55 protein-coding genes and 1 pseudogene (2 of these 56 cut by a window edge) are annotated in these 57,202 nt (G+C 42.2%); 23 read left to right on the forward strand and 33 right to left on the reverse strand.

Features of this window, described 5'->3' with window-relative positions; genetic code table 11:
* The 3 genes in view from kdpA to LPTSP_RS08040 are tightly spaced (at most 51 nt apart) and all read right to left on the reverse strand, a layout consistent with a single transcriptional unit that may run on beyond the window.
* Window positions 1-235: the 5' end (the start) of a potassium-transporting ATPase subunit KdpA gene (gene kdpA / locus LPTSP_RS08030; RefSeq protein WP_108928303.1), read on the reverse strand. It extends 1,445 nt beyond the left edge of the window; 235 of the gene's 1,680 nt are visible here — the first part of the coding sequence; its start codon is at window positions 233-235; the stop codon falls past the left edge of the window.
* 9 nt (window positions 236-244) lie between these two features.
* Entirely contained in the window at window positions 245-397 is a 153-nt protein-coding gene (locus LPTSP_RS19355; protein WP_369689658.1) for a potassium-transporting ATPase subunit F, read from the reverse strand.
* A 51-nt stretch (window positions 398-448) separates the two neighbouring features.
* Window positions 449-1,162, reverse strand: a complete 714-nt coding sequence (locus LPTSP_RS08040) for a nitroreductase (protein WP_108928304.1) — start codon at window positions 1,160-1,162, stop codon at window positions 449-451.
* Window positions 1,163-1,268: 106 nt separating this feature from the next.
* On the opposite strand from LPTSP_RS08040, the gene LPTSP_RS08045 reads away from it, so the two are divergent.
* The gene (locus LPTSP_RS08045; RefSeq protein WP_108928305.1) at window positions 1,269-1,862 is read left to right on the forward strand and encodes a TetR/AcrR family transcriptional regulator; all 594 of its coding nucleotides are present in this window, start codon (window positions 1,269-1,271) and stop codon (window positions 1,860-1,862) included.
* A gap of 39 nt (window positions 1,863-1,901) precedes the next feature.
* On the opposite strand, the gene LPTSP_RS08050 is transcribed toward LPTSP_RS08045, so the two are convergent.
* The 4 genes from LPTSP_RS08050 to LPTSP_RS08065 all read right to left on the reverse strand — a co-directional run bounded on the left by LPTSP_RS08050 (window position 1,902) and on the right by LPTSP_RS08065 (window position 4,587).
* On the reverse strand, window positions 1,902-2,438 hold the full coding sequence (locus tag LPTSP_RS08050) for an LIC20153 family lipoprotein (RefSeq protein WP_108928306.1): 537 nt from the start codon (window positions 2,436-2,438) through the stop codon (window positions 1,902-1,904).
* Window positions 2,439-2,597: 159 nt separating this feature from the next.
* Window positions 2,598-3,641 carry an arsenosugar biosynthesis radical SAM (seleno)protein ArsS gene (arsS, locus tag LPTSP_RS08055; RefSeq protein ID WP_108928307.1) on the reverse strand — a complete coding sequence of 348 codons (1,044 nt, stop codon included), beginning with the start codon at window positions 3,639-3,641 and terminating at the stop codon, window positions 2,598-2,600.
* Between the two features lie 14 nt (window positions 3,642-3,655).
* Window positions 3,656-3,997 (reverse strand): arsenosugar biosynthesis-associated peroxidase-like protein, encoded by a 342-nt coding sequence (locus LPTSP_RS08060; protein ID WP_108928308.1) that lies wholly within the window; start codon window positions 3,995-3,997, stop codon window positions 3,656-3,658.
* Window positions 3,998-4,101: 104 nt separating this feature from the next.
* Window positions 4,102-4,587: a DUF4395 domain-containing protein gene (locus tag LPTSP_RS08065; protein ID WP_108928309.1), complete on the reverse strand. Its 486-nt coding sequence runs from the start codon at window positions 4,585-4,587 to the stop codon at window positions 4,102-4,104.
* Between the two features lie 80 nt (window positions 4,588-4,667).
* Here LPTSP_RS08065 and LPTSP_RS08070 point away from each other — a divergent pair, with 80 nt between their 5' ends.
* From LPTSP_RS08070 to LPTSP_RS08085, 4 genes are all read left to right on the forward strand, one after another.
* On the forward strand, window positions 4,668-6,041 hold the full coding sequence (locus LPTSP_RS08070) for an MptA/MptB family glycosyltransferase (RefSeq protein ID WP_108928310.1): 1,374 nt from the start codon (window positions 4,668-4,670) through the stop codon (window positions 6,039-6,041).
* A gap of 41 nt (window positions 6,042-6,082) precedes the next feature.
* Window positions 6,083-7,387, forward strand: coding sequence for an adenylate/guanylate cyclase domain-containing protein (locus LPTSP_RS08075; RefSeq protein ID WP_108928311.1), 1,305 nt, complete (start codon window positions 6,083-6,085; stop codon window positions 7,385-7,387).
* Window positions 7,387-8,115, forward strand: coding sequence for a class I SAM-dependent methyltransferase (locus tag LPTSP_RS08080; protein WP_108928312.1), 729 nt, complete (start codon window positions 7,387-7,389; stop codon window positions 8,113-8,115). Before LPTSP_RS08075 ends, LPTSP_RS08080 begins: the two co-directional genes overlap by 1 nt.
* Window positions 8,116-8,241: 126 nt before the next feature.
* A complete protein-coding gene (locus LPTSP_RS08085; protein ID WP_108928313.1) occupies window positions 8,242-11,529 on the forward strand; it encodes an efflux RND transporter permease subunit in 3,288 nt (1,095 codons plus the stop codon).
* Between the two features lie 2 nt (window positions 11,530-11,531).
* On the opposite strand, the gene LPTSP_RS08090 is transcribed toward LPTSP_RS08085, so the two are convergent.
* The gene (locus LPTSP_RS08090; RefSeq protein ID WP_108928314.1) at window positions 11,532-12,131 is read right to left on the reverse strand and encodes a TetR/AcrR family transcriptional regulator; all 600 of its coding nucleotides are present in this window, start codon (window positions 12,129-12,131) and stop codon (window positions 11,532-11,534) included.
* Window positions 12,132-12,134: 3 nt separating this feature from the next.
* Complete coding sequence (locus LPTSP_RS08095; RefSeq protein ID WP_108928315.1) at window positions 12,135-13,124, reverse strand: aldo/keto reductase; 990 nt, start codon at window positions 13,122-13,124, stop codon at window positions 12,135-12,137.
* A 152-nt stretch (window positions 13,125-13,276) separates the two neighbouring features.
* Here LPTSP_RS08095 and LPTSP_RS08100 point away from each other — a divergent pair, with 152 nt between their 5' ends.
* Complete coding sequence (locus LPTSP_RS08100) at window positions 13,277-14,851, forward strand: FAD-dependent thymidylate synthase (protein WP_108928316.1); 1,575 nt, start codon at window positions 13,277-13,279, stop codon at window positions 14,849-14,851.
* A gap of 14 nt (window positions 14,852-14,865) precedes the next feature.
* On the opposite strand, the gene LPTSP_RS19320 is transcribed toward LPTSP_RS08100, so the two are convergent.
* Window positions 14,866-14,997: a hypothetical protein gene (locus tag LPTSP_RS19320; RefSeq protein ID WP_282432934.1), complete on the reverse strand. Its 132-nt coding sequence runs from the start codon at window positions 14,995-14,997 to the stop codon at window positions 14,866-14,868.
* 139 nt (window positions 14,998-15,136) lie between these two features.
* Here LPTSP_RS19320 and LPTSP_RS08110 point away from each other — a divergent pair, with 139 nt between their 5' ends.
* Window positions 15,137-16,315 carry a M20 metallopeptidase family protein gene (locus LPTSP_RS08110; protein ID WP_108928317.1) on the forward strand — a complete coding sequence of 393 codons (1,179 nt, stop codon included), beginning with the start codon at window positions 15,137-15,139 and terminating at the stop codon, window positions 16,313-16,315.
* 75 nt (window positions 16,316-16,390) lie between these two features.
* Here LPTSP_RS08110 and LPTSP_RS08115 read toward each other — a convergent pair whose 3' ends face one another.
* The 4 genes from LPTSP_RS08115 to LPTSP_RS08130 all read right to left on the reverse strand — a co-directional run bounded on the left by LPTSP_RS08115 (window position 16,391) and on the right by LPTSP_RS08130 (window position 20,547).
* Window positions 16,391-16,816: a hypothetical protein gene (locus LPTSP_RS08115; protein ID WP_108928318.1), complete on the reverse strand. Its 426-nt coding sequence runs from the start codon at window positions 16,814-16,816 to the stop codon at window positions 16,391-16,393.
* Window positions 16,817-17,108: 292 nt separating this feature from the next.
* The gene (locus LPTSP_RS08120) at window positions 17,109-18,398 is read right to left on the reverse strand and encodes an aminopeptidase P N-terminal domain-containing protein (protein WP_108928319.1); all 1,290 of its coding nucleotides are present in this window, start codon (window positions 18,396-18,398) and stop codon (window positions 17,109-17,111) included.
* A 2-nt stretch (window positions 18,399-18,400) separates the two neighbouring features.
* Window positions 18,401-19,423 carry a glycosyltransferase family 9 protein gene (locus LPTSP_RS08125; protein ID WP_108928320.1) on the reverse strand — a complete coding sequence of 341 codons (1,023 nt, stop codon included), beginning with the start codon at window positions 19,421-19,423 and terminating at the stop codon, window positions 18,401-18,403.
* Window positions 19,423-20,547 carry a thiolase family protein gene (locus LPTSP_RS08130; protein ID WP_108928321.1) on the reverse strand — a complete coding sequence of 375 codons (1,125 nt, stop codon included), beginning with the start codon at window positions 20,545-20,547 and terminating at the stop codon, window positions 19,423-19,425. The genes LPTSP_RS08125 and LPTSP_RS08130 overlap by 1 nt, the downstream gene beginning before the upstream one ends.
* A 130-nt stretch (window positions 20,548-20,677) precedes the next feature.
* Between LPTSP_RS08130 and bfr the strand changes: the two genes are divergently transcribed.
* The 4 genes from bfr to LPTSP_RS08150 all read left to right on the forward strand — a co-directional run bounded on the left by bfr (window position 20,678) and on the right by LPTSP_RS08150 (window position 24,950).
* The gene (gene bfr / locus LPTSP_RS08135) at window positions 20,678-21,145 is read left to right on the forward strand and encodes a bacterioferritin (RefSeq protein WP_086449192.1); all 468 of its coding nucleotides are present in this window, start codon (window positions 20,678-20,680) and stop codon (window positions 21,143-21,145) included.
* A gap of 1,092 nt (window positions 21,146-22,237) precedes the next feature.
* On the forward strand, window positions 22,238-23,404 hold the full coding sequence (locus LPTSP_RS19395) for a THUMP domain-containing class I SAM-dependent RNA methyltransferase (RefSeq protein WP_108928384.1): 1,167 nt from the start codon (window positions 22,238-22,240) through the stop codon (window positions 23,402-23,404).
* Window positions 23,405-23,422: 18 nt separating this feature from the next.
* Window positions 23,423-24,601 (forward strand): acetylglutamate kinase, encoded by a 1,179-nt coding sequence (locus LPTSP_RS08145; protein ID WP_108928322.1) that lies wholly within the window; start codon window positions 23,423-23,425, stop codon window positions 24,599-24,601.
* A 1-nt stretch (window position 24,602) separates the two neighbouring features.
* Complete coding sequence (locus tag LPTSP_RS08150; RefSeq protein ID WP_108928323.1) at window positions 24,603-24,950, forward strand: DCC1-like thiol-disulfide oxidoreductase family protein; 348 nt, start codon at window positions 24,603-24,605, stop codon at window positions 24,948-24,950.
* Here LPTSP_RS08150 and LPTSP_RS08155 read toward each other — a convergent pair.
* From LPTSP_RS08155 to LPTSP_RS08165, 3 genes are read right to left on the reverse strand one after another with little or no spacing between them, the layout of a single operon-like run.
* Entirely contained in the window at window positions 24,947-25,624 is a 678-nt protein-coding gene (locus LPTSP_RS08155; RefSeq protein WP_108928324.1) for an iron-containing redox enzyme family protein, read from the reverse strand. The genes LPTSP_RS08150 and LPTSP_RS08155 overlap by 4 nt on opposite strands.
* The gene (locus tag LPTSP_RS08160; RefSeq protein WP_108928325.1) at window positions 25,621-26,736 is read right to left on the reverse strand and encodes a D-alanine--D-alanine ligase family protein; all 1,116 of its coding nucleotides are present in this window, start codon (window positions 26,734-26,736) and stop codon (window positions 25,621-25,623) included. Before LPTSP_RS08160 ends, LPTSP_RS08155 begins: the two co-directional genes overlap by 4 nt.
* Window positions 26,733-28,007: a KamA family radical SAM protein gene (locus LPTSP_RS08165; protein ID WP_108928386.1), complete on the reverse strand. Its 1,275-nt coding sequence runs from the start codon at window positions 28,005-28,007 to the stop codon at window positions 26,733-26,735. Before LPTSP_RS08165 ends, LPTSP_RS08160 begins: the two co-directional genes overlap by 4 nt.
* A 97-nt stretch (window positions 28,008-28,104) precedes the next feature.
* Here LPTSP_RS08165 and LPTSP_RS08170 point away from each other — a divergent pair, with 97 nt between their 5' ends.
* From LPTSP_RS08170 to LPTSP_RS08180, 3 genes are all read left to right on the forward strand, one after another.
* The gene (locus LPTSP_RS08170) at window positions 28,105-28,776 is read left to right on the forward strand and encodes an HAD family hydrolase (RefSeq protein ID WP_108928385.1); all 672 of its coding nucleotides are present in this window, start codon (window positions 28,105-28,107) and stop codon (window positions 28,774-28,776) included.
* Window positions 28,777-28,833: 57 nt separating this feature from the next.
* Window positions 28,834-29,664, forward strand: a complete 831-nt coding sequence (locus LPTSP_RS08175) for a GerMN domain-containing protein (RefSeq protein WP_167396425.1) — start codon at window positions 28,834-28,836, stop codon at window positions 29,662-29,664.
* A 286-nt stretch (window positions 29,665-29,950) separates the two neighbouring features.
* Window positions 29,951-31,201 carry a GGDEF domain-containing protein gene (locus LPTSP_RS08180; protein ID WP_108928327.1) on the forward strand — a complete coding sequence of 417 codons (1,251 nt, stop codon included), beginning with the start codon at window positions 29,951-29,953 and terminating at the stop codon, window positions 31,199-31,201.
* Here the strand turns inward: LPTSP_RS08180 and LPTSP_RS08185 are convergent.
* Both LPTSP_RS08185 and mqnC read right to left on the reverse strand, forming a co-directional pair.
* Complete coding sequence (locus LPTSP_RS08185; RefSeq protein ID WP_108928328.1) at window positions 31,149-31,547, reverse strand: LIC11299 family lipoprotein; 399 nt, start codon at window positions 31,545-31,547, stop codon at window positions 31,149-31,151. The genes LPTSP_RS08180 and LPTSP_RS08185 overlap by 53 nt on opposite strands.
* A 92-nt stretch (window positions 31,548-31,639) precedes the next feature.
* The gene (mqnC, locus tag LPTSP_RS08190) at window positions 31,640-32,740 is read right to left on the reverse strand and encodes a cyclic dehypoxanthinyl futalosine synthase (RefSeq protein ID WP_108928329.1); all 1,101 of its coding nucleotides are present in this window, start codon (window positions 32,738-32,740) and stop codon (window positions 31,640-31,642) included.
* Between the two features lie 266 nt (window positions 32,741-33,006).
* Between mqnC and LPTSP_RS08195 the strand changes: the two genes are divergently transcribed.
* A complete protein-coding gene (locus tag LPTSP_RS08195) occupies window positions 33,007-35,088 on the forward strand; it encodes a (Fe-S)-binding protein (RefSeq protein ID WP_108928330.1) in 2,082 nt (693 codons plus the stop codon).
* 299 nt (window positions 35,089-35,387) lie between these two features.
* Here LPTSP_RS08195 and LPTSP_RS08200 read toward each other — a convergent pair whose 3' ends face one another.
* Window positions 35,388-37,013, reverse strand: a complete 1,626-nt coding sequence (locus LPTSP_RS08200; protein WP_108928331.1) for a peptide chain release factor 3 — start codon at window positions 37,011-37,013, stop codon at window positions 35,388-35,390.
* Between the two features lie 291 nt (window positions 37,014-37,304).
* On the opposite strand from LPTSP_RS08200, the gene LPTSP_RS08205 reads away from it, so the two are divergent.
* Both LPTSP_RS08205 and LPTSP_RS08210 read left to right on the forward strand, forming a co-directional pair.
* Window positions 37,305-38,237: an ornithine carbamoyltransferase gene (locus tag LPTSP_RS08205; RefSeq protein ID WP_108928332.1), complete on the forward strand. Its 933-nt coding sequence runs from the start codon at window positions 37,305-37,307 to the stop codon at window positions 38,235-38,237.
* 104 nt (window positions 38,238-38,341) lie between these two features.
* Window positions 38,342-39,331, forward strand: a complete 990-nt coding sequence (locus tag LPTSP_RS08210; protein ID WP_108928333.1) for an HpcH/HpaI aldolase/citrate lyase family protein — start codon at window positions 38,342-38,344, stop codon at window positions 39,329-39,331.
* Between the two features lie 115 nt (window positions 39,332-39,446).
* On the opposite strand, the gene LPTSP_RS08215 is transcribed toward LPTSP_RS08210, so the two are convergent.
* Window positions 39,447-39,887, reverse strand: a complete 441-nt coding sequence (locus LPTSP_RS08215; protein ID WP_108928387.1) for an LIC11177 family protein — start codon at window positions 39,885-39,887, stop codon at window positions 39,447-39,449.
* Window positions 39,888-40,022: 135 nt separating this feature from the next.
* Window positions 40,023-41,048 (reverse strand): rhomboid family intramembrane serine protease, encoded by a 1,026-nt coding sequence (locus tag LPTSP_RS08220; RefSeq protein ID WP_108928334.1) that lies wholly within the window; start codon window positions 41,046-41,048, stop codon window positions 40,023-40,025.
* Between the two features lie 162 nt (window positions 41,049-41,210).
* On the opposite strand from LPTSP_RS08220, the gene mtnA reads away from it, so the two are divergent.
* A complete protein-coding gene (mtnA, locus tag LPTSP_RS08225) occupies window positions 41,211-42,290 on the forward strand; it encodes an S-methyl-5-thioribose-1-phosphate isomerase (RefSeq protein WP_108928335.1) in 1,080 nt (359 codons plus the stop codon).
* Here mtnA and LPTSP_RS08230 read toward each other — a convergent pair whose 3' ends face one another.
* The 4 genes from LPTSP_RS08230 to LPTSP_RS08245 all read right to left on the reverse strand — a co-directional run bounded on the left by LPTSP_RS08230 (window position 42,291) and on the right by LPTSP_RS08245 (window position 46,664).
* Window positions 42,291-43,781, reverse strand: coding sequence for a DUF342 domain-containing protein (locus LPTSP_RS08230; protein WP_108928336.1), 1,491 nt, complete (start codon window positions 43,779-43,781; stop codon window positions 42,291-42,293).
* Between the two features lie 252 nt (window positions 43,782-44,033).
* Window positions 44,034-45,059 (reverse strand): alpha/beta hydrolase family protein, encoded by a 1,026-nt coding sequence (locus LPTSP_RS08235; protein WP_108928337.1) that lies wholly within the window; start codon window positions 45,057-45,059, stop codon window positions 44,034-44,036.
* A gap of 25 nt (window positions 45,060-45,084) precedes the next feature.
* Window positions 45,085-45,597 carry a chemotaxis protein CheX gene (locus LPTSP_RS08240; RefSeq protein WP_108928338.1) on the reverse strand — a complete coding sequence of 171 codons (513 nt, stop codon included), beginning with the start codon at window positions 45,595-45,597 and terminating at the stop codon, window positions 45,085-45,087.
* A complete protein-coding gene (locus LPTSP_RS08245) occupies window positions 45,588-46,664 on the reverse strand; it encodes a hypothetical protein (RefSeq protein ID WP_108928339.1) in 1,077 nt (358 codons plus the stop codon). Before LPTSP_RS08245 ends, LPTSP_RS08240 begins: the two co-directional genes overlap by 10 nt.
* A 67-nt stretch (window positions 46,665-46,731) precedes the next feature.
* On the opposite strand from LPTSP_RS08245, the gene LPTSP_RS08250 reads away from it, so the two are divergent.
* Window positions 46,732-47,475 (forward strand): class I SAM-dependent DNA methyltransferase, encoded by a 744-nt coding sequence (locus tag LPTSP_RS08250; RefSeq protein ID WP_100769988.1) that lies wholly within the window; start codon window positions 46,732-46,734, stop codon window positions 47,473-47,475.
* Between the two features lie 57 nt (window positions 47,476-47,532).
* Complete coding sequence (gene lpdA, locus LPTSP_RS08255; RefSeq protein WP_108928340.1) at window positions 47,533-48,951, forward strand: dihydrolipoyl dehydrogenase; 1,419 nt, start codon at window positions 47,533-47,535, stop codon at window positions 48,949-48,951.
* A gap of 5 nt (window positions 48,952-48,956) precedes the next feature.
* On the opposite strand, the gene perRB is transcribed toward lpdA, so the two are convergent.
* A complete protein-coding gene (perRB, locus tag LPTSP_RS08260; RefSeq protein ID WP_108928341.1) occupies window positions 48,957-49,406 on the reverse strand; it encodes a peroxide-responsive transcriptional repressor PerRB in 450 nt (149 codons plus the stop codon).
* 378 nt (window positions 49,407-49,784) lie between these two features.
* Here perRB and LPTSP_RS08265 point away from each other — a divergent pair.
* Window positions 49,785-51,119, forward strand: a pseudogene (locus LPTSP_RS08265) (sodium:proton antiporter); the annotation flags it as partial.
* A 41-nt stretch (window positions 51,120-51,160) separates the two neighbouring features.
* On the opposite strand, the gene LPTSP_RS08270 reads toward LPTSP_RS08265, so the two are convergent.
* Together LPTSP_RS08270 and LPTSP_RS08275 are read right to left on the reverse strand one after the other, a co-directional pair.
* On the reverse strand, window positions 51,161-52,159 hold the full coding sequence (locus tag LPTSP_RS08270; RefSeq protein WP_439957006.1) for a hypothetical protein: 999 nt from the start codon (window positions 52,157-52,159) through the stop codon (window positions 51,161-51,163).
* Window positions 52,140-52,754, reverse strand: a complete 615-nt coding sequence (locus LPTSP_RS08275) for a helix-turn-helix domain-containing protein (protein ID WP_108928344.1) — start codon at window positions 52,752-52,754, stop codon at window positions 52,140-52,142. The genes LPTSP_RS08270 and LPTSP_RS08275 overlap by 20 nt, the downstream gene beginning before the upstream one ends.
* A 96-nt stretch (window positions 52,755-52,850) precedes the next feature.
* On the opposite strand from LPTSP_RS08275, the gene LPTSP_RS08280 reads away from it, so the two are divergent.
* A complete protein-coding gene (locus LPTSP_RS08280) occupies window positions 52,851-53,558 on the forward strand; it encodes an RluA family pseudouridine synthase (RefSeq protein WP_108928345.1) in 708 nt (235 codons plus the stop codon).
* 31 nt (window positions 53,559-53,589) lie between these two features.
* Window positions 53,590-54,435: a hypothetical protein gene (locus LPTSP_RS08285; RefSeq protein WP_108928346.1), complete on the forward strand. Its 846-nt coding sequence runs from the start codon at window positions 53,590-53,592 to the stop codon at window positions 54,433-54,435.
* Here LPTSP_RS08285 and LPTSP_RS08290 read toward each other — a convergent pair.
* The 4 genes from LPTSP_RS08290 to LPTSP_RS08305 form a co-directional block, all read right to left on the reverse strand.
* Complete coding sequence (locus tag LPTSP_RS08290) at window positions 54,432-55,253, reverse strand: HAD family hydrolase (RefSeq protein WP_108928347.1); 822 nt, start codon at window positions 55,251-55,253, stop codon at window positions 54,432-54,434. The genes LPTSP_RS08285 and LPTSP_RS08290 overlap by 4 nt on opposite strands.
* Window positions 55,254-55,258: 5 nt before the next feature.
* Window positions 55,259-56,044 carry a M23 family metallopeptidase gene (locus LPTSP_RS08295; RefSeq protein WP_439957005.1) on the reverse strand — a complete coding sequence of 262 codons (786 nt, stop codon included), beginning with the start codon at window positions 56,042-56,044 and terminating at the stop codon, window positions 55,259-55,261.
* Window positions 56,045-56,599: 555 nt separating this feature from the next.
* On the reverse strand, window positions 56,600-57,013 hold the full coding sequence (locus tag LPTSP_RS08300; RefSeq protein WP_108928348.1) for a thiol-disulfide oxidoreductase DCC family protein: 414 nt from the start codon (window positions 57,011-57,013) through the stop codon (window positions 56,600-56,602).
* A 64-nt stretch (window positions 57,014-57,077) separates the two neighbouring features.
* Window positions 57,078-57,202, reverse strand: partial view of an alpha-glucosidase gene (locus LPTSP_RS08305; protein WP_108928349.1) — the final stretch only. Its footprint extends 2,032 nt past the window's final position; the window shows 125 of its 2,157 coding nt (coding positions 2,033-2,157); its start codon lies beyond the right edge, outside the window; its stop codon occupies window positions 57,078-57,080.

Raw genomic sequence — 57,202 nt, forward strand, 5'->3', positions numbered from 1 at the left:
ACAAACTTAATAGTGTAAAAATCCCAATATCGAATAGATACACTTTCCAATCCGAGTTCTGATCTTCCTTGATCCCCGAAATCTTATATAGAAATGATTCGAATTTAGAAAGGAAGGTAAACCGTTTGGAAATTTCTCCCTTGAGGACCTCTGCTATATAAATTCCTAAAAAGGGAGAAAGAAGAAATAAAACCGTAAAGTATAAAAAGAAGAAGATCGAGTCGTTTCCGTTCATTCCGATCTCCTAAAATTTTTCCGGTTTTAAAATGGAGAAGGATAGATAACCGCATAACGCTATTACTAAAACGATTAGAAATGTATAAGACAAGAATTCCTCCCAGGCGGAAATTTTTCCGTCTATTCCCAAAAACCTAACCGGTTTTTTGGAATTCGTCAATGCGAACCCGCATGAGAGGAACTGTTAAACGCGTTAATTTTGCGTTAAGATCTAGGTGTAGAATTTTACCAAGTCGGAAACTTCTTCCCTGGGAGTATGAAATTTATTTAATACGGAGTCCGGTTTAGGGTATCCTAAACTTAAACCGCAGACTACTTTTTCGGATTCCGCCAGACCAAGTTCTTTTCTGACCACTTCTGGAAAGGCGGAAAGTGCCGCCTGAGGGACCGTCCCAAGCCCATAACTTCGGGCAAGAAGCATAATAGTGTTCAGAAAGCAGCCAATGTCCAATGCGATATAAAAATTGAGTTCGAATTCCGTAGTGATGAATACAGCCGTAGGAGCTCCAAAAAACTCGAAGTTCCTAAGCATGAACTTATCCCTCGCTTCCTTATCCTTTCTTTCGATCCCGGCAGCACCATAAATCTTCATACCAAGATCGAACATCCTACGCTTAGCATCCGCAGGAAAACCTGTGGGCCAAATCGTATCAGGCACAGGCGTTTCTGATTGTTTTGCCCTTTCTTGTAGGAGCTCCGCCATCCTATCCCGTTTCGCTCCACTTACTACATGCACCTTCCAAGGTTGGCTGTTTTTCCAGCTCGGGGCCCGAAGAGACTTAGAGAATAATTCCTTTAAGACAGAATCTTCTACAGGTTTGGAAAGATAGTCCCTGATGCTATGGCGGGTTAAAATCGCTTCTTCCACACTGGAAGCAATTCCTGAAATATCAATGGATTCGGTTTCTGAAGATAAAGAAGACATATAGACCTCCGATTTAGACTTGCATTTTAAGAAATTTCGGGCTTTCTGGAATAAGAAGGTTCCGAACAGACAAGTCTGTCTGTTATTCGATCTCAGGAAGAAAAAAATGTCAACCAAAGAAAAAGGGGTAAAAGATAGGATTTTGGAAACCGCAGTCAGGCTTTTCCAAACCCAAGGTTATGGAAATACAGGGATCAACCAGATCATCCAAGAATCCCAGACTGCCAAAGCCAGCTTTTACGATTACTACCCTTCCAAAGACCTATTAGGAAAGGCATACATAGAATTTTACGGAAAAGAACAACTTGTCCTATTAGAAAAACTGCAATCCAGATCAGAGAATGCTCGGGACTTTATAGAAGCATGGACCCATATACTCAGAAGACAGACCAGAAATAGTGAATTCGCAGGTTGTCCTATGGCAAACACCGCCGCACAAATTGCGTCCACCTCACCTTCTATCTCCGAAGAAGTCAAAAAATTGGCCCTGAGAACAGTGGACTTGCTATCCGTCTATTTAAAGGAAATGCAGAAGAAGGGACAGATCCCTAAGAATGCGGACACACAATCCTTAGCACGAAAGATATTCGCATCTTACGAAGGAGTATTGCAGATCTGGAAACTGACCGGAAAAATTTCCGCGTTAGACGATTTGCCTGAGATGGTAGAAGCGATTATTAAAAGTTCGGGGAAGAAGTGAAAGACCTGGCAGAATTCCCACCAGGTCCAGAAAGAGTGGTTAGTTTGAATATGTTACAGTAGTTGCAATCTCAGAAGTTCCTACGATGTAAAGTAGGAAATAATAAGACCCTGCTACTGTATTAGTCCAAGTATATGGTCCAGGAGTCGCATCACCAAAAGTAGTACTACTGAAAGCATCAAATCCGTTAATGATCGCACTTTCAGCAAGAGGACAATCAGTTGCTTCGTATACGGTAGCTTCTCCGGAAGCTTGTGGGTTTTCCACAACATCTGCTCCGTTAAAAACCACTGTATCACCGGATTGAGCTCCTAAAATTTCTACGATCGCAATCGGGTGATTTACGAATGGAATTCTTCCCCAAGTTACCGTAGTAGCTCCGCCACCTTTAGTAGTTCGAGTACGATTCACACCGATAGCAGCCTTACCAGGGAAATCTACTAAACAGTCTCCCCCTCCACTCAAAGCGCTGATGATTGCCAAATTGTTTAGGTCGTCACCATCATCTTTTTTACAATCAACGAAAGAAGCCGAGAGTAAAAGCACCAATAATAGCCAGATAGCTTTTTGTTTCATTTGAGTTTGTCTCCACAGAACAGTCGTTCCTAATACCCGTTTTTCAAGAATAGGTCTGAGTTTCAATCTCAATAAATATATAAAATCGAAAATTGATATATAATTCTGCCAATCTGACGCAATAATTTGATAAAAAGACAGGTTTCCTACATTTTTTTCTTAGGTGATGGAACCTGCGCAGGAAGAGCCTGCCCCCGCAGTGCATCCATAACAATGTTGGTGTAATAAGATCTCTCTGGAATCCAGTATGGATTTGTTGAATTCTGAAATTTTACTTACCTTACCTTCCAACTTCATATCCAACATTTGGTTAAAATCGCAATCATATAGACTTCCATCCCAACCGACACTTAACGTATTACGGCACATAACGCCTGTTGCGGCCACAGGATTGAAAGCAGTTACCAGTTTTTCCAAGTACGCGTCTATATTTCCGTTTTCGAGTAAGGACTCCAAGAAACGGCTGATAGGCATATTAGTAATAGCAAATAAGGAATTGAATTGAACATCATAGGCCTGTTTTAATTCCTTTTTGAAATCGTTTTCCAAAGTGGATTGCCCTCCTGCAAGAAATGCTCCTACAGGATTATAAACCAAATTTAATACAAGTCCCGAATCAGGAATGCCGTATCCGAGAGAATTCAATTTTTTTAATGCTTCAATGGAGCGATCGAATACTCCTTCTCCTCTTTGAGCGTCCGTTCTTCTTTTTTGGAAAAAAGGAAGGCTAGAAACCACTTCTACCTTGTGTTCTGCGAAAAATTCAGGAAGGTCCCGATACTTTTCTCCTGCAAGAAGAATGGTAAGATTGCAGCGGATCATGATCTTCTTCCTTAATTTGGAAGCTTCTTCTACAAGCCATCTGAAATTAGGGTTCATCTCAGGTGCGCCTCCAGTGATATCCAATGTAGTCACGCCTGGGGTAGCTAAGGCAACCAGACATTCCTGCATGGTTTCCTTGCTCATGGTCTCTCTGCGATCCGGACCGGCATCCACATGACAATGTTTGCAAGTTTGATTACAGAGTTTTCCCACGTTCAATTGTAGTATGTCCACCCCTGTAGGGCGCAAAGGATAGAGTCCCGCTTCTTTTAACTTATCCGAAAAACTAGGCAAAGCTAGTTTTTCGGAAACTTCCGTAAGAATTTTCAATTGTTCTTTGGAAGAAGCGAGTTCGCTCCCTCTGGCTAATAGGGATTTCATACTTAATAAACTCCTTATACCCCGAGTTCTTTCACTTTGTTAAGTGCTTGCACGCTATGAACTAGGGTTGATCCACTGCGAATGGCTGCGCCTACATGGATTGCTTCCCACATTTGTTCCTCTGTCGCGCCTTTTTCTAACGTGTCTGTGGTGTATGCATCGATACAATAAGGGCATTGTACTACATGCGCAACTGCAAGTGCGATCAATGATTTTTCCTTAGCGGATAAGGCTCCATCCGCAAAGACTGCTCCATAATAGTCGAAGAATTTTTTTGCGAGATCAGGCTCGAACTCTCCGATATTCCCGAATTTTTTTAGATCTTCCGGTTTGTAATAAGTTGTTTCCTGTGCCACGAAAGGCCTCCGTCGTTTTTATTTATTTTTCGCATTCAAAAAGAAGAATATAATATTATTCTAAAAAATAAAAACGCCCTGCTCGATCGTGGAAAGCTTTGGAGTTATTTTTTAACGACGAATTGTAGGTTATTGCACTTCTCGCAGACTTCTTCCGGGATCCATCCCCATTTTATCAGAAATCCGAACACAAAACAACCCGCACAGAATCCTAAAATGGACTCTAAACTTGCAAAAAGGACCAGAACCCCAAGCACTGCTTGGAAGGCAAAAACCTGTCCGAAGTACAAGAGCGCAAATGCTGTTCCACTGAAGATCGCTCCTACCAATTGAGCGAATCTTTTAGGAGGACCAGCCACTATCTTAGATCCAAGACCGAGTAACGGTACGATCCCATGGATGGCAAGTTTTGCAAATAGTGAAAACTTAGGTCCGTATAATACTCTGGCCGAAAATCCGTAGAAAAGTGCTCCTACTAACCAAAGCGATTGCGTAATTATTGCGGCCAAACTTAAAATGACAACCAGGCCCGCAACGGTCCTTGCCGCATACTCATTAACAGTGTCTGGAAAACTACCGATTCGAATCATTTTTTCTTGCTCAATGCCTTTTCGCCTAGTTAGACTTTGATTCCTGGGAATTCAAGAATATTTTCGCTATATTGGATGAAATGATTAATATACTAATACGGAGTGCAAATAATTGGCGAGAAAATGTAGGCGCTTCTACAATTCTTTTCTTTTGGGCATTCCCACTCGCAGTGTTTCCCATATTCTTCGGAAGAAGTGATACCTGGCAACTTTGCGGAGCGTTCTTCTTTAGCCTCAGCCTCTACTTTCTATTTCTAAAATTCTTTTCAGAAGGAAAAGCGAAGATAGGCATCTGGGCCGGGATCTTACTCAGGATTTGGTTCCTATTCACACCCGTATTTTTATCGGATGATACATTTCGTTTTTTATGGGATGGGCTTTTGGTTTCGGAAGGTCTGTCCCCTTATTCCGAACTTCCCATCCATGTGAATTTGGGATTAGACCAAGGTTTGGAGAAGGAACTGGTCTCCAAAATGAATTCTCCCAAGTATTATTCGGTTTATCCTCCCCTTCTGCAGATCCTGTTTTTAGTTCCTGTATTTTTCTTAAAAAGAGGACTTTCCGTTTTCTGGGCGATCTCCATCTGGAAAGGAATTTTAATTTTATTTGAATTAGGAATTCTTTATATATTTTTAAAAAGAAAAAAAGGAGAAGGATCCGGAAATTTTCTGAAATACTGGCTCCATCCACTTGTACTATGGGAAGGGATCGGGAACGGTCATCCGGAGCCGATCTTATTTTTCTTCTTATTTTTAGGAATACTCTCCTGGGAAAAAGGAAAAATCATAGAAGCATTCCTATTTTATCTGGCTTCCATCCTGACCAAAATACTTCCTTTATTAGCACTCCCTTTTTTGTTCTTTTATTGGTGTAGAAGGTCCACTATTCGTAAAGTTCTGCTCTTCTTCGGCGGATGCTTTCTAATTTTAGGATCTGCACTCATTTGGTTCTTACTCTCAGAGACAGGAGAAAAAATTTTAGAAGAACATTGGAAAAAAGGAATTGGAGTCTATTTTACATTATTCGAATTCCATGGAGGATTATATTATCTTCTGAAAAATCTGATCCGTCTTACTTGGTATCCATATTCCACAGGGATCGTACTCGGGATCTTTAGTATTTTCGCGATCTGCTTTTATTCTTTTAGAATTTCTAAAACCGAAACAAACTATAAGACGGTTTTTCTTCTGACCGTATGGATCCATTTATGCGGAATTTATTATTTCTTTTCCAGCACTATACATCCTTGGTATTTTCTTCCTATCTTAGCATCCTCAGTATTTACAAAAACGATTTGGCCCTCGGTCGCTTCTGGGATCTGGATCTTATCATATTCTACGTATTCTTCTTTTCCTTTTTATGATAAGACTTGGGCTCTGGTCTTGGAACATTTCCTTGTATTTGGGACCTTCTTCTTGGAAAATTTTCTCTTGCTTAAAGACAGAAGAAGATAAAATTACTTCGAAAGTTTTCATCTATACCTTAGGAATCATTTATGCTCCCGAAACACTTCGAAACCTTAGCAAATACCTTGGAAAAAGAGATCCTGGCCAGCGAGCAGATCAGAAGTAAGATCCTTCTGGCCGCCTTCGGATTTGCAGCACTTTCCTGGACTATCTTGTTTTTATTTTTAGAAAAGGAATTCAATCAAAGCACAGGAATCGAATTCCCTTTCGAGGTTTTAATAGGTGCGCTCACATTCGGTACAATTTACGAATTCGCCTATCTAAAATTACTGAACTATCTCAAAAAAAAGGGATTTAAACTTCCACTTCTTCCCAGATTTGGGAACACATTGATAGAGACTTCCATTCCAGGGATTATACTGTTCATTTTGGTCCAAAAACATTCCCATCCGATTGTTCCTTTAAATTCTCCCATTTCCAATCTATATTTGATTTTCATAATACTCTCCGTTCTTAGAATGGAATTCGGACTTTCTTTTTTTACGGGAGCAATAGCCGCGACCCAATATTTGATCACTGGATTATTTTTCGTTCCGGATTCTCCTTTAAGCGGAGAATCTGCGTATAGTTTCTTCTATTCTAAAATCCCAACATACATGCGTTCCGGCCTGTTTTTAGCTTCCGGGATTGTAGCAGGACTCGTAGGTCTTCGACTAAAAAAGATCCTAAAAAACTCGGTAGAACGTCTGGAAGAAAGAAACGAAATTTTAGGAATGTTCGGCCAATACGTTTCTCCGTCCGTAGTGGACAAACTAATGAGCCAAAAGACTGATACTGCTTCCGAAAACAAGGATGTGTGTGTGATGTTTTTGGATATCCGCAACTTCACAAAATTCTCCGAAGACAAAAGTCCCGCAGAAGTGATCTCATATTTGAATACTTTATTCGAAGACATGATAGAGATCGTGAATAAACATAACGGTATCATAAACAAGTTTTTGGGAGATGGTTTCATGGCAGTATTCGGGGCGCCCCTTTCCGACAATGGAAAAGACGCTAAGAATGCAGTTTCTGCCGCATTAGAAATTCAGAAAAAAGTAATGGAGATGAATTTCTCAGGTAAGATCCCTGAAACTAAAATCGGGATCGGCTTACACTTCGGAGAAGCTATGACAGGAAGTGTAGGTTCTTCGCAAAGAAAGGAATACACGATCATCGGAGATACTGTAAATCTTGCCTCCAGAGTGGAACAACTCAACAAAGATTTTGGAAGTGAAATTTTAGCGACAGATACGGTTTACGAACATGTAAAACATTATCTCGAAGCGGAGTCCCTTCCCCCCGTAAAAGTAAAAGGAAGAGAGAAAGAAGTCCTCATCTATAAATTGAACTGATGCAATCTCCCGAATCGCATTACGAAAACTTTTTGGCCGAAAAATATTCTTGGATGTTAGGAGATCTTTCCATCCGAGAAAAGGACCAACTGGAATTCTTCAGATCTTTCGGAATTTCTCCGCAAGGAAATGGAGTTGCCTGGGATCTGGGAGCAGGAAGCGGAATACAATCCATTCCTTTAGAAGAATTAGGATTTCAAGTTTTAGCTATAGACTTTAGTGAAAAATTATTATCCGAGATCAAGATAAGAAAATCGGATACTAAGATCAGGACAAAGGTAGCCGATATCAGATCCAGAGACTTATACCAAGGAATTTCTCCGGAGATCCTTTTATGTATGGGAGATACGATCACTCATTTGGAGTCCGAGAAAGATTGGGAGACTACTGTAGGTCATTGGTCTAGTTTTCTTTCTCCCGGAAGTAAATTAATTTTAGGTTATAGAGATCTGAGTCATGGAAAAACAGGAGACAAAAGTATTTTTGTAGTTCGTTCTGAAGAATCTCGGATTTTCACCTGCCAATTGCAGTTCACTCAGAACAGAGTAAAGGTAACAGATATATTTCATGAGAAGTCGGACGGAGCTTGGACAGTTTCTTCCAGTTCGTATAACAAACTGATCCTTCCGATAGAAGATCTGATCCGAACTGTATCTCAGAAAAATTTTGAGCTAAAGAGAAAGGATGAGAAAAACGGGATGAAGTTTTTACTCTTCGAAAAGCTCTGATTAGACCCTTGTTCTTTCCATCCGTTCCTTTCTATAGTTTATTTTAAGGGAGCCTTTTTCTCAAAAACCATTCGACAAGTCCGGACTTACTGGGAATTTGTACGTATCCTTGCCCGGAACCCTTCCATGATCGATAAACTGATACGTATCTCCATTAAGAACAGGATCTTCATCCTGATACTCACCGCAGGCGTGACCATTATAGGTTTTTATAACGCATATCAGCTTTCTATCGATGCAATCCCGGATATTACAAACGTTCAGGTTTCGGTGGTCACTCAATCTCCTGGTCTTTCTCCGGTAGAGGTAGAACAATTTATCACCTATCCGATCGAGATGGAACTTACAGGTGTTCCTCACGTAACGGAGATCCGTTCTATTTCCAGAACTGGAGTGAGTAGTGTTACAGTTATCTTCAAGGACGGAACGGATATTTATTTTGCAAGGCAGCTCATCAACGAAAGATTGAGAGCGGCCGAAGCTGTGATCCCCAAAGGTTATGGTAGCCCGGAACTTTCTCCTATCGCAACAGGTCTTGGGGATATTTACGAATTCGTTCTAACAAGTGATCGTCATAATCCGGAAGAACTCAGGACCTATATGGAATGGGAACTTGCAAGAGAGATCAAATCCACCGAAGGGATTATCGACGTAAACATCATAGGCGGGGAAGCAAGACAGTACCAGATCAAGATAGATCCCCAAAGATTAGCAGTTCATAATATTACATTATCACAACTTTGTGATAAACTGGAGACCGCAAACCAGAACACAGGTGGTGGTTACATCTTAAAAGGTGCGGAACAGATCGTGATCCGCGGAGAAAGCCAGTTCAAAACCGTAGACGAGATCCGTAACGTAGCGGTCCAAACGGAAAGAGACGGGGTTCCACTACTCTTAGGACAAATCGCCACTGTAGAAACAGGTCCAGCACTTCGTTTTGGACTTATGACCAAAGATGCCAAGGGAGAGGTTGTAGGTGCCACTGCAATGATGCTTATGGGCCAAAACTCTTTGGAAGTAGTAAAACGGGTCAAAGAAAAGGTAGAAATCTTAAGAGCCAGACTTCCCGAAGGAATGAAGATCGTTACATTCTACGATCGTTCCGAATTTATCGGAAGAACGTTAGGTACCATCTTTACTAACCTTGCAGAAGCCGCAGTACTCGTTATCATCGTTTTGATCTTTGCACTTGGAACAGTCAAAGGTGCACTCTTAGTCAGCTTATCCATTCCGATCCCAATGCTTGCCGCCACGATATTCATGAGAATGTTCGGCATCGTCGGTAACTTGATGTCTCTCGGAGCCTTAGACTTCGGACTCTTAGTGGATGGAACCATCGTGATGTTGGAATCTGTTCTTCATGGTTTTATCTTAAAACAGGCTTTTTACGAACAACAAAATTCCCAAGAAGACAGAAAACTCGCAGCAGAACAGATCATCACAGATTCTTGCGTAAGAGTGGGAAGAGCCGCGGCATTCTCCGTGGGAATTATCTTGTTGGTATACCTACCCCTCATGACCTTAGAAGGTGTAGAAGGTAGAATGTTCAAACCTATGGCGATGACAGTCGTAATCTCCTTGGGTATGGCGCTTTTATTCTCTTTAACTACCTTCCCCGCTGCAGCAAGTATCCTATTCCAAACTCCAATATTCCATCATAGTAAGTTCTGGGACAGAGCGGAAGAAATCTATATGCGTCTCCTCGACTTCGGAATGGCTAACAAAAAGTTATTCTTAAGAGCGGGTTTAGGAGTATTTGCAGTTTCTTTAATATTAGGATCCACTTTAGGATCCGAATTCCTTCCACGCATAGACGAGGGAGAAATCGCAATTGATATCAAAAGACTTCCTTCCACATCCATCAATTATTCAAGAGATACGAATATGGAAATGGAAAAGGTAATCGCGCAGTTCCCGGAAGTAACAAGCGTAGTCAGCAAAATGGGACGAGGTGAATCCGCAGCGGAACCTATCGGAACCGAAGAAGGGGAATCTATGGTGAAACTCATTCCTCCTAAGGAATGGACAAGCGCTTCTTCTCGTGACGAACTCATGGACAAGATGAAGGATGCGATCCTAAAATCGGTTCCTTCCAGTACGATCTCACTTTCTCAACCGATCGAAAACAGAGTGAACGCACTTCTTTCCGGATCCAAAGCGGATGTGGTGATCAAAATTTACGGAGATGATCTTCAAACCTTAAAAGACACTGCAGCAAAATTCGCAGACAAGATCAAAAAGGTTCCGGGTGCCGCAGACTTAAGAGTGCAAAGAGTTCTAGGACTTCCTTTAATCGAGATCAAAGCAGATAGACAAAAAATGGCGCGTTACGGAGTCGCCGCAGAAGAAATTCTCACCACGGTAGAATCATTACGTATCGGAAGAAAGGCAGGAAAAGTATTCGAAGGATTCAAACGATTCGACTTAGTCGTTCGTTTACAATTGGATGTTTCGGATCTGGACAAACTGGAAAATATTCCAGTCATGACTTCCACCGGAGTTACAGTTCCCCTCGGGCAAGTAGCAACGATCGAACTTGTAGAAGGTCCCGCAGCAATTTATAGAGAATCCTTAAAACGTAGGATCATGGTAGAAGCCAACGTACGAGGAAGAGACTTAGTAGGTTTCGTAAACGAAGCGCAAAAAGTCACAGCGGAAATTGAAAAAAATCTTCCGGATGGTTATAGAACGGACTGGGGTGGCCAGTTCGAAAACTTCCAAAGAGCGAAGAATAGATTGATGCTCGTGGTGCCGATCGCACTCGGGATCATCTTCGTGATGCTTATCGCCGCATTCGGAAACATATATTATGCGGCTGGAGTTTTTATAGTAGTCCCACTCGCAGTTGCAGGAGGGATCATAGGACTTGTACTTAGAGGTCTTCCGTTTAGTATTCCTGCGGGTGTCGGATTTATCGCAGTAAGCGGTATTGCAGTATTGAACGGAGTTGTATACGCCTCCACTCTCAAAGAAGAATTGGAAAAAGGGATCACTATCTCCAAGGCGGTATTGACTGCAGGACTAAATTCACTTCGTCCAGTAATGACAACTGAGATCATCGCAGCAGTAGGATTTATTCCAATGGCAATCTCCACGATGGCTGGAGCAGAAGTGCAAAGACCTTTGGCAACTGTGGTGATCTTCGGAGTAATCGTTGCGACAGTTCTTTCCAGGGTACTTCTTCCAATCGTGATGGAATTCCTACTGAATATCTACCAAGACCAGGAAAGAAGAAAAGAAGCTCGTAAAAGAAAATTAGAGTCCGAGTTCCAAGCTTCCAGAGCCCAAGAAAGAATTCCGGAAACTCTAGAAGAAGTCTCCTGGGATTCAGAAGAGTTCCAGGAAGAACCGGAAGAAGTTTTGAGTTCTAAATCCAAACGATCTAAGAACGGGTTGAAGAAGAAAAAGTAAACTTACTTTTTACTCTTCAACCCAGATAGAATCGTAGTCACGACGGATCTTAAAAATTCGATCCGATCCTCTTCTATATTATCAAACACCATACGGGGATGATGAAAAGCGGCCGTCCCTTCGAAAATGATCCTTGCACCTTCTCTTGGAGTATTACAAAAAAATAATCCTTTTTGCATTCCTTCTTGGACCATCTTATCCAATTGTTCATACATTGTCTGGATATGTTTTTTAACGAACGGTCTTGTTTTTTCTGCGGAATTATTGAATGCAGTATAAATTCTTGGATCTGACTGGACCTTCTCCCTTTTCATTTTATGGAGGGTCATGAGCCATTCCAGGATCCTTTCTTCCAAAGGACCGGTCTTTGCAGAAATTTCTGCAAGAGCAAGATCGATACGATCCAACCATCTTTTAGAAATAGAATCGAGTAACGCTTCTTTATCTGCGAAATGTTTGTATAAGGCGGCGTGACTTAGATTCAGGTTTCTAGCCACGTCTGTAAGTTTCAAACGCTCGACGCCGTTTCTTCTGATCTCAATCTCTGCGGCATCGAGCACTTTTTCTTGTAGTTCTTCTGGCTTTAAACCTGTTTTAGGCATCTCTCATTTAACGACAAGCTGCATCGAATGAGAAGGATATCTATCTCCTTGGAAAGCGCCTTCTGGAAAAGACTCATCCAGGGTTTTCAATTCTTCCGCACTTAAGGTGACCGAAAGTGCATCTAAATTTTCCCTTAGACTTACTCTCCTTGTGGAACCGATCAGAGGAACAATATCCTCTCCTCTGTGAAGCACCCAAGCGATAGCAAGTTGGGCAGTAGTGCAACCCTTCTTCTTTGCAAGCTCTTGAAGCAGACTCACACGTTCCAAATTCACTTCAAGGTTTTTTCCCTGGAAACGAGGAGAAATGGATCTAAAATCAGGAACACCCAACGCGCTTTCTATCTTTCCAGTCAAAAGTCCCCTTCCTACAATTCCGTACGGAACAATTCCCACTCCGAGTTCTCTCGCAGTTTGTAGGAGTTCCTTCTCTATTACACGAGTTGCCAAAGAATATTCCACTTCCAAAGCGGTGACTGGATGAACCTTATGAGCCCTTCTCAAATTTTCAGGAGAAGCTTCCGAAAGTCCGAGATAACGCACATATCCTTCCTTGATCAGATCTGCAATTGCACCTACAGTTTCCTCGATCGGAATTTCTGGATCGACCCGAGACGCTTGGTAAATATCGATCACGTCCACTCCGAGCCGAGTGAGAGAATGTGCGGCAAAGTTTTTCACTGAGTTCGGTCGAAAATCGTATCCGATAAACGCTCCCGATGGACTGCGAAGTCCTCCAAACTTAACGCTGATCAAGGGCTTATTCTTTCTTCGCTTCAATGCTTCGGAGATCAAAAGTTCGTTATGACCAGTTCCGTAGAAGTCCCCCGTATTCAGGAAATTGATCCCGGAATCCAAAGCTTCATGGATAGTAGCAATGGATTCTTCTCTGTTTCTGGTCTCTTTTGTTCCGTAAAAGTCCGACATCCCCATACAACCCAAGCCAACTTGGGAAACCTCAGGACCGTTTTTACCTAATTTTCTCAGTTTCATTAGAAACCTCCATTTAGTTACATATTACATTTTATATTATTTGTAACTAAATGGCAAGCCTTTTCTGGTCCTGATTTTTGTGGGAATTCCCACATTTCTTGCTTTTCGCTTTCCGACATAATACCATTCTAGCGTTCCGGAGTAGCAAATCCATGGACCACCAAAAACCCATTGTACAACTTTTAGATGCGACTAGAGAACCTTTCAATCTAGCGATCGCTTCTGCTAGGACTTGCTATTCTTCCAAGGGGATTTTGCTCCCTGAGGACATGATCCGGACTGAAAAATCTCTGGAGATCAGGGATAAGGTGGCCAAATCGACTAAAAAGGCGGGCCATCTCACCACAAGACAACATCCCCATTTTATATTCACTTTGGACAAGGTATCTCGTCAGTTCGTATGGTCCTTTCTGCATTCTCATCCGTACTATAATTCGGAGCAGGTCAGCCAAAGATATGTGGAAGTTAAAAAGGAAAATTATTATATTCCCCCTACTCTTTCAGGCAAGCAGAAGGAACTTTATCTGGAAGCTGTTGAATCTGCGTCTAACGCATACTTTGAATTCGTAGAACTCTTACATCCGTTCATTCAGGACGAATACTTCCTGGTATACAAAGCTAGAGCTAATTATCCTGAAAAATGGCAGCAGCCAATCAAGAAGAAGTGTCTGGAAGTGGCACGTTACCTTCTTCCTTTGGGAACTTATACTTATTTATATCATTCAGTAAACGGACTCACTCTGCACAGATACCATCGTCTGATGAATTCTTTCGATGTTCCAGAAGAACAACGCCTTGTTGTGGAAGAGATGATCGAAAAAGTAAAAGAGATCGATCCTCTTTATGTGGAAGAAATGGATGATCCGATCCCTCTAGAAGAAACTGCAGAGTATAAATTTTTCAAGGACTTCTACCAAGATAGTTCTTCCGAATATAGACCGGAAGCGGCTAAAAATTTTGTAAGAGAATTCGACGAAGATATGGATAACCGTTATTCCAAATTGGTTTCCTATTCTTCCAACGGTCCTGAAGTTTTGGCTTCTTCGGTCCGTGCGGTTTTAGGTTTATCTAAAAATTCTTTAAACGACGAAGAAGCGATCCGACTCGTGATGGATCCTTCCAAAAACAAACATCTGACTTCTACTCTTAACGAGACTACGATGAGCCCTCTTTCGAGAGCGATGTTCAATGTGCATTATTCTTTCAAAAAAAGGATCTCTCATTCTGCAGATAGCCAAGACCAAAGACATAGAATGGTGCCTGGTTCCCGTCCTGTGCTTATGAGCCAGTATACAGGAATGCCGGACTATATCGTTCCCAAAGTTGTATTAAAATATCCTCAATTAGAAGAAACTTATAGAAGAAGAATGGACGGCATTTTTAAGAGCCTGAACCGTTTTATAGAAGCGGGAGGATCTCCTGAACATGCTTCTTATCTACTTCCGAACGCATTCCCGGTCCGTTTTTATGAAAGCGGGGATCTATTGAACCTTCATCATAAATGGAGAGCGAGAACCTGTTATAATGCTCAGGAGGAGATTTTCCAGGCTTCCATCAATGAACTCATGGATCTGACAAAGGTCCAACCTGAAATCGCGAAATGGATCAAGGCTCCTTGCTGGATCCGTTTGCAAGGTGATATCAAACCTTATTGCCCGGAAGGGGATCATTATTGCGGAACCCAGGTGTGGAAAAGAGAATTGGACGAGTACGATAGAACTCTCTAATCTTTCGGAAAGTTTTATCTAGTTTCTATTCTAAAAATTTTCCCGCCGTAGTCCACTACGTAGGTCTCTCCGTTTGCATCTTCTCCAAAAGAAGATACATTGGAAGAAAATCCCATTTCGGAAGTATGCTCTATGAGTCCATTCACCTTGGTCCCATCTTTGTTTAATTTATTATCCTTCTAACTTAAAAAAACAAGCCGAAAGGCCGAGCTTCTCTCTTTTCGAAAAAATAAAAAAAGAAAGGACTAAAAACCGATTTAGGAGTAAATCATCCTAGAGCAGATCATGAAAACAGTCTCCCCTACAAGGACCGAAGAACTGGTCCAATACCGCAGATTCATTCACAAACATCCCGAGCTTAGATACGAAGAAGTCGGGACAGCGGATTTCGTTTCTAAACATCTTAAATCCTTAGGTTATACTTTCCAAACCGGGATCGCAAAAACAGGGATCGCTTGTTTGGTAGATTCAGGAAAACCGGGCAAAACTCTTTTGGTAAGAGCGGATATGGATGCCCTTCCTATCTTCGAAGAGAACAAGACGGATTATACTTCCGTTCACGAAGGAGTCATGCATGCCTGCGGTCATGACGCACATACTTCCGTTTTAATGGGACTTGCTTCGGAGCTAAAGGAAAATCCAAGTGCGATTGTTCCAAAAGGAAGAGTCTTGTTGGTATTCCAACCAGCTGAAGAAGGCGGACAAGGTGCAGACAAAATGATAGAAGAAGGAATATTAGAAAAATACGATGTATCCGCCGCCTTCGCTCTTCACGTATGGAATCATATACCTGTAGGAAAAATAGGAGTCGTAGACGGCCCAATGATGGCCGCAGTAGACGAGTTCCAGATCACAGTCCAAGGGATTAGCGGTCACGGTGCCATGCCGCAACATACTGTGGATCCTATATTAGTAGCTTCTCATATTGTTACTTCCCTCCAAAGTATCGTGTCCAGAAATACCGACCCTCTGGATTCATGTGTGGTCACAGTGGGTGCGTTCCATGCAGGACATGCATTCAACGTAATTTCCGAAACTGCAGAGCTAAAAGGTACAATCCGCACATTCACCAAAGAAATGTTCGATAAGGCACCCGAGTTATTCAAAAGAGTCGTAGAAAATACTGCCTCTGCTTTTGGTGCAAAGGCGATCATACGCTATGAAAGAACGAACGCTCCTACGATCAATCATCCTGAAATGGCGAATATTGTCAGAAATGCATCTGAAAATATTTTAGGTCCTAACTCGGTCACAGAAGAACATGCCAAGACAATGGGCGGAGAGGATTTCTCCGCGTTCTTGATGAAAGTCCCTGGATGTTATTTCTTCGTCGGCTCCATGAACGAAGAGAAAGGCCTCACTCATCCGCACCATAGTTCCAAATTTGATATAGACGAGACCTCGCTTCCCATCGGTCTGTCTGTGATGAAGGAAGCGATCCGACTTTATCTGGAAACTCATTGAGGATCTGAAGGGTTACCGTGTAGGAGTTCCTATATCGCATACAATCCGCATATGAGAACTCCACTTGCGCAGATATCAAGCTCCCCAGGGTAAAAATTTCTCCTCGTTTTTTGCAATTTCCTTTTTTAACTCCAGATTTTCCTTTTGAAACCGAAATCCGGAACTCAAGATCCATTCCATTCTCAATAGTGAACTTAAAAAACTGCTCGTCGAAACATTCCTTTCTTTAGCATAACCCATTGCTTCCCAATAATCGGAACCATAAACCCGGATCCTTTTCCTAGAATCGCTACTTTTTACTTTTTCAAAATTCAATTTAGGGATTTTGCCCCTTTGCTTTCTTTCTCTAAATGAAGAGAGTACAACGTCTAGGATCTCCTTCGGTTCTCCCAAATGAAGTACCGCATCTCTCCAAATCGACTCCATTTCCAAGGGGATTCTCCAATCTATTTGGATCGTTCCCTTATTCTCTATAATTTGTTTTCTAAAAACTTCTTCCATATTCGCTCCCGAACGTTAAGATCGAATCCACAATATAGAATGAATACCATCAAATGAAAAACAGACGGAATATTAAAATTTTTGAATTTAGTTCGTCTTAGATAAGAATCAGCGGCTAAGACGAAAACTTTGGAGACGTAAACAAGAATTCTAAGCCGCGGTCAATCGTAAAATCGACGGCTCCATAACTCTCAAAAGGATATGTGGAATCAATATTCCGGAGAAAATTATAAAGATGTTAGAATTCCAACATCCTAAGTGAGTGACAACTGGGGATATGATTGAAAAGATACTAGGCTCGCATCGCCTCGATCTCATCTACTTCTTTTGCGATCATAGAAGTTAGGACAACCGGATTATCTCCATTCACCAAAACGTCGTCCTCGATCCTGACTCCGATCCCTCTAAACCCTACAGGGATAGTTTCATCTGTAGGATCGAAATAAAGACCTGGCTCCACAGTTACAACGAGGCCGTTCTGCATAGGTTTACTTTTTCCATTCTCGAAATAACGACCCACATCATGCACATCCATTCCTAGATAATGGCCTGTCCTATGCATATAAAATCTGCGGTATTCTCCCTTCTCTAAGATCTCCGAAAGTTCTCCCTTTAACAGACCAAGATCGATCAATCCTGAAGTCAGGTTTTTTACTGTCTTCTCATGGACCGCATTGAACTCCACGCCTTGTCTCGTATCTAAGATCGCTTGTTTCTGCACATCCAAGACCAATTGGTAAATGGTTCTTTGTTCCGAAGTGAATTTTTTCCCGGATGGGAAAACGCGAGTAACGTCTGCAGTATAATAATCCTTTTCCGCTCCGCTATCCACTAAGATAAGCTCGTTATCACCTATCTTTGCACGGTTGGTGGTATAATGAAGAATGGTGGCATTTTTTCCTGCAGCGACTATATGGCCGTAACCTCCACCCCAGGCGCCATGTTTTAAATATTCGGATTCCAGAATGGACTCTAATTCGAATTCGTACATTCCCACCTTGGTCTCTCTAAATAATCTTTCGTGACCGAGAGCGGTGATCCTGGAAGATTCTTTTAATTTTTCAATCTCTTCCGGAGATTTGAACATTCTCATTTCATGAAGAAAATTAGGGATTTCCCACCTTTGGGGACCGAATTTACCTTCTCTCAATCTTCTGTTCAAAGAGCTGATGAGTTCGAGTAACTCGGAATCCCTCTTGGAGTCCTTTCCAAAAAAATGATATAAGGTGAACTGGTTCGTGAGAATATCAGAAATTTTAGAATCCCATTCTCCTAAGTCGAAACTATGATCTAGCTCTAACTTTTTTTTGATCTCTTCTTTTCCGAGACGGATACCGGTCCAAATTTCTTTTTCCTTATCTTTAGGAAGTGCAAAATGAGAGGAGAAGTCCCTACGTAAGACCAAAACACCGTCTTCTTCCTCGATGCCTGTCAGATAATAATAATCGGAATCTTGCCTGAACTTATACTCCACATCTCTATTACGGATTTTTTGAGGAGCGGCAAAGACCAGTAGGACTTCCGACTCCTTTAAAAGATTCTGAACGTTTCGGATCCGTTTTCTAAAAATGTTTTGGTCCATAATTATCCTTTTATTAGACGAATTCCTTCTTCCACCATTCTGTCGGTATCCTGTTCCAACATACAACGAAAATGTTTTTTAGGACAGACCCTTCCCCCATGGATCCCACAAGGACGACAGTTTAGGCCGTTTATCTCGGATATAAACACTCGACTCGCCAAAGGAGTATAACCGAATGCAGGGATCGTAGCGCCGAAAGCGGCCAGAGTAGGAATATTAAACGCGGAAGCAAAATGAATGGGAGAAGAATCATTAGTCACAAGAAGTGCGGCCCCACTCATCAAATAACTCATTTCAGGAAGACTTGTTTTGCCCGCAAAGTTGATACCGAAATCTTCTCCGACTTCTTCGCAGAGTTTAGAGTCTCCCTTTCCTCCGGTCAGAACGATCTTAAGTCCGGTTTTTTCATGTAGAAGTTTACTGACCGTTTTAAATTTATCCGCAGGTAAACGTTTTGTTTCCCACACGGAAGAAGGAGAAACCAGGATATAATTTCCTTTTTCCAAACCGTTTTTTTTCATTTCAGATTGGATACCGGAGACAGATTCGGATTTCCAGAAAAGCTCCGGTTGTCTGGAAATATTCTTTCTTTCTTCTTCAGAATATATAAGGGAAAGAAGTTTGTCCACTTCATGAGGTCCTCTTAAGAGCCTTGGCTTTCTCTCGTTAAGTAAAAAAGAAAATCCTGCGGTTTTGTATCCTATCCTTCTTTTGGCCCCGCTCAAAAAAGAAATAATGGAAGAACGAAATGAAAAATGAGGAGAAATACAAATTGTAAAATTATGTTTTCTTAATTCTTTGCAGAAATTCCAAAAACCGAAAAAGGAAGATTTGATCTGCTTCTTATCCAAAGGAATGATCTGGTCTATCCAAGGATTCGCTTCCAAAACGGATTCGGTTCCTTTGTTCACGATCACAGTCATTTTGGAACCAGGAAACCTTCTCTTGATCTCTCTAAAAAGCGGAGTAGTTAAGATCAAATCTCCCAAAAAGGCAGTTTGGATGACTAAAATATTTTCAGACATTATCTTTTTGCCTCCAGGATAGTGGCAAAATTATTCACACCCAATCCTCCGATGGATAAACCGAGTGCGGTGTCCGAATCATTTTGGTTCATAAATTCACAAAGTTCCGCTACTTGAGCGAGTCCAGAAACTCCAACAGGATGGCCTCTTGTTTTTAAACCTCCAGAAGGATTGATAGGAAGTTTTCCTCTTTTATCTGTGATCCCTTCTGCCACATTTGAAAGCGCCTTACCTTGCGGAAATAAACCTGCATCTTCCGCTGCAATGATCTCAAAGATCGTAAATGCATCATGAAGTTCCGCAACCCGAATATCCGAAGGCTTTTTACCGGATTCTGCATAAGCCTGCTCGAATGCCGATTTGGACGCGGGAAAACTTAAGCCTCCCGGCACTCCATTCACTTGGCCTAAACCGTGTCCTGTGCCGGTGATCGAGATTTTTTTGCGGTCCTTCTTCAATCTTGCCGGATCCGTTTCCAATAATAAAGCGCAGGAACCGTCGGACAAAGGAGAAATATCATATAAACATAATGGACTGGAGAACATAGGAGAGGAAAAGTATTCCTCTTCGCTTAAGTTTTTTTGAATATGCGCGATCTTATTCTCAAGACCGTTATCGTGGAGTTTTTTGGATAACCTAAAAAGCTCCTTTCTTGTATATCCAAAATCCTTTAAATACCTGGTAGCGGTCAAGGCCCCGCCCTGGGCCATGGACATTGCTAGATTCCTTTGCTGGGAAGAAAGTACGGAACCTAAGAGCAGATTATTCTCTTCTCTCGGAAGTCTACTCATGATCTCTGTTCCGATCACGATCCCTCTTTTAAATTTTCCTGATAGAAGAAGATAACGGGCCAGATGTAAGGCAGAAGCCCCACTGGAAGAAGCAGTCTCCGAACGAATTGCGAATAAGGAAGAAAGACCCAGATCTTCTTTGATCTTCGCCGGTAAAAAAATTTCTCCGGTATAACGTTCCGGTGCCATGGAAGCGAATATTAGAAATTCTGGTTGGAATCCGGGATTCCTCTTAAGTAAATGATTCGCAGTCTCATACGATAGTGATTGATAGTCGGAATCAGTCTTGCCAAATTTACTTAAATGAGAGTCGAGCACATAGGCCGAAGTCATATTCCTACTAATTTTCCTGTGTGAGATCTATGGCAAAGTCAAAAACTCATAAGTCGAGGACCCTTTTTTCGAATCTCGCTTTTCAAAATAGGCACTCTCGTATATAGTGATTTTAGGTAGGAGAAACGACGTGAAAGGAAACCAAGAAGTCCTCGAAATCTTAGCGGAAGTGCTCTCCGCCGAACTCACAGCGATCAACCAGTATTTCATCCACGCAAAGTTGAATAAAAACTGGGGATACGACAAACTTGCTTCTTACATGAAGAAGGAATCCATCGAAGAGATGAATCACGCAGACCAAGTGATCGAGCGTATCCTCTTCCTGGACGGAATTCCCGATCTGCAAAGATACATGAAGATCAATGTAGGTAAGGATATCGAAAGTATCCTAAAGAATGATTTGGACGTAGAATACAATGCCGTAGAACGTTTGAATCGTGGAATAGAAATTTCCACCAAAAACAAAGACAACGGCACCCGTGAATTGCTCGAGAAGATCCTCGTCTCCGAGGAGGAGCATATCGACTGGCTCGAGGCCCAGCTAGAGATCATCAAAACCATTGGGGTCCAAAATTATTTGGCCCAACAAATCGCCTAAGCATTGAATTCCAAAAAACCATCCCCTAAAAAATCCCCTTCTTCCGGTTTTGGCAAGAAGGGGCCTGCTAAATCAGGTTCTTCTTTTTCCAAACCGACTCGATCCAAAAACACGGGCTCCGATAAAGATTCCGATCGTAAACCATATCGCTCTAAAGAAAGAGGCGATTCAGAAAGACCGTATCGCGCCAAAGACGGAAATTCCAAACCAGGATATTCTTCTTCCGAAAATCCAAAACAAAGATCCTTCCAAAAACCTGATTTCAAAAAAAGAAAAGAAGACGAAGGATCATCTCCAAGGCCTTATAAAAGCAGAGAAGATAGAGATTCCGATTTCAAAAAAGAAAGAGGACCTAAACCGTTTCGTCCCGGCAATGATAGAAAACCGCCTGCCCGCTCCGGAAATCGTAAATTTTCAGACGATGACAGAAAACCTTATCGCGAAAAAGATTCCGATCGCGGAGAGCGTAAACCATTCTCCCGAAATTCAGACCGTGGAGAAAGAAAGCCATACTCTCGCGACTCAGATCGTAGTGAAAGAAAACCATTTTCTCCAAACTCAAGAGGAGAAGGTAGAAGTTCCTACGGTGAAAATTCAAACCGCGGGGAACGTAAACCATTCACTCGTAATTCAGATCGTGGTGAAAGAAAGCCATACTCTCGTGACTCAGATCGTGGTGAAAGAAAGCCATACTCTGGCAACTCAGATCGTAGCGAAAGAAAACCATTTTCTCCAAACTCAAGAGGAGAAGGTAGAAGTTCCTACGATGAAAATTCAAACCGCGGGGAACGTAAACCATTCACTCGTAATTCAGATCGTGTTGAAAGGAAGCCATTCTCTCGCGACTCAGACCGTGGAGAAAGAAAGCCATACTCTGGCAACTCAGATCGGGGTGAAAGAAAACCATACTCTCAGAACTCAAGAGGAGAAGGTAGAAGTTCCTACGGTGAAAATTCAAACCGTGGGGAGCGTAAACCGTTCACTCGTGATTCAAATCGTGGTGAAAGACGTCCTTTTTCTCCTCGCGGAAAAGAAGGATTTCGTTCCGAACGAGGGACTCATTCCTACGAAGAAGACAATTACAGAGAAGGTATCCGTGCAGGTTGGCAATCCGCAAAACTTTCTCTTTCCGAATTCGATAGACCGGAAGCACTCACCTATCACGCGTCCTGTGGAGACGGGCTTGCATTCTTATTAAAAGAAGAAGTCAAAGACGCAGGTCTAGAAATTCTCTCCGATAATAGAGGAGGAGTTTTCTTCCAGGGACCTTCTAAAAAAGTCAGAGACTTCTGCTTGAGTTCCGGTATTTCCTCCGGGATCAGTTTCGAATTATCTTCCTGGTCGGATATTCATGGACCGGACGATCTATACGAAGTCGCTGCAATGTTCCCTTTCGAGAAACTACTTTCTCCTAAGACAAAGTTCAGAATAGACGCTGCAACCAAGGATAATCTTCAAGATTCACGTTATGCGACTTACCGCTTAAAAGATGCGATCTTTGACAGATTCAGAGCACAAGGTCTGGAACTGCCTGAGGCGGATCGCGAAGAACCTGAGGTATTATTCTACCTTCGTTCCAGAATGAACCAGGTAAAATTATTCGTTGCATTACACGCACAACCTTTACAAAGGCGAGGTCACGGAAGAGAAGGTGGAGAAGCTCCACTCAGAGAGACCTTGGCCCAGGCACTTCTCCGTTTTTCAGGTTGGAAACCTGGAGAAGCATTGTACGATCCATTCTGCGGTTCCGGAACCCTATTGATAGAGGCAGCGCTCAGAATGAGAAACGGTGGCTGGGTGAATTATAAAAGTTTATCCAGATCTTCTATCTTCACTCGACTTTTCGGACCTTGCAAAGCAAAGGAAGAATGGGCTTCTAAAGAGATCCTTCTCTTCGGTTCCGATATCTCAGAAGATGCAATCGACCTAGCAAAGAAGAATGCAAAAGAAGCCGGAGTCGCTGACCTGATCCGCTGGAAAGTAGCTTCTGCGGAAGAACTGGACCCCGAGTTTGGCTTCAAAGAGGGAAAAATTGTGACCAATCCTCCATACGGAGTCCGTTTGGGAGATAAAGAATCCGTTTCCGAGCTCTATGCAAGCTGGGGAGATGCCTTGAAAAAGAATTTTTCCGGATCGTATGTGGCTATGGTAGCAGGAGATCCTTCTCTTTTAGGTTTCTTAAAACTGAAGTCCGACAAGGAACAATCCGTCACTATCGCAAAGTTAAAAGGAAAATTAGTTGCCTATCGGATCGACTAAACCAGACTCCCGGGAGAGATGAATCACCAGGAGATCCTACTCAAACTTTTAGAAGTCACAGAAAACTCCAAGGATAGTTTTCAGTTCCTGAAACTCTTCCAATCCTTGGAGCCTGAAAAATTTGCAGTCATCCATGCAAGCTCCGAGACCTTGACCGAGTCCGCAGAAGCATTCTTATTCAATTTAAAATTATTACAAAAGTTACAACTATTCCCTGTTGTCGTTCTGGAGAAGGACGGAGTCTCTTACGCGAATCTATTCTATCGCTCCCCCGCTTCCAAAATGAGTTTGGAATCCATCAAGGATTCATTAGAAGAAGGACAAGAACTTCCAGGTTCTAGAAACCTACCGGCAAAATGGTTCCGAAATCCAAGCCAACCATTGGAATCGGTTGTTTCTTCTTTAAAAGAAAAGAAAATCCCTGTATTCGTAACTGACCAAGGCGGATCCGAAATTTATCCTTACCTTTCCAATTTATGTAAAGAGTTAAGGACCAAAAAATTAATTCTTCTCACTGCAAGAAGCGGACTTTATAATTCTGCGGATAAAAAGATCTCTATCTTGGACTTCGAATCTTCTGAAACTCTCCAAAAAGAAGACGAATCGCTATTCAAAGAATGTAAAAAGATTTTTGAATATACGGGAGATCCGAATCTTCAGATCGCGATCACTTCGGCTCCGGGTCTATTAAAAGAATTATTCACTATCAAAGGTAGCGGGACTCTATTAAGAAAAAAGAATAAAATAGAATTTCATACCGATTTCCAAAAGATAGATCCAAAAAAACTGAACGAACTGATAGAAAATTCTTTCGGAAGGGGATTAAAACAAGGTTTTTGGAATAAGGAATTTTCAGGCATCGTATTAGAGTCGGAATACAAGGGATGTGCACTTCTTCAAAGCACTCCTTGGGGCACATTTCTTTCTAAATTCGCAGTGAACGAGATCGCGAGGGGAGAAGGTGTAGGAAGAGATATCTGGGACGAAATGTTAAAGAAGGCTCCGGTCCTTTTCTGGAGAGCCAGAGCGGAGAATACAATCTCCAAATGGTATACAAAGGAATGTAGCGGTCTTCAAAAAGAAGGCATCTGGATCTATTTTTGGATCGGATTACAAGAGAAAGAAATTCCTTCAGTCTGCGATTTTTTAAGAAACCTTCCGGAAGATCTGGAATCTAAACAACGGATCGATTCCTGATATGGAGAAAAATATTTTTTTATATGATGGAGACTGCGGTTTTTGTACCGGCCTTGCTTTTCGTTTGTCTGAAATTTCTTTGAACAAAGACATAAAATTTGTAAGTTTTAGAGATCTATCTCCCCAGGATCTGAAAGAAATTCATCCGGGTTTAGAACCTAAATTAGTTGCAGGGAATGTACAGCTTATCTCAGGAAGCATGAGATACCCCGGTTTTTTTGCCGTCCGAAAACTTTCTCATTCTTTAAAAGGTTGGAGATGGGTTTCTCCCATTCTATATCTACCCTTGGTTCCTTTGCTCGGAATGGTAGTTATGAGCCTATTGAAATCTATCCGATCTAAGGTTTAGTAAGAAACCTGGGAAATTATCTTCTTTAGACCTTCATAAAATACTAAACGTGCATCTAAAGCAAGTTTAGACCCTTCTCTCACTTTTTGCATTTTTTCCGGATCTGTTGCCACTGATTCGATTAGCCTGAACAGCTTTTCGGAATGGGATTCGTCCGCCTCCAGATTCACCTGGAAAAATTTTCCTTCAGGAAGGGTCATCCTGGATCTCAGATCCGAATAAGACTTATACATTCTGGAATATTCCAATTTCAGAAGATACTCGTTTGCAGGTCCAAGTGCACCTAACGCAGAATAAAAATTGGTAGTTGTTATCCTTTTCATCAGTTCCAGATACGCTCCAGTTTCAGGAAGCATATCTTCCTGAATTACCGTTTCTCCCATTTCTGAGAGAAATTTCCTAAGGATGGAAACATGAGAATCTTCCTCTTTTCCTTCTCCTAATTCTTCCCAGATATTTTCCACGAGCACTATCTTAGAAGGCACAAAATTCGTAAGAGCCGCCGTATTTAAGAACCAGTTCACGAATTCCACAGACACAAAATATTCCTGCTTCAACCAAAGAAGAAGGTCCGACTTTTCCATCCTTTCTTCTTTTTCTTCCAACCATAAATTTGCGGTCAATACAGGATGATATTTGACCTGGTCTATTAATTCTTCTCGAAACGTTTTCATCCTTCGATCCCGCTCGTTTGTTTTTCTTTTTTCAGTTTAGAATAGAGAAATCTTTCCGTTAAAAATTCTTCTCTTGTGATTCCCAATAGTTCTTGAATCAGATCCGAATAAGTCCCGAAACTTTGGGAGTAACAAAGAGGAAAACTGCTATAGTAGGAAGATAAACCCGGAGTTAAATTCCATTCTAAGAATATAGGCATTCCTTCCGAGTCCGCCTTCCAATCCAAACGAACTGCTCCGGAAGTTTTGAGTAGTTTACATAATTCTAATGAATTCTTTTGGATATACTCTGATCTTTCCGTATCCAGATCGAAATATAATTTTTCAGGCATGCTCAATTTTGTTTTGGTAATTTCTCCGTATAACTTTTCGGGAGAATTTTCCAAGCCTATCCTTGCGACCTGGCTCGCCTTATACCCACAAGTTGGTGAACCGATTACTGCCAGCGTCCATTCTTCTCCCGGCAAATACGATTCGCAGATCCAAGAGGAGTATTCTTGGAATTTCGATTGGATAAATTGTTCCAAGGCCACCCGATCAGAGATTAGATTTTCCTCTCCTACTCCGAGGCTAGAGCCTTCGAATCTGGGTTTGAAGAATACTGGGAATTCTGAGTCTAATGGAAGTCTGGAGCCACGGAATTTGGAATCCGCGTTCCGCTCCACATTCTGTGCCGTGTTTGTAGTCACTTCGACAGTATCTTTCTCGCAAATCGTCCAGGGACTGGTAGGAACACCTGCCGACGCACAAAACAATTTAGAAAGATGTTTATCCAAACTCAGATTCTGTGCGTAGGCATCGGACCCAGTATGCGGAAATCCGGAATATTCTGCAATTGCAGGAAGTAAAGCTTCTCTATTTCTGGAGCGGAAACCTTCTACCAAATGGAATAGAACAGGCCGATCCTTTGGCTCTAAGCTAGAATAATCTGAGAGTTTTTGTAGTAACTTCGACGGAAATTCAAGGATCTCCACCTTCTCCCCTAATTCTTCTAGGCAGCGTTTGATTTCCTGAACGGAATTTCGATCCTCCCATTCTTGGGTATCCTTTGGATCCAAGTCAGGAGTTTGGATATCAGCTACAATCAAAACGGACGGAGAATCTGAATTCATTTTCCAGGTTCTCCTAAAGGTCCGAGACCCTTGAATGCGGAATAGGAATTCTGTAGTAACTTTGACCAAGTATCCTCACTGATCTCAGGATAAAATTCCTCATATTCACTGTCCAAAGGCTCCGGACTCAAATGATAAGTTCCTCGAACGGCGGATCGGAACACATGATTGCGAGAAGGTTTATGAAATCCAAGATACCAATTCGGCCCAAGGTTTACCTTTCCTCCACCACCCGGAAGATCGTTCACAAATTGTGGAATTCCCATACCCGCGACTTTTCCACGCATATATTCAATTATTTGAATCCCTTTTGCAAGAGGAGTCCTAAAGCCGCGAGAACCTGGGATCAATTCCGGATCGTACATATAATATGCTCTGATCCTAAGTTCCAAAAGTTTTCGATGAAGCCTGAGCATTGTTTCCCCATCGTCATTGATCCCTTTTAAGATCACGCATTGGTTTCCCACACTCACCCCCGCCTTTAATAGCTTGAGGATAGCTTCTTTAGCTTCCGGAGTACATTCTTTCTCATGATTGAATTGAGTATTACAAAAAATCGATAAATGATCCGTATTATGGGATTCTATGATCTTACATAGATCGTTTGTGATCCTCATAGGAAGAGTCACAGGGTTCCTTGTCCCTAACCTGCAAATTTTCACATGTGGGATCTTTTCCAAATTTTCCAGGATCCAATCTATTTTGGAATCGGAAAGATTTAGAGGATCTCCACCTGAGATCACAACATCAGAAATTTCAGGATGATTTCGAATATAATCAAAACATAATTCTAGATCCGCAGTTTCCATTCTTTCAGTCGAATCGGAAACCTTTCTTCCTCTCATACAATGTCTGCAATACACCGAACATTCATGATTCGAAAAAAGTAATACTCTGTCCGGATACATATGAGTGAGCCCTTTGACTGGAGAAAGATCTTCTTCATGCAAAGGGTCCAAAGTTTCCTCCGGAGAGAAGAAGGATTCTTCCTTTCTTGGGACGATCATCTTTCGGATGGGACAATTCGGGTCTTCCGGATCGGAGAGAGATAGATAATAAGGAGTGGTCCCTACATTCAGCCGGATGGTCTCTTCGATTCCGATCTTTTCGGATTCTGTTAAGTGAAAATATTTAGGAAGGTCTTCTGCCCTTACTCTTTTTTGGAGTTGGCTTTTATAATCCGTCCAGACAAAGGAAGAATACAAACTCTTTCTAGAATCAGCAGGCGACTCTAGATCCGCTATTCCCCGGTTTTTCCCTAATCTCTCCATCCGGAACTCTTTTCCCATCCTTATGCCTATGCGGGGAAAATCAAGCGAAGGAAAAAAGGAATGCCTCGAATTCCCCGGCCAAAATATTGTCTTGCTAATGGATTGGAATCCCAAACGGGTCCGCGCACTTGCCTTCGATGTGGACGGAACCCTATTTTCTTCTGAAGGAATCATCTTAGAAACCTATGCGGAAGCAATCCGTAGATTTTCGGCCAACTCCCAGATCCCGATAGAGATCCCGGACAGAGAAAGGATCATGCTGGAGATCGGAAAACCGGTCAAAACCATCTTTTTGAACCTGGTACCGCAACTTAAAGAGTCCGAAAGAGACCAGATCTCCGACTCTGTACTGGAACTTTTGGTGTCTAAGATCCGACATGGAGAAGGCGAATTCTACCCTAAGGTCAAAGAAACCGTTACTTCCTTAAAAAATAAGGGGTATCTCATTTTAGCCGCTTCGAATGGCAGAAGACCCTATGTCGAAACAATCCTGGAAGTCTCCGGAATCCTCCCTTTATTCGACCCGATCCTGGTTTTGGACAACGATACGATCAAAACCAAGCCGGATATAGTCGCAAAATATATCAGGGATTATTCTTTTTTTCCAGACGAGATATTGATGATCGGGGACAGAAGTTCCGACCACGAGGCAGCCCGCAAAAACGGGAGCCCGTTCGCATTCTGCGCCTATGGCCACGCTCCTGAGGGAGAAATCCCGGATTGGGAAGTGAGTCTGGCCCAATTAGAAGACCTGGACCGAATATTCTAATCTATTTTCCTTGGAAAAAGTGAGAAGGCAGTTTCCGGATCAGCCGAAAATTGTATTGTGCCCGAATCGGATAAACTTAAATCGCTTCTTTATATCCTGACAGGGACACTATTCGTTTTAGTTTTATTGGATAAGTCCATAGGGAATAAGAATACCTCCTCTCCCGGACAAGAATCCCCTTCTTTCTTTTCCAAATTTAATACGATTGGAAAAACAAATCCATTATCTCCTACTTCTCCTGAAAACAAAGGGAAACAAACCCATGAACAGGTAATGGACCAAGCGGAAGATGAAATTTTAACCGAGCTGATGCAGAATGGAGAAGGCTCTTCGGAAGAACTTTCCTCCGACTCCAACGATCCGGAAGAAATGTTTATCCCTATCGTCGAAATGCCTAAACCGGAACTCGCATCGGGTCCTTCTCGCAATATTCGCTTAGATCATTCTCCAGGAGAGATCAAACTTTATTTTCTGAAGTTTTATGGAAGAGGGAATAAAGTTCATTCCAGACTAGTTCAGCTGAAAAGAAAATTCGATCACGGGGATAAGATCCTGTTTATCATGAAAGAACTCACCAAGGGACCTTCTGCAGAGGAAAAAACCCAAGGTGTTTTGAATGCACTTCCTAACAGAATGGAATATTCCAAAGAATACTCCGTGGAGAATGGAGTATTAAAACTGTATCTTGGCCCGGACTTTGAAGCGGGTGCGGGTCCTGAACTTCTGAAAGATAGAGTGGATCAGATCTGTTATAGCATTCTGGAAAATTCAGAGTTAAAAGGGATCAGACTCTTTATCAATGGAAAACAAGTTCGCTCTCTTGGCGGCGTAGGACTTCCTATCCCGGAAGTTCTGACTAAGAACCCTAGAAAGATCGCAACTCTCTAAGAATAAAAGTATGATAAAATCTATCCGAAAAGGGATAAGTTTTGCTGTAACTCCAACATCCAATCGATATCGCATGTAGGAACTCCTTGATCAAGATCTCAAAGAGGTTCCCTATTTATCCTAACGCTATCGGAATTCCAATCTTCTGACAAATACGCCAATCGCTTGCCTTAGATTTTTTTTGACTAAATTTGGATTCTTCCTTGCTCTAAGACATGTTCTATTTGAACGCTGGTCTTATTATGGAGGTTTTTCCAAAAGACCTTCCATGCGGAAATGAAAACAAATGTTCAAGTGGTTCCCAGGCATAGACCGAAGAATTCGCTTACTATCTAAGCGGATCTTCTTTAATCGATACCCCCAAGGATTCTTAGAGACCAATTGGAGCGAAATTCGCCAATCTTTGGTGGCCCATTATTCTCTCTGCATCGTAATCAGCTTAATCACCTATTTTCTGCCTAATTCGAGAGACTTCGAAGACGAATCTCTACTATTTCTTCAATCCAGTAGGATCACATTAATCGTTCTTTCTCTTGTGTTTTTATGGAGACATGCCCGTAAAAAGGATTGGGTCCCTAAAAAACTGGAGTTCTATAAGGTATGGACTTCTTCTAGCCTTCTCATCTCATTCTTTCCATTCTTATATTTGGATAAGGTCCACTACGATGTCTATCTACACCAGGCATCTGCGATCTTACTCAGTATGAACCTTCTTCTTTGGCTGACCACTACCACTGCAGTTGCCACAAACTTCGTGTTCTGCCTGATGTTCTTAGGTGTCTGCTACTTGGGAGATTCTCCTATTGAAGCGATGAAAGAATTTCCGATCCTTCTCACCTATCTGTTTGTAGGAACTTTCGGAAATGTGATCATGAACTATTGGAGAACTATGGATTACCGGGATAAAAGAAAATTATCCGGTGCGGTTCTCAGACTAAAGGCAAAAAATCTGCATATCAGAATGATCTCCAACCTGGATGATCTTACCGATCTTTATAATCGTAGGTATTTGATAGAGCAATTCGATATATTTAAGAAGAGAGCGAGAAGACATCAATTTCAAATGGCTCTTGTGATCTTAGATCTGGATCACTTAAAAGAGATCAATGATAAGTATGGGCATATGACTGGTGACGAGGCTCTCCAAACTCTTTCCGCTGTCATGAAGTCCAGAGTGAGATCCACCGATATTTGTGCTCGTATCGGTGGAGACGAGTTCTGCGTACTTTTAGATTCAGTAGATCCTAAAAGTCTAAAAACTCTTTGTGAATCTTTGCGTATAGGTGTGGAATCTCATGCACTTTCTGTCAGAGATACGAACGACAGACCTGTAAATATCACAGTATCCATAGGCGCTGCCATTCTTTCTTACGATGAGGATTTTACTTTCGACGATCTATACCAATCCATAGACTCGGGCTTGTATAATTCCAAATCCGCCGGTAGGAACAGAGTAACTATAGTAGAAGCTACTAAGCTGAATACTAAGGTTGATCTTTCTGCTTCTTGGCCGGAGGAAGTTCGTATATATAAGTAAGTTCGCAGTATTCTCCGTCGCCGAAGTATTTCTGTTCTTTTTGTTCTAAGAAGAATTGTCTATGTTTTTGGTCCGCTTCCAACTCATCTAGTCTTTGGGTGACTTGTAATTTTGCAGCTTCGCAGGAAGTTTTTTTCATTTTGAAAAGGTCCTGTTCTTCCACCGAAGGAACAGAGGCTTTTCCGATTGCCACGAATTGGTATTTATGAGGACCTAAGGTTTTTACGCTGACTCCGGTATCCATATGGATCCGATCTCTATGAGAATCCAAACAATTCGATACAAAGAATAGAAATCCGAAGATCGCGGATAACTGTAGTATTTTAGAGCTCAAAGATTTTTTCATTCTTCCCCCGTTCGAATCTATCTATTTAGGAAAGTTAACGGACTGAAGTCACTTGGATTTTTGGAAAAAAATTACAAATTTAAAGGAAAAGATCAGACCGCTGAGAGTTCCCTTCCCTCGTATCTTTCATAATTATAGAGAAGGTCTCTTCTTTTAGGTGTGAATCCGCCTTCTTTCAGGAACTTGACAGCTTCTTTTTCGGTTTTCAAACCGAAGGAACGTAGCACATTCTCCTCGATCACCACGGAAGAAATATCGTCCGCACCGCTTGTAAGCGCCAACTGGCCCACACCTTTTCCGAGTACCATCACGGAAGTTTCAATATGCTTAATATTGTCTAAGAAGATCCTACAGATCCCAAGAACTTTCAGATATTCTTGTGTAGAAACAGCTCTTACTTTAAATCTTTTGGTCTGAGGTTGGAAGGTCCAAGGGATGAAAGAAAGAAATCCTCCGGTCCTATCTTGGAGATTACGGACTACGGTGAGATGTTCTACTACCTCTTCTTTGGTTTCTTCTGAACCGAAAACAATGTTTGCACTTCCTGGGAGTCCTGCTTCGTGACAGGTTTCCATCGCGCGTACCCACTCTTCGGTAGTTGCTTTTTTAGGGGAGATAATGTTTCTCATTCTGTCGGTCAAAATTTCGGCGCCTGCTCCAGGCACTGAATCCAAACCGACAGACTTCAAGATTTGCAAAACTTCGAATAAAGATTTGCCGGTAATCTTTTCTAAATTGATAATTTCTACAGGAGAGAATGCACGGATATGCATCTCAGGATATTTGGATTTTACGGTAGAGATCACATCCAGATAATAATCGAAAGGTAGATCCGGATACACCCCGCCTTGCAGGAACATTTGGTCCGCTCCTTCCGAAACGGCATAATCCATTTTTTCTAATATTTCTTCTTTTGAAAGAACGTAACCCTTTCCATTTCCGATCTCATCCATGAAGGAACAAAAATTACATTCTACATTACAATAGTTGGTGTAGTTTACCACTCGGAACATTGTGTAGCTGGCACTTGTGCTTGGGAGAACTCTTTCTCTCAAGGTCCTTGCAGTTGCCATAATTTTAAGATGGTCGCCAGACTCGTACAACTCCAATGCCTCTTGGGGAGAAATACGTTCTCCGTCTAGGGCTTTTTCTAATATGGAATCGGTGGAATGGTTTGGGAATATTCGGCTCATCTGAATGGAAAGTTTTCTTCCTTTAACTTCTTCAAAGTTTTCTATTTCTTCAAAAATGCACGTCCTTTTTAAATTGCATTCTCATTTATTGCGATTGAGTCGCAGTTAAATATGTACACGATCTAAAGGAAGAAGGGACTGGTTTCAAGTCCGCATGTAGGAACTCCCACAAGGAGCCTAAGTATCTTTTTTCCTGGACAGGGCGCCTCCTAATCATTAGCCTGCTATGAAAGACCATCCAAATACAAAGGGTAACCTGAAAAACTATGGCTATTTCTCAAATCGCCTTCCACGTGATCTTCACGGCTCTGTTTATAGTAGCAAATGTTGTATTCGTTCGTGCCATTCTCTACAGATTAAATCTTGTATTTAATGCTAGAAAGGCTCACGGAACCGAAAACTTCCTGGAACATAAGAACTGGGGATTCCGGATCAAAAGTTTCGTAGTAAACGTAATCTTACAAAAAAAGAACTTCAAAGAACCATTACGCGGTATCATGCACGCATTCGTATTTTACGGATTCGTCACCTACTTACTGCATACTACCAGCCAGTTCATCTCCGGTGTATTTGGATATGCGTTGGATGATCCTTACAAATTCACCTTAGTTGGAAGTGTATTCGGAGAAACCGCAAACCATTATTACGAAGCAGCCCTCCAAGTGGTTTCCATTTTGGTATTAGTGGGACTTGGCTTCTTTGCATGGAGACGTTGGATCCAAAAAGCAAAAGGATTAGATGTTCATTCTCCAGCTTCTGCAATCGTGATCGGAATGATCTCCCTACTCATGCTCTCCACCCTATTGGGCGAAGGTGCAAGAGCGGTCGGAGCAGAATACGCAAACCCATTCCATGATGCGGCACCAATCGCTGCAGGGATCGGAGCGATTTGGGAAGCGATCGGTGTAGAATATTCTTCCGCTGACTTGGTCTTCCAGATCATGTGGTGGACACATATTCTTTCTGTGTTCGCGTTCATGTTGTATGTTCCAACATCCAAACATGCGCACTTGATCTTCGCGCCATTTAACTATTTCTTACAATCGGATACTCCTAAGGGTGCTCTTTCCAAATTGAATTTGGAAGACGAGACTGCGGTTTGGGGAGTTACAAGAACAGAAGACTTCCCTTGGCCGAACCTTCTGGACGGACTTTCTTGTATTGAGTGCGGTCGTTGCCAAGTGCAATGTCCTGCAAACCGTACAGGAAAAGTTCTAAACCCTAAAGCGATCATCGTGGAATTAAAACACGCGCTTATGGACAAAATGCCGGAAGTGGTAAAGATCAGAGAGACTAATCCGGAAGGTGCTGCCGATGCAGTTGCCGCATTAGACACTTCAGTCATCGGAAAATACGAAGGTCTTTCCGAAGAAGCTCTTTGGGGATGTACTACTTGTTACGCTTGCGTAGAAGCTTGCCCAGTTGGAAACAACCAAGTAAATGCGATCATGGAAATGAGAAGACACTTAGTACTTGTTGATTCTAATTTCCCTGCAGAATTACAAGGCGCATTCGTAAACATGGAAAACAACTCTAACCCTTGGGGAGTTGCTGCGCACTCCAGAGCGGATTGGGCAGAAGGTCTTGGCGTTAAAACCATGGCAGAAGATTCCAATGTAGATGTTCTATACTGGGTAGGATGTGCTGGAGCTTTTGATGATCGTAACAAAAGAATCGCACAATCTTTTGTAAAAATTATGCAAAAGGCTGATGTTAAATTCGGTATCTTAGGAACGGAAGAAGGATGTTCCGGAGATTCCGCACGTAGAGGTGGTAACGAATATCTCTACCAAACATTAGCACAATCTAATGTGGACACAATGAACGGATACAATGTGAAAAAAGTTGTAACCGCTTGTCCTCACTGCTATAACACGATCAAAAACGAATATCCTCAGTTCGGCGGAAACTTCGAAGTGATCCACCACTCTGAGTTCATCAACGAACTTTCTAAAGAAGGAAAAATCGATGTAGGTGTTGCAGAAGATGCAAACGCTGGAAAGTATACCTACCACGACTCCTGCTATATCGGAAGATACAACGACAACTACGAGAACCCAAGAGACCTGGTCAAAAAGGTTTCCGGTGGAAAACTCGCAGAAGCTGTCGATCACCACTCCAAAGGACTTTGCTGCGGTGCTGGTGGAGCTCAGATGTGGATGGAAGAACATGGAGATCGGGTCAACTTCAAGAGATCCAATCAGCTTATGGATACCGGAGCAACTACGATCGCAACCGCTTGTCCTTTCTGTATCACAATGATCACAGACGGGGTAAAACAAGAAGGAAAGATCGAAGAAGTAAAAGTAAAGGATATCGCGGAACTAGTCGCGGAAAACTTGAAATAAGATTAACTCTTCTCTCAAAAAAGCCTCGGCGGAAACGTCGGGGCTTTTTTGTTTTTAGAACAAGCGGCTCTTTGCTTCCTACGGCTCGCTCGCAAAGACAAAAAAAAAGCGGAATGTTTCCATCCCGCCCTGAATCATCTGGTGCAAATACATTATATACGACGGCAGGATTATTCGCCACACTACAGGAAATTATTTATTTTTATTAGAAAGAAATTTCGGAGTCAAAAACTAGACTGAAAGAATTAGGCAAGCAACCACTCTCAAAGTTTTGCACATCCCTTGGAGGATAAAACCTCTCAATATTCCTGATTCAACTCGGAAACATCTTGGGTAGGGTAATCCAGTAAACGGATCTCAGGATTTTTCTTTTGGAAATAACCCTTCTCCCATTCCGAATCGAATAGAAGGGCTGCCCTTCCCAAACTATCAGTCACAAGATTGGAACCTTGAGGGACTTTGGGAATATCCTCTTCTAACAGCCAGCAAGAGACTTGGTAAGGAAGAATATTGATATTCGTAGGAGCAGAATACTCGTCTTGTAACCTTCTTCTGAATACCTCGAACTGGAGCTGACCCATTGCACCGATTACCGGCAATCCGCCGCCCACAGTTTGAGAAGTGAATAAGTGAAGAATACCTTCTTCTGCCAATTGTTCTATTCCCTTTCTGAAACTTTTGAGAGCTCCCGTTTCCACACAAGAAAGAGTAGCGAAAATTTCAGGGGCGAATACCGGAAGGGGTTTTAGATCAGGGACTTTTCCGCTAGCTAATATATCTCCGATAGAATACGTGCCCGGATTCACAAGACCTATGATGTCTCCCGGATAAGCTTCATCCACAGTGTTTCTATCCTGCCCGAAAAAAGCAAAAGAAGAAGAAAGTTTAACAGGTTTTCCTAGTCTTCCATGATTCACGTTAAGTCCTCTTTCGAACTTACCGGAACATACTCTCAGGAATGCGATCCTATCTCTGTGGGCCTTATTCATGTTGGCCTGCACCTTGAACACGAACCCGCTGAACGGCGTAGTGATCGGATCTAAACGATCCCCATTCTTCAATGGAAAATACAAAGGAGGAGGAGCGATCTCTAAAAAATGATCCAAGAACAATTGGATCCCGAAGTTATTCACTGCGGATCCGAAAAATACTGGAGTGATCTGAGAATCTAAAAATGCATCTAAGGAGAACGCTGCGATCCCTTCTTCTACAAGTTCCACTTCTTCTCTAAACTGTTTTAAGACCCAGTCCTCGAACATAGTATCTAGATTTTTATCTTCTATCCCGGAACTTTGGAATGCAGACTTTTGAGAACCGCCGGGAGTTTTATCGTAAGTGTAGATCTTTTTATCCACACGATTATATACTCCGCTGAAATCCACTCCGGTCCCAATAGGCCATACCATTGGAATAGCAGTGATGCCTAAAACTTTTTCGATCTCATCCAAGAGTGCGAACATGGTCTTAGTGGGCCTGTCCATTTTGTTTACGAATGTAACGATCGGGATCCCACGGTCTCTACATACTTTAAATAATTTGATTGTTTGAGGCTCAACTCCCTTACCTGCATCTAACACCATCACAGCGGTATCAGCGGCGATCAGCGTGCGGTACGTATCCTCAGAGAAGTCCTCGTGACCAGGAGTATCCAATAAATTTAATACATGATTTTTATATTCGAATTGTAGAGCTGCGGAAGTGATAGAGATCCCTTTCTCTTTTTCCATCTCCATCCAGTCGGAAGTGGCTGCTTTACGGTTTTTACGCGCCTTTACCGCACCCGCAAGTTGGATAGCGCCTCCATACAATAAAAGCTTTTCTGTAAGGGTAGTCTTACCCGCGTCCGGATGGGCTATGATGGCGAAGGTTCTCCTACGTTTGGTTTCCTCTTCTACTATATTCTTGCCTGTAACGGTTTCCGACACGGTTCCCCTCTCTATTAGGAAACGTTTTTGAAACGATGGCCCTTGTCAGCATGAAAACAGGGCTTATTCTTCACGGATTCGTATTCCTTCGGTAAAACCGGCGTAATCGAAAGGTCTTATTGTTCCTGCCGAATTCATTTCTTGTAAAGAACGGATCACGCTTTTTTCCCCGGAAAACACTTAGGGAGGGAGATTTATATCCCTCCCCTTTTTCCCTATCTATCTTTCAGAGTTTTGAGATTGTCGAATCTACCTGCGCTGATTTTTTAGACTGTATACGTTTAACGGTCTATGGAAAGCCCTAAAATCAAACATCTTATCTCCTGGCAGGATTGGTCGGACGCAGAGGTTCTGGACCTTCTGCAGTTTGCTGTCCATGTGAAAAATCATAGGGCCAATTATCTGGGACATATGACAGGTCGAACGCTTGCTATGCTCTTCCAAAAGACAAGCACTCGTACTAGGGTTTCCTTCGAAGTCGCGATGACTGAGATGGGAGGACATGCGATCTATTTGGATTGGATGACTTCTAATTTTCTTCTTTCGGACATAGACCTGGAAGCGGAATATCTTTCCAGAAACGTTTCCGTTATCATGGCTCGGATGAGAAAACATGAGGAACTTCTTCAGTTAAAGTCAGGTTCTCAGGTTCCGGTCATCAATGGATGTTGTAATAAATTCCATCCTTGCCAGTCCCTAGCGGATATTCTCACCATCGTGATAGATAATCCGAAACCCCTTAAGGAACTGAAGCTCACCTATATCGGAGTGCATAATAACGTAGTAAATTCCCTGATCGGGATCACTTCAGCTCTCGGAATGGAACTTACACTTCTTACCCCGATTGCGGAGACTGAAAACATAGATCCGGAAACTGTGGAAAGAGCCAAGAAGAAGGGCACCATCCAATGGGAGACTGACCTCATCCGTTCCGTAAAGAATGCGGATTATATTTATACGGATACCTGGGTGGATATGGAATTTTTCAACGATCCAGCTTTCGCAGATAAGAAGAAGGAAAGGATGAACCTAATGATGCCTTTCCAGATCAACGAAGCGTTATTGAAAGAGACCAAGGCAAAGGTTATGCATGATATGCCGATCCATTCCGGATACGAGATCACAAGAGAAGTGGTCAGAAGTCCTAGATCTATTATCTTCCAACAGGCGGAGAACCGCTTGGATGCGCAGAAAGCAGTCATTCTACAACTCCTAGAAGCCTGAGCCAACACTTCCAAAAATCCGTTGCCTGGAAGGCCTTTCCTGAAAACCCTGTTCTAAGACGGCCGAGCCAGGCTAAAATCGCAAAAAACTTAAAAGGTACTTTTATGTCCAAATTACCACATCCTAAGGATGCATTATTCGAAGGAGAAAAACCTTTCCCCATCATCCCGGCCTGTGAACATTTTGCCGGATCCGAAAAACTGATCACTAAAGCTCTGGAGTTACAAAACAAACTCGGCGGTCTTTTCGACATTACCATGGACTGCGAAGACGGGGCTCAAACCGGAAAAGAAAAAGAACACGCGGAAATGATCGTCCGTATCCAAAACTCCGAACTCAATATGCATAATATGAGCGGTGTAAGGATCCACGATTATACCAATTCATTCTGGAAACAAGACGTAGATATTATCGTTCCAGGTGCTGGAAACAAGATCGCATACATCACCATTCCTAAACCTACAAAAGCTTCCCAAGTGGAAGAGATGATCACCTATATCCAAGCTGCTGCTAAAAAAGCTGGGATCACCAGAGAGATCCCAATCCACGTTCTGATCGAAACTCACGGAGCACTTGCTGATGTGGATAAGATCGCTGCACTTCCTTGGATGCAAGTAGTGGATTTCGGTCTGATGGACTTCATCTCCGGTCACCACGGAGCAATCCCTGCTTCTTGTATGAAGAGCCCTGGACAATTCGACCACGAATTATTAAGAAGAGCAAAAGCTTCTTGTGTGGCCGCTGCCTTAGCTCACGGAGTAATTCCTGCTCACAACGTTACTTTGGACCTGAAAAACCAATACCAAACTTACAAAGACGCAAAAAGAGCTCATGACGAGTTCGGATTCCTTCGTATGTGGTCTATCTATCCAACTCAGATCCAAGCGATCTTAGATGCAATGGCTCCGGATTATAGCGAAGTCCAAACTTCTGCAGCTATTCTTGTAAAAGCTCAAGACGCAGAATGGGGACCGATCCAACACGACGGAGATCTTCACGACAGAGCGACTTATCGTTACTTCTGGGAAGTTCTTCAAAAAGCAAAACTTACCGGTATTGCAATTCCGGAAGAAGCAGCAAAAAGATTCTTCTAATCTTTTAGATAAGCTTCCAAACGAAAAAGCCGCAGAGTCCTGCGGCTTTTTTATTTTTTAGGGGTTTCGTTTGCTGGAGTTCCAACATTCGGTTCTCCCAATTTTGGATCGATTACTACTTATTAAATTTCTCATTCAGTTTGCCGATCAGTTCCAGCAAACTTCTTTCCAGATAGTCCCAGCCCTTTTTACTCATAGGCTCTAAAGGCATCTTTTTCTGTAATTGTTTGAATCGATCGAAGGACTCTCTGGCGAAATCTAAAAATCTTCTGGGAGTAATGCCTAACCTATCGAATTGGCTTTCGTTGCGATTGAATAAGTCTGCAACCTTATCCCTGTACTCGCCTTCTAAAAAATAATATCTAAGGTCTGCCAGAGAGTCGTCTATTGCATTGTAAATTTTAGAGCCAGGCCCGTCATCTCTCTTGGAGTCGCCTGAATTACCTTTGTCGGATCCTACAACCCTGGAAGCTTTTGCTTTTTCGTTAAGGGCGATCTTTTGTAATTTCTCCCTCATAAGAACGTCGGGGAGAACTGTTTTCTTTTTATCCGCCAATTTTACTGAGGTCCTCAAAGCCATGTCCGAATTTTCGGACGGAAACTATTCTATGGACGTATTCGATTTATGTCCAGAAATTTCCGCCCAAAGTTTGTTATAAGAACATAGACGAAAAAGTTCTTCCAAATTCTTTCAAGGTTCCGGGTGCTCTTTCTTTAATTTTCTCAATTCGCAGTTTTGGAGCCATTCGCAACGAAGACAAAATGCATCCTCCGGATTGTAGTCAGAGGGAGGACAGAGATTTGTATTCTCCGCTTGTATGGGAGAAAGAATATTTTCCTTCTCCTTTGCATCCAAAATTCCATACAGTTGACTTAAGAGTTCCCTATTTTTCCGGATCTGTGTCTCGAAAGGGTCTTCTAAATTTTTAGGACGAACGACCACTCTTTCCTGATTTTCCTTAGGCCTTTCCCATCTTCTTACGAAGATTGGAGTTTTGGTTTTTCCTCCGAATTTTTGGAGCCCCAAAAGACTGAGTAGACCAAAGACCGCTCCGCCCAAATGGCCGGAGTTACTCATCATTCCGAAAAAACTTTGGGACATGACACCGCTGGAATGGAATTGCAAAAGATAATATGCATCCACTGAAAATCCGAAACCAATCAAAACCCAAGGAGCAAATTTTGCTCTTACAGGAGGGAAAACGAATCTTGCTTCAGGAAACATTAGGCTGAATGCAGCAAGCACTCCGAAAACCCCTCCACTTGCTCCTACTGTAGCTGAATGATAACTATCCCAGATAGAATTTTCCGGAACGAGTCCTGTCTTCCAACCTATATAAGAAAAAGACAAAACGAAAAGCCCACCGCCTAATTGGGAGAGAAGATACACGCTTAAGAATTTCCAACCGCCGACATATCTGCAGAGCCAGAATCCTACGGTGAAAAGCCCGAACATATTCATCCCTATGTGAATGAGAGAAGAGAAAAAATCCCCTCCGACCACGTGGAGGAATCCGTACGTGAACACCTGCCAGTACATTTTCTTCTCGATCACTAGGCTTGGATTTAATCCGAAAAAGTAAGTTATAATTCCTCGTCCGCCTTCCATCATCAGAAGTGCCCAAACGAAGATATTGAAGAATAAGACCAGATTCAAAGGATGAATCAGCGAGAATCCGAAAAGCTTCGGACCTGAGGTCGGATTTCTCTTTGCCATTATGTAAGGATTAAAGGTACTGGTATCGTAGTCAAGTAGGCAAAGCCGGGGCGGGATCGGCCCCGGTTCGTCCTCATCCTCCGGGGAGTCGGCGGATGATTTCAATCACAGTTCTATCATCGAAGAAAGGAAAGGCCTGCTTTAGCCTCGGAGAGTAAAAAAATGAAAAAAGAGAACTTAAGGCCGATTTTTTGGGAGAAAGAAGGACTCAAACTTTTAGACCAAAGACAAATTCCCGGTAAGAAAGAATGGTTTACCGCAAAAAACTCCGAGGACGCGATTTTTGCCATAAAAGAAATGGTGGTCAGAGGAGCTCCTGCAATCGCCATCACCGGGTTATTCGGTGCAGTCCTAGAATTTAAAAAGTTTTCCAAAAAACCGGAATACCAAGAATTCCAAACCATACTTTCCAAAATTCTGGGTTCGCGGCCCACTGCAGTGAATCTACGCAGAGCATTCGAAGAACTTTCTTCGATTTTTCCGAAAGAAGAATATGATAAAGTGAGTTTATCGGAACTCCAACAAAAATCGGAAGAATTCGCAATCCATGTTTTCGAAGAAGATATCCGAAATAATTTAGCATTAGCGAAGAACGGTGTGGGACTTTTTCCTTCTTCACCTTCTAAACTCAAAATTATCACTCATTGTAATACCGGCGCTCTGGCAACCGCAGGACATGGAACAGCACTCGGTGTGATCCGTTCTCTAAAAGAAGCGGGACACGATCTTATTGTATATGCGGACGAGACCCGTCCTTATCTGCAAGGTGCGAGACTCACCGCCTGGGAACTCATGGAAGAAGGGATCGAAAACTATCTGATCACAGATAGTATGGCAGGGTGGCTCATGTCCTCCCAAAAGATAGACGCGGTCATTGTAGGTGTGGATAGAGTAGCAGCTAACGGCGATTCTGCGAATAAAATAGGAACATATCCTTTGGCGGTTTTAGCCAAACACCATGGGATCCCTTTCTATATTGCAGCCACAGAGAAAAGTTTTGATTTCAAAATTACGGACGGTTCCCAGATCCCGATAGAAATGAGGACACAAGACGAGGTCACTCGTTTAAACTTTCTAAAAAATGAAAAAGGAGAAGCAATCCTTTCCGAAGGAGTAATCGCTCCAGTAGGAGTAAAGGCGCTCAATCCTTCCTTTGATGTGACACCAGCGAACCTAATCAAAGCATTTATCACGGAGAAAGGGATTGTTCCTCCGGATAAGATCAAAGAGTTTTTCGGCTGATCACTTTTGAGGTTTAATAGCAACCATTGCCGCTTTGTCTTGGCCCGGTTGGAAACGCATCATAAAGGCAGACTGGAATTTTTCAACTTTCTCCACCTGTCTTCTGTATTTGATGATACTTCCTTTATATGAACCTTTACGGACCACAAGCTGCACTTCCCCTGGATTAAATCTGGAGGATTTTAATACTTCTATCTTTTGTTTCACAAGTTCTATGAACTTGTTCTGCTTGTTGAACTCTTCGAAAATCTTACGATAGCCTTCTTTTTTATCTTCAGGGATCTGGCCTCTGGATCTTTGGACCATCTGTTTGATCTGTTGGACTTTAGGCAGGATCTTCTCCATGTCCTTCTCCGCTACTTGAAGACGTTTAGTAAGATCTTGGAAAGTTTTCTCATTCTTAAAATGAAATCCTAGCTCCACAGTAACATCTAACTCTGCTTGGGAGCCGAGAGTCGCACAGGTCAATCCCATATAAGTAGATACGGTAGAAGATACTAAGTTTCCGCTGGATCCGTTCAGGATCACGTTGCCTAAAGAATGGATCTTGGAGTTTAGAATAAAACCTTCGACCACAACATCTCCGTCCACTTCTATCTCTGCGTTCTCAATGAACTTAGCGTAAAGATGTCCGCCGATCTTGATGATATTTTTTCCATCACCCTTGATCCCTCCGCTGACTTCTAGGTCTCGAGCGATTACTAGATCGGAAGTTTCCACATTCCCTTTTACCATCAGATTCCCTTGGGTCTTGATGGAGGTAGCTGCTTCCACATCACCTTTTACTAATACGTTTCCGTCGTAATTGATATTTCCTGTTCCGAGTCCCACGTTGGAATCGATCTGTAATTCTTGGGAAACGGTGATAGAAGATTCGGTAGAAAAGATCGCACCATTGCAGGTGGCAAAATATTCCACCAATGGCTTATTATCTTGGACCAAACCCTTTTCTTGAACATTCTTACCAATAGTAAGTTTAGGTCTTTTGATAGGAGGAGGAGCAATCGGCTTTCCGAAAACGTCCATACCTGGTTTGCCAGGGATCCCTTCGAATAAAGTGGCGAGCTTCTCCCCTGCCTTTACATAAATATACCTTTCGATATTTCTATAATCCGCGTGTCCATCCTCACCGATCTTTACCCTTTGTGCCTGAGGATGATAGAATTTTACCCAGCCGTCCTCTCCTTTTACAGGAGGGAAACCTTGGGCCACCACGAAAGAAATAGGAGAAAAATCCATCCTGCCCGTGGATGATTGTAGTTGTTTTAGGGCTCCGTAGATATTGTCCCCAATGATACGGTCTTGGGAAATATCCTTATTATGAAGATATTCTATAACTATGCTAGTGGAAAGAGCCCTTCCCTTGATCATTCCGGGACGAATAGTTAGATCGGCGCCCAGATTATCCGAACTGATCTTAAGAGAGAATACACTCTCCCAACTTGTTTCTTGATCTGATACACCCGAAGTTTGCTCTGTACTCACAACCATACTACCTAGCTAACAATTCAATAAGAAGTTTCCTCCACCTTTTTTTATTATGGAAGAAATCCTTTTCCGATCCCTTAAAGAAGGTCCGAAAAAGATCGTATTTGAACCTGCAGGTTATTCCTTTTCGCGTTTTTAACAATAGACCACTATAACCGTTTGCCCTGAATATACAAGGGTCCGGAGCCTAAAAAAAGGCGCAAGAAGCCTATCCTTAAGGACGGAATATTTTCAGAAAATATAACGTAAAGAATATTAGAGACCAGAATTTTTTAGAAAAAATCCCCAGAGTCCCGCAAGTTTTGGGATCTCGCCTAATTGAGTGTAAAAAGGAAGATGATCTCCATGGGTGATCAATTTGGACCTTAAAATCACTTTCCCCACCTGTTTCCCATTGCCTAAAGAATCGAATAATTGCTCCGATTCGTTCGGAGATATCACTGGATCGTCCGATCCATGCAATAAAGCGATAGGAGCCTTCCAATCCGAAAGGAAGTTTTTAGGAGAATTGCGTAAAGCGAAGTTAGGCGGCAATACAGACAAGATTGGCTCTGCAAGCCCCATCCTAAACCCCGGATCTGATTGGACAGAATTTACAAATTCCTTTTCCTTAAGGTTCAATTTTTTCAGAAGTTTAGGAGACTTCTCCTCTTCCCCCGTCCTTTTTAATCCGTTATCCAAGGCTGCCTCAAAATAGAACTCTTCTAATTTAGAAAGCTTAGGTTGTAGTTTAGAAATATAATTATATAGTAAGATATGAACCGCGTAAGGATCCACTTCGTAGTTGGATAGAGTAAAAGTAAGAGAGTCTGCGAAGTCGGAATACGTTCCTACAAGTAGAGCGGATTTTAGATTTTTCTGTTCTTCCTTTCCGGACAATGCAACCATTCCCATCCCGGCGGAAAAACTTGCGGATAAGTAGGAGATCGCCCGACCTTCCCTCTTTACGATCTCTTGGAATAATGCCCTGATATTCGGGACTGTATCCTCCGAGATCTCCAGTCCCTTGACTTCCGGAAGTTCAGGCAGATACACGGTAGCACCGGTATTCTTCAAATGTTTTGCAAGTGTTAGGATCCTAGGATCGTTGATACCTCGGTTACTCATCCCATGCTGCAGGTAGATCACAGGAGAATTTTCCGGGCCTGGAAATATTTTGGTTCGGAAGGAAGACTTCTTAGAAACTTTTAAATTTTCCTCCCGGACCTCAGACTCGGGAGAATTTATCATGTCTGCGTATTTGAGTAAGAATGGGAGTCCCTGGAAAGAATATTGAATCATGCAAAGGAAGCCTTACTTTTAGATATTAATATTTTTGCATCAGAAGAACTAGATAGATCCTGCCCAGATATTCCTTGGCGTCCTCGTCTTTTAAAAAATAGATTAGAATATACTGTCTCAAATTTTCCAGATCGATTGGGACCAATTTATTGTTCAGATTCTCAGGGGGAAGAATATCTATTTGGAATCTTCCTAATTTCATTTCGGAAATGAGTTCGGCACAGATCTGATTGGCAAATTCAAGCATGATAGAAGCAGCATGGCTTCGGATCGTCGGATCTATATGAAAGGATCTGGCAATCTTTGGTAAAAGTTTCAGTTTAGTATAACCGTCCATTGCCAGAAAAAGCCTACCCTTTGCTTCTCCTTGGAATTCGACAGAGGTACAGTTCTCGTAACATAGACCTTCGTTTTTAGAAGGACCGAATGCTTCACGTACAGCATGGACTCCTAGGTTTTTTTCCAAAAACTCAGGGAAGATCTGAGAAATTGTAAGTATGAATTTTTCATCCAATAAAGGATCTATGTTCAAAGACATACTAAACGGTTCGGTCCCTCTTCTTTAGAAGAATATAATGCTTTTTTGGCTCTGGGTTCCCATTCAGGATCTTCTTTTCTGACCCGGACGGAAGCGCCCACATTCAGCCTGGTTTTTTCCGGACCTAAAAATTCCATGAGCCCGGAAAGTGAATTCTGGAATTTCAGCCAATCTTCCGGATGAAAGAAGGTTGCTAAACGGTTCTTTCGGATACGGTAGAGAGAAGAATTTTCTCCGAATCTAGACTTCCACCAATTGCCCAAACTTCTGAAATCGGAAACCAGATCCCCGTCGGACTCGAATTCCATAAAGACCAGGATTTTAGTCTCTTCGCCCTCGACCTTTTCCCTTTCTAAATGTTGGGAAAATATCGGGTAGGAACTCCAGCCTGTCTCTCCGTCTTGGGATTCTCCGGCAAGAACCAATCCTTCTACAAGTTTATCCAACCTAAAAGAAATTTCATCAAGGGAAAATTCGGAGGATGATAAAGAAGTTTGCCTAACCTCTCCCAAGGAAAATGAGTCCCATTCCAATTTCCAAACGATTGCTCCCTCTTTAGGCTCTGAGGCTTTTTTTCTTTCGGACGGAAATATAGAAATGCTCCCGGTCTTGCTTGCTACGGTTTGTAGATCTCCTTTGGAGTCATGCAGCAGAACTTCCCAATATTCTTCTCCTGTTCGGATGGAATCCAAGAAGGATCTCACCGCCTCATAGGTTTTTCCACGGATAGGAATATAGAAGGACTGGAAGAGAGTTTCTGTCTCCCTGGGAACTTCTTCAGAAAATGTAGGAACACCTTCCTCAGAAAGGATTTCTTCGGAGACGATATCCTTTGGGGTTTCAGGAACTTCTTCTTTTGAGATCGATTGGAAGAATGGGACCTCGGACTCAGTTCCCTTCTCCTCTCTTCTATCCATTGTTGTGTGAACTACGTACCCGAAAAGGGAAAGTAAGCAAAAGGAGATCCCACCCAAGGCCAAAACTTCTCCATCTATCCAGGTAGAAAGAGAAGCGGAAGCGATTGGAAAAACTTCTGAAATTGGAAAAAATTCGGAGAAAAATTGCATTTTGTAAACTTGAGTTCCGTTACTATATGTAACGGGTTTTCCCCGGTCCGGCTCAAACGATTTTTCTATGAAACTCTACTCGGAACTGGCAGAATATTACTTCGATATTGAAAAGAACGCTCGAAAATTCGAGATGGAGACCCAGTTCATAGACAGGCTTTTCCGAAAACATAGGGTGCGAAATATTTTGGACCTAGGCTGCGGCACTGGAGAGCATGTTACTCATTTCCAAAGCCTCGGATACAAATCCAGGGGAATCGATTCCTCCATCAAAATGATAGAGGTCGCCAAAAAAAGATATTCCCATTGCAAATTCGAAGTCGGAGCAATGCAATCCTATAAGTCCCAGGAAAAATGGGATGCGATCATCAGCTTATTTGGTTCTTTTAATTATTTATTATCTAATGAAGAAGTAGAAGCCGCTCTTAAAAATCTGGAATTGAACTTAAAACCCGCAGGCATCGCAGTTTTAGAAGTTTGGAATGCGGAACCACTTCGTAAGATCAAAAGGAAAGCGATCGGCCCTGTCGCTCAGATCAAAGCCAAAAACGCAACCATACAAAGAAACAGAGGATTCCGTCTAGTCAGAGCGGACCAATCCACAGTTGTCGAAGTAAATTATATCTATAATCTGAACGCAAAAGAGATCAAAGACAAACATTTAATGAGAGCTTATTTCCTGGTAGAATTACAGAGAATGCTCGCAAAACACAGGATGGAGATCCTACATGTCTACTCCAACTACAACGAATTAAAATTCAAAAGTAACGCGAGCAGAATGATCCTTGTATTAAAGAAAAAAAGTAATTAGAAAATCTTCTTCCCAGAGTCGGAATAAAAATCCAAAATTGCCATCCGGAGGAATGAGATGGCGGAAAACTACGACCTGACTGTGATCGGCGGAGGCCCTGGAGGATATGTGGCCGCTATTCGAGCAGCCCAACTCGGATTGAACGTTTGTCTAATAGAAAAAGAAAAACTAGGCGGGGTATGTTTGAACTGGGGTTGTATTCCCACAAAAGCGCTTTTAGAATCCGCACACCTATTAGAATCCATCCGCAAATCCGAAACCTTCGGTCTGAAAGTAGAAAAAGTATCTCCTGATTTTCCGAATATAATCAAACGTTCCAGGGGTGTCGCAGACACAATGTCTAACGGAGTCGAATTCTTGATGAAAAAGAATAAGATTTCCGTAAAGAAAGGAAGCGCAGTATTCAAAGACAAAAATACGATCTGGCTTCCGGACACTTCTAAAGAAGAGATCCAATCCGAATATTTTATCATCGCGACAGGTGCAAGACCGAAAGAATTTCCCGGACTTCCATTCGATGGGGAGAAGGTCCTATCCAGCAAACACGCAATGATCCAAAACTCTCCACCTAAAACTTTGGCAATCATAGGTGCAGGAGCCATAGGGATAGAATTTGCGGACTTCTATTCCAGCATGGGAACTCAGGTAACAGTAGTAGAGATGCAGGACAAAATCCTTCCATTAGAAGATCCTGAAATATCCAACCTACTCAATCGTTCCTTCGTAAAAAGAGGGATCCAAATTCTGACAAGCGTAGGTGTTTCCGAACCAAAACTGGAATCGGATGGGGTTTCTATTCTTCTAAAAGGGGAAGGGATCGCTCCGGAAGGTGAAAGAAGAAAATTCGATAAGGTATTAGTGGCCATAGGCGTCACACCGAACACGGAAGACATCCATCTGGAAGAGATCGGAGTATTTCTCCAAAAAGGATTTATCAAGGTAGATACTAAATTTAGAACTAAGGTCCCGAATATTTATGCGATCGGAGATTGTATCGGAGCACCGTTACTCGCTCATGTGGCTTCTGCGGAAGGAATCAAGGCAGCAGAAGCGATCTCCATCCAAAACAAAAATCCTCATGGACTGGTTTACGAACCATTGGATTATCTTAAAATTCCTGCCTGCACATATTGCCACCCTGAAGTCGCCTCGGTAGGTTTAAAAGAAGAAGAAGCCAAAAAATCAGGCATAGACGTGGTCGTAGGAAAATTCCCATTTAGAGCAAACGGTAGAGCCCAGGCTTTAGGCGAAGTAGAAGGAATGGTTAAACTAGTAGCCGACCGCAAAACGGGAGAAGTATTAGGAGCTCACATGATCGGACCGAACGTAACAGAAATTTTAGGAGAGATCAATTTAGGAATGGGATCCGAACTAACTCTTAAAGAAATTGCAGGAAGGATTCACGCCCATCCTACACTTTCAGAATCCGTAATGGAAGCAGCAGGACAGGCTCTAGGCGAGGCGATTAATATCTAACGGTATTAAGCGGAAGCGTTTGATTCTTCCAAAGATCCTGTGAATAGGATATCCATCTTATTCACTTTAAACTCTTTAGGCAGTTTGGAATCGATGGTCAAAAGTTCCGCGTCCAGATCATGGAATTTACCAGTCTTCTCATCGAAGAAATGGAAATGGTCGTCGATATTGCTGTCGAAAACGGACTTACCTAAACAGGAAAATTTAAATTCTCTTAATAAACCGGCGGATACTAAAACGTTTAAAGTATTGTAAACGGTTGCCAAACTCATCTTCAAAGAACGTTTATCCACCCATTCTTTTACTTCTTCTGCGGTTGGATGATCCGCTTCACAAAGTACGTATTGGCAAATGGAAATCCTTTGCATGGTCGGCTGTATCGAAACCGATTTTAACCTACTCTCTATTTCGTCCGGAGTCAGGCAGTATTCTTTTTGTTTACCTAAAACAGTCATGGTTATCGGTTCTCTCTAAGGCCTATATATCTGACGGTCCGAAAGGCCCGAATATAAAGCAAAAAGTCTAGAAGATATAAATTCTATTAGGATCTTGCAAAAAAGGAAGGATTTATGCAATCCAAAAAAAGGAGGCCAAAAAAACCCGAGAAATCACGGATTTTCCTTTGAAACAATACAGGAATCTCTATAACCTGACGAAAAATCTTCGAAAAGCAGAGAATGATGAGAAACAAATTTTTTACTAGCCTACTCTTTCTCTCCCTGGTCCTAAACGTTTCCGTTTGGGCCGAAACGGGGGCTTCCCCTCAAACGAACAGCTTAGCTCAATCCGAAACGGATGCTGGTCATGGGGAACATGGGACCGGAAACGGGCACCAAGAGACCGCATCAGCTCACGGTGAGGCAGGTGATGATCTTCCTCTTTGGTCGGTCATACCTTTCGTTCTAATCCTACTCAGTATTGCGCTTCTGCCTCTGATCTCTCATACAACTGAGCATTGGTGGGAGAACAATAATAACAAACTTCTTCTTTCCTTAGCTCTTGGAGGAGTTTCTTTCGGGATCTTAATGGCACATAGCTGGGGTGGAAAAATTTTCCACACTATGGTATTCGATTATATTCCGTTTATCATTCTACTTGCTGCATTATTCTATATTTCCGGCGGTATCGTTTTGAATGGCGATATAGAAGCTACTCCTGTGAATAACACTATCTTCTTGGTTGTGGGAACTTTCCTAGCTTCTTTTATCGGAACGACCGGAGCTTCTATGCTACTGATCCGACCTCTACTCAAGACTAACTCCGAAAGAAAACATGTGGTCCATACGGTGATCTTCTTTATTTTCTTAGTTTCTAATATTGGCGGTTCCTTAACTCCTCTCGGAGATCCTCCTTTGTTCTTGGGTTATCTGCAAGGAGTTCCGTTTGTTTGGACATTTAAACTATTCCCTCAAATGATCATCGCTTCCGGGATCTTACTCGTGGTTTATTTTATCTGGGATACGATCATGCACGGAAAAGAAACCAAAAAGGATATCCGTTACGATCATTCTCATAGACAACCAATCGGTTTAGAAGGTCAGGTAAACCTGATCTGGCTTTTGGGAGTGATTCTCTCGGTGGCTTTCTTAAACCAAAACTATATTCCTGCAATTGCAGAATATCCTTTTCTTGGATTCATCAGAGAAGCGGTTCTAGTCGGTTTGATCGCTCTGTCTAAAGTCACTTCCGATCCTAAACTGAGAGAAAAGAACAAGTTCACCTTAGGTCCTATCCAAGAGGTGGCTTACCTTTTCATCGGTATCTTCTTAACCATGATCCCTGCATTATTACTTCTGGAACATCATGGAAAAGAATTGGGAATCACGGAAAGATGGCAGTTCTTCTGGGTAACCGGTGGATTCTCAGGAGTTCTGGACAATGCTCCTACTTACTTGACCTTCTTATCCTTGGCTAAAGGACTATTAGGATATTCTAATGTAACTCAGATCTTAGCGGATCCAGTGGGAGAAGAATTACTAAAAGCGATTTCTGTGGGTGCAGTATTTATGGGTGCATTGACCTATATAGGTAACGCACCTAACTTTATGGTAAAATCCGTGGCAGAAGAGAATAAGATTAAAATGCCAAGTTTCGGAGGATACGTAGTGTATTCCTTCCTACTTTTGGTACCTACCTTCATACTTTTGACCTGGATCTTCTTTATCTAAAAGGTCCTCTCTTTCTCCGCTTCAGTCTGGAGCGGAGAATTCTACTCCTCTTTTATCGGAACAAACACAACTGAATGGATTGTTTTGGCTCCAAGAGTTCCTTCTTCTGTTAGTCTTTGTGTGTACATCACTTCTGCCTTTGTTTCCCGAGCAGGTTTGTACATGATAATTTGGTTCACATAGTCGAATACCGAAATGGAATAATCGATCACAGTCAAAGCAGCCTGCAACGGAAGAAACCGGGATCTACTCAATGGTTTCATCTCTGTCTCTTTGGGAAGAGCCAGCCATTTGTACATTCTTGCGGACCTTCCTATACTTTTTACATTCTCCCATTCCAGTTTTGTTTCCGGAAAAGAAGCCTGGACCTGTCTGAAATTCACTCGAACAGGAAGTCCCTTCTCCTTGGATTCTCTGAGTGCGGTGGACAATTGCAGATCGAATGTGTCCTCATCCAAATATTCTATTTCGTTGCAGGAAGAAAATACGGTCTCACAGATATCTCCGTATCTTTTATGAACGAAGAAGATCAGATTGATCTTTCCGCTACCCGGATGATAGAGAACTTTCGCGTTATAATCTCCGGTCCTCTTGAAATACACATATCTGTAAATTCTCCTCACCAAGCCCCAGCCGATCAAACCTACGTCTTTTAAAATAGGAGGGTCTGCGATCTCCAATCCTCGGATGGCAATATGGAGTTTTTCGATGGCGACTCTTCCATCTCTTTTAGAAATTTCTAATAGAAAGTCCCTAAGATCGTCCAGTTCGTCGTCTGCAAGTTTGAGATTTTTTCCGGAAAGATCTACTAGGACTTTTCCAGCATTCTCTTCCAAAAGTTTTCTTACTTCCGATTTTCCACCTTTGGAATTCAATTCATCCAAAGTATAACGAATACAATCCTCTTCATGACAAGAGATCTGCTCTTCGTATCGATCTATACCGAAATAGCCTGTGGAAGGATCGGGCGCTTCCGAAAACAGAAGGCCCGGAGTAAGAAATAAATTTAGGACTAAAAGTTTAGCTAGCTTCGTCCGTATATTCCATGACCAGATACATGAGAGTTTCAGTATCCGTTGGATTGATGTATTCGTGGGGAACGTCCGCTCTAAAATATACGGAATCCTTTGCATCCAGTTCTACCACCTTGTCCCCCACACGGAGGCGCAATTTTCCTTGGACCACGACTAGGTTCTCAGTCGTTCCGGCTTTATGTGCCTCTGCAACTTCGATACCGCCCGGTTTCAGGACCAATTCGTAAAATTCTACCCTTCTGCCTCCGATAAACGGAAACAAGGCACGACTAGAATATACCTTGGAGCTGGAATATAAGACTTTTGTATTCTCGGCTTTTAAAAGAAAAACTCCCTCTGTTCCCTTCTCTTTTAGAAGTTCACTGAAAGGAACGTTAAGACCGGTTGCGATCTTCCATAGTACCGCGATTGTAGGAACACTTTTACCTTGCTCTATTTGAGAAAGCATGGCCCGGCTTACCCCGCATCGGGATGCCAATTTGTCTAATGAAAGTCCTTTAGTATGGCGAATTAATTTTAGGTTTTCTTTAACGACTTCTGTTATATGTTCGCTGGAGATGAGTTCTCTCCCATCCAGTTCTTCGGCGTCGGCCTGTTTCATTCCTAATTCGTCCAATATAACGGAAGATGTGTCAATCCAATTTCAATCCTTTCAAAACAAGAGACTCAAATTAGAGAAGATACTACAGGAGAATATATGAGGGAAACTAAGCCTAAATTCCAGGCTCCTGAGCTTCCTATTCGAAAATGGTATGAGAAGGGGTTCCTACTAGCTGTCGAAAAACCGGCCGGGATCCCGGTCCATGCTACTTTCGACCCGAACCGTCCCAACCTGGAAGATCTTGTCCGGCAACAGGAGAAGGAACCTGAATTGAGACTGCTCCATAGACTGGACAAGGACACAAGCGGCATCCTCCTATTTTGTAAAGAGCCGTCCAAGAACAAAGAAGCAGATTCAATCTTAGCAGATTCAGAAAAAACCTATCTGGCAGTTTCCGCTGGAATTCCATCAGAGAAAGAATTCAGAGTAGAATGTTTTTTAAAAGATGGAAAAGGAAAGGTAAGCTCTGTTCGTTCCGGTGGGAAAAAAGCGATCACAGATTTTACAGTCCTTTCCTATTCAAAGGAGAAAAATCTCTCTTTGATTGCCGCAAAATTAGTTACGGGAAGAAGGCACCAGATCCGATTTCATCTTTCTTCTATTGGAACTCCTATCTTGGGAGACGAAACCTACGGCGGATCTCTTTCTAAAAGTTTAGTTCCGAAACCAAAACGATTTTTATTACATTCTTATCTTCTAAAATTCAAAAACGAATTCGAAGAAGAAGTTAAAATTGTCTCCGACCCTCCTTCCGATTTTCAATCCTATTTACGCTTTTTTTCTGGTATACGATTCCCAGAGTAAGTAAGCTGGTCCTCACTTTCCGGAGGCGAAAATGAGCGAGTCCATAGCATTGATCATTGGAGGGTCAGGAGCGGCAGGCCATAGCGCCATCCAAGCGATCCGAGAACATTCTTCCAAAACGGGACAAAAATGGAAAATCTACTCCACTACCTCGGGAGAATCCCAGGTAGAAGGATCCGACAAAACTATCCCACTCATAAAGTTAGAAGAACCGGAAGAAGCAGTTTCAAATATTCAAAAATTCTTAAGTAAAGAAAACGCTAAAGTAGATGTTCTGATTTATACTCCGGCTCGTGGAAATTTAGGTTATCCTGTATCCGAAACACCTGACGAGGACATTATCAATGCTGCAAAATACTGCTTAGATCCTATGTTAGACCTGGAGAAAAAATTAAATCCAAGGATCACAGTTGGATACTCTGCTTATTATTATCTCCCTCACCTACTTACCTTCTACGGTTCTTTGGCATTTATTAAAAAGAAAATGGAAGAGTGGGCGGTCCAAAAACCTGAATCCAGAAAGATCATCCGCGCAGGTACTTTTTTCAGCCAAAGTGTAAGAGGGATCACGATCATATTGCAAAGACTTGCAAAATCTTCTCCTCATCCGGACTTACAAAAACTCATGGAAGAACAAAAAGCCTCCGGCAAAAAATTCGGGGACTTCTTCTTAGATTATATCCAACAGAAGGAAAATGAAAGTTTCGGAAAAAACTTTCCGTCCATTCCATATAGGATTACCGAACCGAAGGACCTAAAAACTGCCTTACTTAAAATTTTAGAAGGAGAGAAGTCTCCAATCGTTTCCTTAGTAGGCGATTGGCTCTGGACAGAGGATAAACTTCCGGCAATGCCTGAGTATTTAAAGAAACGTTAAGGTTTCGGGATCGTCTTCCAATCCGCAACGCTTTGGATGAGGGTTCCGTTAGGTGGGATCTTCTTCTTGCCCCTATCCAAAAATATTCCTTTGGATCTTACATGAGAAAGCATTGGGAAATCATTTTCCGAATCCCCGAAAGCAATATCATAACCTTGATTTCCATTGGCAAGATTGACTAATTCTACTTTTCCGATCCCGTAAGTGAAAGGTTCTATCAGCTCGTGGCTTAAGGTCCCATTCTTTTCGAGCAGCCTCATGCCGAGTACATTCTGTTTTGGAATTCCCCAGAGTTCTGAGACCATTTGGATCACAGGTTCAGGAGAAGCAGTAACGATCCAAATTTTGGTCCCCGTCTTCTCCAGTTCTTTTACAAGTTCCGACATGGGATAAAATGCTTGGACTGCTTGGGGACTTGTATCCTTTTGGTGCCTTTCCCAAACAATACTTGCAGTAGTCTGCAATTCTTTGGTGGTTCTGCCGGAAAAGATCCATGTGGACCATCTATACCCTGCTTCTAGGCCTTCTTTCTCTATCTTGGATTCATAATATTTCCAGACCTCGTCCATAAAGGATTGAGTGTCCGTCTTACGTAAGGTTTCCATTTTTTCGGACACTACAGGCTCCGGGAAAAAAGGAGAAAGTGAATGGATCCAAGGAACTCCCGCTTTCAGAAGTTCACACATGACTTCTTCTCCGAAATCGCCTCGGACAAGAGTATTATCAAAATCGAATATAGCTGTTTGGAATTTCCGACCAGTCAGATTCTCTTCTAAATAGGAAAAGATTTCGGAAGACCAGTCGGAATTAGAGAACAATGGAATTATTGTTGGATGGTTTCTTTTGCGATCGCAACTTGGGACTCTTTATCCGCTAAGAAAGGAGGAAGATAATGTTCTGGGTTTAATACCACGTTTTGGTAACGGACTTCGAAGTGAACATGAGGTCCGGTCGTATGTCCTGTGTTCCCGGAAAGTGCAAGCACCTGTCCTTTTTTAACCTTGTCTCCCTGCTTTACGAAAAGAAGAGAATTATGAGCGTATAATGTTTGGATTCCGTTGATCTGAGGATGAGTAAGAACTACTCTAAGTCCGTATCCGCCGTCTCTTTTGGAATCGGTAACAACTCCATCGGCCGCAGCGATCACTACGGATCCGTTCGGACAAGCGATGTCTACACCTGCATGCAAAGCGTTCCAACGTCTTCCCAATCTGGAAGTAACTCTGGAATATTTGAAGCTTAAAGGCCAGATCAATTCTCTTGCATCTGAGGTGAAAATCTCTCTTCCTTTGTCCTCTAATAGAAGATTGCGCGTATAATTTGAGTTATAAGGGAAGAATACCGGCTCAGAATTTTGGATCTTTCCGCTGTCGTGGATCCCGTTTAGAAGGCGAACTTCTCTTTCAGAAGTTCCGAATTTGTGGTATAGATCCTCTAAGGATTCTTTTACTTTTCCCGGAACGATCCAGATCCCTTCTCTAGATTGATAGGTTTGGATGAATTGGTTATCTACCTTTACTTCTTCCAAATATGTATTTGCGAAAGATTTCCAGGAAAGGAAGACTAGGGCAGATGCTCCTACTATAGAAAGAATAGTTTTTCTTTTCATTTGGTTCTTTCCTTTTTGCGCCGCCAAAAATTCTCTTAAAAAACGGGTCTTGCTTTTAAGATCGGCGGTAAATTTCCGAAAGTTCAACCTATCCTCCTGGTCCATAATCTCGGGACAAGGATTTTTCTCCATCCAAATCCAGAGGAATTAACGATATCGAACGAATCCGACCGAATCCTAATGAAATTAATTATTTTAATCTTAATTATATCGATTTTTATCATATTTTAGTGAATTTTATGCATTTTTACGAGGAACTATAGGTATAGTCCCGAAAAAATGCAAACTTACTGAAAAGTTTTCAGAAATTCGGGGAAACATTCGTCGTGGTTTTAACCCGAAACCTGGATAGAATAGACATAAGGCTAGGCACTCAAAGGGCAGATTTTGTGCGGGTTTTCAAGGTTTTTCGTTCTGGGAACATTAGGTTCTTAAAGGAAGAAGAGAAGTTCACGCAAAGCCGCGGAGTTTAAAAGAGATTATAAGAATTTTGAAGCCTTACCTTCTTATCTTTGCGCCTTGGCGTGAAAAAAAACCAATCCTTATTTCGAAATCCTATCCGAGGATCCTTTCTTTCAGTTCTGGAGTGGGCATTCTGCAAGATTCTCTTTTTCCAAAGAGTTTATATCTGTTTTTTGCGATCAGGTCATATAGTATATCACGGATAGGCCTTGGGATAATATAACTTAGTTTCAGGATTTTCCAGAAGCCACCTAGTTTGCCGCAGATTTCCAGGATAGCATTAGATTTGATATGAATTTCGGCTCCATCCCAAAAAAGGATGCTATCTATTCCTTGGATCTTTTCCTCCAAGCCTCGGGACTGGATTAGTTTTTTTGCATATTCAGATTGCAAGCTGGCAAATTTTAATATCTTACGTTTGTCCAGATCCAAAAGTACATTCACTGCACCGTTGCATAGATTGCATACTCCATCAAATAGTACGATCGGTTCTGTAAATTCTGTCAAAATCCACCTTCTTCTTTTTATTTAGACAGCGTAGAAGTCTTGTTATTCAAATAAAACCCTTACCTCAGTTCTTTTTGAAACCAGATAAAGCAGATTTCAATTTTTCATACCAGGCACCTTTCTTTTTCAAGAAAATTGCAGGAGAGCCAAGTGGGGCTGGTGTTTCTATCCAAACTCCTCCCTGGAAAG

It is taken from the genome of Leptospira johnsonii (assembly GCF_003112675.1).
Lineage (GTDB): Bacteria > Spirochaetota > Leptospiria > Leptospirales > Leptospiraceae > Leptospira_B > Leptospira_B johnsonii.

Excerpts from the sequence above, each read along its gene's own strand:
- lpdA (WP_108928340.1), top strand. The coding sequence starts at position 47,533 with ATGGCGGAAAACTACGACCTGACTGTGATCGGCGGAGGCCCTGGAGGA.
- LPTSP_RS08170 (WP_108928385.1), top strand. The coding sequence starts at position 28,105 with ATGGATTGGAATCCCAAACGGGTCCGCGCACTTGCCTTCGATGTGGAC.
- LPTSP_RS08240 (WP_108928338.1), bottom strand. The coding sequence starts at position 45,597 with ATGTCTTTGAACATAGATCCTTTATTGGATGAAAAATTCATACTTACA.
- LPTSP_RS08165 (WP_108928386.1), bottom strand. The coding sequence starts at position 28,007 with ATGGAGAGATTAGGGAAAAACCGGGGAATAGCGGATCTAGAGTCGCCT.
- LPTSP_RS08185 (WP_108928328.1), bottom strand. The coding sequence starts at position 31,547 with ATGAAAAAATCTTTGAGCTCTAAAATACTACAGTTATCCGCGATCTTC.
- mtnA (WP_108928335.1), top strand. The coding sequence starts at position 41,211 with ATGAAAAAAGAGAACTTAAGGCCGATTTTTTGGGAGAAAGAAGGACTC.
- LPTSP_RS08100 (WP_108928316.1), top strand. The coding sequence starts at position 13,277 with ATGGACCACCAAAAACCCATTGTACAACTTTTAGATGCGACTAGAGAA.
- LPTSP_RS08295 (WP_439957005.1), bottom strand. The coding sequence starts at position 56,044 with ATGAAAAGAAAAACTATTCTTTCTATAGTAGGAGCATCTGCCCTAGTC.
- LPTSP_RS08045 (WP_108928305.1), top strand. The coding sequence starts at position 1,269 with ATGTCAACCAAAGAAAAAGGGGTAAAAGATAGGATTTTGGAAACCGCA.
- LPTSP_RS08250 (WP_100769988.1), top strand. The coding sequence starts at position 46,732 with ATGAAACTCTACTCGGAACTGGCAGAATATTACTTCGATATTGAAAAG.
- LPTSP_RS08070 (WP_108928310.1), top strand. The coding sequence starts at position 4,668 with ATGATTAATATACTAATACGGAGTGCAAATAATTGGCGAGAAAATGTA.
- LPTSP_RS08155 (WP_108928324.1), bottom strand. The coding sequence starts at position 25,624 with ATGAAAACGTTTCGAGAAGAATTAATAGACCAGGTCAAATATCATCCT.
- LPTSP_RS08285 (WP_108928346.1), top strand. The coding sequence starts at position 53,590 with ATGAGCGAGTCCATAGCATTGATCATTGGAGGGTCAGGAGCGGCAGGC.
- LPTSP_RS08040 (WP_108928304.1), bottom strand. The coding sequence starts at position 1,162 with ATGTCTTCTTTATCTTCAGAAACCGAATCCATTGATATTTCAGGAATT.
- LPTSP_RS08065 (WP_108928309.1), bottom strand. The coding sequence starts at position 4,587 with ATGATTCGAATCGGTAGTTTTCCAGACACTGTTAATGAGTATGCGGCA.
- LPTSP_RS08245 (WP_108928339.1), bottom strand. The coding sequence starts at position 46,664 with ATGCAATTTTTCTCCGAATTTTTTCCAATTTCAGAAGTTTTTCCAATC.
- LPTSP_RS08050 (WP_108928306.1), bottom strand. The coding sequence starts at position 2,438 with ATGAAACAAAAAGCTATCTGGCTATTATTGGTGCTTTTACTCTCGGCT.
- LPTSP_RS08090 (WP_108928314.1), bottom strand. The coding sequence starts at position 12,131 with ATGCCTAAAACAGGTTTAAAGCCAGAAGAACTACAAGAAAAAGTGCTC.
- LPTSP_RS08210 (WP_108928333.1), top strand. The coding sequence starts at position 38,342 with ATGTCCAAATTACCACATCCTAAGGATGCATTATTCGAAGGAGAAAAA.
- LPTSP_RS08275 (WP_108928344.1), bottom strand. The coding sequence starts at position 52,754 with ATGAAACAGGCCGACGCCGAAGAACTGGATGGGAGAGAACTCATCTCC.
- LPTSP_RS08110 (WP_108928317.1), top strand. The coding sequence starts at position 15,137 with ATGAAAACAGTCTCCCCTACAAGGACCGAAGAACTGGTCCAATACCGC.
- LPTSP_RS08095 (WP_108928315.1), bottom strand. The coding sequence starts at position 13,124 with ATGAAACTGAGAAAATTAGGTAAAAACGGTCCTGAGGTTTCCCAAGTT.
- LPTSP_RS08145 (WP_108928322.1), top strand. The coding sequence starts at position 23,423 with ATGAATCACCAGGAGATCCTACTCAAACTTTTAGAAGTCACAGAAAAC.
- LPTSP_RS08230 (WP_108928336.1), bottom strand. The coding sequence starts at position 43,781 with ATGGTTGTGAGTACAGAGCAAACTTCGGGTGTATCAGATCAAGAAACA.
- LPTSP_RS08220 (WP_108928334.1), bottom strand. The coding sequence starts at position 41,048 with ATGGCAAAGAGAAATCCGACCTCAGGTCCGAAGCTTTTCGGATTCTCG.
- LPTSP_RS08075 (WP_108928311.1), top strand. The coding sequence starts at position 6,083 with ATGCTCCCGAAACACTTCGAAACCTTAGCAAATACCTTGGAAAAAGAG.
- LPTSP_RS08130 (WP_108928321.1), bottom strand. The coding sequence starts at position 20,547 with ATGACTTCGGCCTATGTGCTCGACTCTCATTTAAGTAAATTTGGCAAG.
- LPTSP_RS08085 (WP_108928313.1), top strand. The coding sequence starts at position 8,242 with ATGATCGATAAACTGATACGTATCTCCATTAAGAACAGGATCTTCATC.
- mqnC (WP_108928329.1), bottom strand. The coding sequence starts at position 32,740 with ATGAGCCGAATATTCCCAAACCATTCCACCGATTCCATATTAGAAAAA.
- arsS (WP_108928307.1), bottom strand. The coding sequence starts at position 3,641 with ATGAAATCCCTATTAGCCAGAGGGAGCGAACTCGCTTCTTCCAAAGAA.
- LPTSP_RS08205 (WP_108928332.1), top strand. The coding sequence starts at position 37,305 with ATGGAAAGCCCTAAAATCAAACATCTTATCTCCTGGCAGGATTGGTCG.
- LPTSP_RS08195 (WP_108928330.1), top strand. The coding sequence starts at position 33,007 with ATGGCTATTTCTCAAATCGCCTTCCACGTGATCTTCACGGCTCTGTTT.
- LPTSP_RS08160 (WP_108928325.1), bottom strand. The coding sequence starts at position 26,736 with ATGAATTCAGATTCTCCGTCCGTTTTGATTGTAGCTGATATCCAAACT.
- LPTSP_RS08120 (WP_108928319.1), bottom strand. The coding sequence starts at position 18,398 with ATGGACCAAAACATTTTTAGAAAACGGATCCGAAACGTTCAGAATCTT.
- LPTSP_RS08080 (WP_108928312.1), top strand. The coding sequence starts at position 7,387 with ATGCAATCTCCCGAATCGCATTACGAAAACTTTTTGGCCGAAAAATAT.
- LPTSP_RS08115 (WP_108928318.1), bottom strand. The coding sequence starts at position 16,816 with ATGGAAGAAGTTTTTAGAAAACAAATTATAGAGAATAAGGGAACGATC.
- perRB (WP_108928341.1), bottom strand. The coding sequence starts at position 49,406 with ATGACTGTTTTAGGTAAACAAAAAGAATACTGCCTGACTCCGGACGAA.
- LPTSP_RS08125 (WP_108928320.1), bottom strand. The coding sequence starts at position 19,423 with ATGTCTGAAAATATTTTAGTCATCCAAACTGCCTTTTTGGGAGATTTG.
- LPTSP_RS08280 (WP_108928345.1), top strand. The coding sequence starts at position 52,851 with ATGAGGGAAACTAAGCCTAAATTCCAGGCTCCTGAGCTTCCTATTCGA.
- LPTSP_RS08180 (WP_108928327.1), top strand. The coding sequence starts at position 29,951 with ATGTTCAAGTGGTTCCCAGGCATAGACCGAAGAATTCGCTTACTATCT.
- LPTSP_RS08235 (WP_108928337.1), bottom strand. The coding sequence starts at position 45,059 with ATGATTCAATATTCTTTCCAGGGACTCCCATTCTTACTCAAATACGCA.
- LPTSP_RS08150 (WP_108928323.1), top strand. The coding sequence starts at position 24,603 with ATGGAGAAAAATATTTTTTTATATGATGGAGACTGCGGTTTTTGTACC.